The 50,729-nt window shown below is 66.6% G+C and carries 50 protein-coding genes (1 of these 50 running past the window's edge); 24 read left to right on the top strand and 26 right to left on the bottom strand.

Going from position 1 to position 50,729, the window contains the following annotated elements:
• Window positions 1–99: 99 nt before the first annotated feature.
• The 4 genes from AC6CH3_RS17630 to purB all read right to left on the bottom strand — a co-directional run bounded on the left by AC6CH3_RS17630 (window position 100) and on the right by purB (window position 3,510).
• Window positions 100–534, bottom strand: coding sequence for an acyl-CoA thioesterase (locus AC6CH3_RS17630; protein WP_498133641.1), 435 nt, complete (start codon window positions 532–534; stop codon window positions 100–102).
• A 61-nt stretch (window positions 535–595) separates the two neighbouring features.
• Window positions 596–1,099 (bottom strand): GNAT family N-acetyltransferase, encoded by a 504-nt coding sequence (locus AC6CH3_RS17625; protein ID WP_498133640.1) that lies wholly within the window; start codon window positions 1,097–1,099, stop codon window positions 596–598.
• A 190-nt stretch (window positions 1,100–1,289) separates the two neighbouring features.
• On the bottom strand, window positions 1,290–1,955 hold the full coding sequence (locus AC6CH3_RS17620) for a histidine phosphatase family protein (protein ID WP_498133639.1): 666 nt from the start codon (window positions 1,953–1,955) through the stop codon (window positions 1,290–1,292).
• A 112-nt stretch (window positions 1,956–2,067) separates the two neighbouring features.
• The gene (gene purB / locus AC6CH3_RS17615; protein ID WP_498133638.1) at window positions 2,068–3,510 is read right to left on the bottom strand and encodes an adenylosuccinate lyase; all 1,443 of its coding nucleotides are present in this window, start codon (window positions 3,508–3,510) and stop codon (window positions 2,068–2,070) included.
• Window positions 3,511–3,696: 186 nt separating this feature from the next.
• On the opposite strand from purB, the gene AC6CH3_RS17610 reads away from it, so the two are divergent.
• On the top strand, window positions 3,697–4,002 hold the full coding sequence (locus AC6CH3_RS17610; protein WP_498133637.1) for a hypothetical protein: 306 nt from the start codon (window positions 3,697–3,699) through the stop codon (window positions 4,000–4,002).
• Window positions 4,002–5,477 (top strand): hypothetical protein, encoded by a 1,476-nt coding sequence (locus AC6CH3_RS17605; protein WP_498133636.1) that lies wholly within the window; start codon window positions 4,002–4,004, stop codon window positions 5,475–5,477. The genes AC6CH3_RS17610 and AC6CH3_RS17605 overlap by 1 nt, the downstream gene beginning before the upstream one ends.
• An 86-nt stretch (window positions 5,478–5,563) precedes the next feature.
• Here the strand turns inward: AC6CH3_RS17605 and AC6CH3_RS17600 are convergent, their stop codons facing one another.
• On the bottom strand, window positions 5,564–5,992 hold the full coding sequence (locus AC6CH3_RS17600) for a phage holin family protein (protein WP_494033762.1): 429 nt from the start codon (window positions 5,990–5,992) through the stop codon (window positions 5,564–5,566).
• 70 nt (window positions 5,993–6,062) lie between these two features.
• On the opposite strand from AC6CH3_RS17600, the gene AC6CH3_RS17595 reads away from it, so the two are divergent.
• From AC6CH3_RS17595 to AC6CH3_RS17575, 5 genes are all read left to right on the top strand, one after another.
• Window positions 6,063–7,181, top strand: a complete 1,119-nt coding sequence (locus AC6CH3_RS17595) for a histidinol-phosphate transaminase (RefSeq protein ID WP_498133635.1) — start codon at window positions 6,063–6,065, stop codon at window positions 7,179–7,181.
• Between the two features lie 147 nt (window positions 7,182–7,328).
• Window positions 7,329–8,561, top strand: a complete 1,233-nt coding sequence (pdhA, locus tag AC6CH3_RS17590; protein WP_498133634.1) for a pyruvate dehydrogenase (acetyl-transferring) E1 component subunit alpha — start codon at window positions 7,329–7,331, stop codon at window positions 8,559–8,561.
• Window positions 8,561–9,541 (top strand): alpha-ketoacid dehydrogenase subunit beta, encoded by a 981-nt coding sequence (locus AC6CH3_RS17585; protein WP_498133633.1) that lies wholly within the window; start codon window positions 8,561–8,563, stop codon window positions 9,539–9,541. Before pdhA ends, AC6CH3_RS17585 begins: the two co-directional genes overlap by 1 nt.
• 76 nt (window positions 9,542–9,617) lie before the next feature.
• Window positions 9,618–11,135 carry a dihydrolipoamide acetyltransferase family protein gene (locus tag AC6CH3_RS17580; protein WP_498133632.1) on the top strand — a complete coding sequence of 506 codons (1,518 nt, stop codon included), beginning with the start codon at window positions 9,618–9,620 and terminating at the stop codon, window positions 11,133–11,135.
• Between the two features lie 88 nt (window positions 11,136–11,223).
• On the top strand, window positions 11,224–11,826 hold the full coding sequence (locus AC6CH3_RS17575) for a phosphatase PAP2 family protein (protein ID WP_498133631.1): 603 nt from the start codon (window positions 11,224–11,226) through the stop codon (window positions 11,824–11,826).
• A gap of 57 nt (window positions 11,827–11,883) precedes the next feature.
• Here AC6CH3_RS17575 and AC6CH3_RS17570 read toward each other — a convergent pair whose 3' ends face one another.
• The 3 genes from AC6CH3_RS17570 to AC6CH3_RS17560 form a co-directional block, all read right to left on the bottom strand.
• The gene (locus AC6CH3_RS17570) at window positions 11,884–12,222 is read right to left on the bottom strand and encodes a hypothetical protein (RefSeq protein ID WP_498133630.1); all 339 of its coding nucleotides are present in this window, start codon (window positions 12,220–12,222) and stop codon (window positions 11,884–11,886) included.
• A 392-nt stretch (window positions 12,223–12,614) separates the two neighbouring features.
• A complete protein-coding gene (locus tag AC6CH3_RS17565) occupies window positions 12,615–13,046 on the bottom strand; it encodes a universal stress protein (RefSeq protein WP_498133629.1) in 432 nt (143 codons plus the stop codon).
• A gap of 112 nt (window positions 13,047–13,158) precedes the next feature.
• A complete protein-coding gene (locus AC6CH3_RS17560) occupies window positions 13,159–14,472 on the bottom strand; it encodes an aminotransferase-like domain-containing protein (RefSeq protein WP_498133628.1) in 1,314 nt (437 codons plus the stop codon).
• A gap of 112 nt (window positions 14,473–14,584) precedes the next feature.
• Between AC6CH3_RS17560 and AC6CH3_RS17555 the strand changes: the two genes are divergently transcribed.
• On the top strand, window positions 14,585–15,454 hold the full coding sequence (locus AC6CH3_RS17555; RefSeq protein WP_498133627.1) for an isocitrate lyase/PEP mutase family protein: 870 nt from the start codon (window positions 14,585–14,587) through the stop codon (window positions 15,452–15,454).
• A 57-nt stretch (window positions 15,455–15,511) separates the two neighbouring features.
• On the opposite strand, the gene AC6CH3_RS17550 is transcribed toward AC6CH3_RS17555, so the two are convergent.
• On the bottom strand, window positions 15,512–16,441 hold the full coding sequence (locus AC6CH3_RS17550; RefSeq protein ID WP_498133626.1) for a GerMN domain-containing protein: 930 nt from the start codon (window positions 16,439–16,441) through the stop codon (window positions 15,512–15,514).
• Window positions 16,442–16,653: 212 nt separating this feature from the next.
• On the bottom strand, window positions 16,654–17,220 hold the full coding sequence (locus AC6CH3_RS17545; protein ID WP_498133625.1) for an NAD(P)H-dependent oxidoreductase: 567 nt from the start codon (window positions 17,218–17,220) through the stop codon (window positions 16,654–16,656).
• Window positions 17,221–17,342: 122 nt separating this feature from the next.
• On the opposite strand from AC6CH3_RS17545, the gene AC6CH3_RS17540 reads away from it, so the two are divergent.
• Window positions 17,343–17,969 (top strand): TetR/AcrR family transcriptional regulator, encoded by a 627-nt coding sequence (locus AC6CH3_RS17540; protein WP_498133624.1) that lies wholly within the window; start codon window positions 17,343–17,345, stop codon window positions 17,967–17,969.
• A 9-nt stretch (window positions 17,970–17,978) separates the two neighbouring features.
• Window positions 17,979–19,079 (top strand): Gfo/Idh/MocA family protein, encoded by a 1,101-nt coding sequence (locus AC6CH3_RS17535; RefSeq protein ID WP_498133623.1) that lies wholly within the window; start codon window positions 17,979–17,981, stop codon window positions 19,077–19,079.
• Between the two features lie 74 nt (window positions 19,080–19,153).
• Here AC6CH3_RS17535 and ald read toward each other — a convergent pair whose 3' ends face one another.
• Entirely contained in the window at window positions 19,154–20,272 is a 1,119-nt protein-coding gene (gene ald / locus AC6CH3_RS17530; RefSeq protein ID WP_498133622.1) for an alanine dehydrogenase, read from the bottom strand.
• Window positions 20,273–20,505: 233 nt separating this feature from the next.
• Between ald and AC6CH3_RS17525 the strand changes: the two genes are divergently transcribed.
• Window positions 20,506–21,723, top strand: a complete 1,218-nt coding sequence (locus AC6CH3_RS17525; RefSeq protein WP_498133621.1) for a PucR family transcriptional regulator — start codon at window positions 20,506–20,508, stop codon at window positions 21,721–21,723.
• 24 nt (window positions 21,724–21,747) lie between these two features.
• On the opposite strand, the gene AC6CH3_RS17520 is transcribed toward AC6CH3_RS17525, so the two are convergent.
• Both AC6CH3_RS17520 and AC6CH3_RS17515 read right to left on the bottom strand, forming a co-directional pair.
• A complete protein-coding gene (locus AC6CH3_RS17520; RefSeq protein ID WP_498133620.1) occupies window positions 21,748–22,074 on the bottom strand; it encodes a hypothetical protein in 327 nt (108 codons plus the stop codon).
• Window positions 22,075–22,169: 95 nt separating this feature from the next.
• On the bottom strand, window positions 22,170–22,595 hold the full coding sequence (locus AC6CH3_RS17515) for a helix-turn-helix domain-containing protein (RefSeq protein ID WP_498133619.1): 426 nt from the start codon (window positions 22,593–22,595) through the stop codon (window positions 22,170–22,172).
• A gap of 95 nt (window positions 22,596–22,690) precedes the next feature.
• On the opposite strand from AC6CH3_RS17515, the gene AC6CH3_RS17510 reads away from it, so the two are divergent.
• Window positions 22,691–23,503 carry an alpha/beta fold hydrolase gene (locus tag AC6CH3_RS17510; protein WP_498133618.1) on the top strand — a complete coding sequence of 271 codons (813 nt, stop codon included), beginning with the start codon at window positions 22,691–22,693 and terminating at the stop codon, window positions 23,501–23,503.
• An 80-nt stretch (window positions 23,504–23,583) separates the two neighbouring features.
• Here AC6CH3_RS17510 and ptsP read toward each other — a convergent pair whose 3' ends face one another.
• Window positions 23,584–25,269, bottom strand: coding sequence for a phosphoenolpyruvate--protein phosphotransferase (gene ptsP, locus AC6CH3_RS17505; protein WP_498133617.1), 1,686 nt, complete (start codon window positions 25,267–25,269; stop codon window positions 23,584–23,586).
• Window positions 25,270–25,429: 160 nt separating this feature from the next.
• Between ptsP and AC6CH3_RS17500 the strand changes: the two genes are divergently transcribed.
• The 3 genes from AC6CH3_RS17500 to AC6CH3_RS17490 are packed head-to-tail and all read left to right on the top strand — an operon-like array spanning window position 25,430 to window position 29,409.
• Window positions 25,430–26,158 carry a TetR/AcrR family transcriptional regulator gene (locus AC6CH3_RS17500; protein WP_400580706.1) on the top strand — a complete coding sequence of 243 codons (729 nt, stop codon included), beginning with the start codon at window positions 25,430–25,432 and terminating at the stop codon, window positions 26,156–26,158.
• A gap of 57 nt (window positions 26,159–26,215) precedes the next feature.
• On the top strand, window positions 26,216–28,246 hold the full coding sequence (locus AC6CH3_RS17495; RefSeq protein WP_498133616.1) for a PTS mannitol transporter subunit IICBA: 2,031 nt from the start codon (window positions 26,216–26,218) through the stop codon (window positions 28,244–28,246).
• Window positions 28,246–29,409, top strand: coding sequence for a mannitol-1-phosphate 5-dehydrogenase (locus AC6CH3_RS17490; protein WP_498133615.1), 1,164 nt, complete (start codon window positions 28,246–28,248; stop codon window positions 29,407–29,409). Before AC6CH3_RS17495 ends, AC6CH3_RS17490 begins: the two co-directional genes overlap by 1 nt.
• A gap of 27 nt (window positions 29,410–29,436) precedes the next feature.
• Here AC6CH3_RS17490 and AC6CH3_RS17485 read toward each other — a convergent pair whose 3' ends face one another.
• The 5 genes from AC6CH3_RS17485 to AC6CH3_RS17465 form a co-directional block, all read right to left on the bottom strand.
• A complete protein-coding gene (locus AC6CH3_RS17485; protein ID WP_498133614.1) occupies window positions 29,437–30,429 on the bottom strand; it encodes a pirin family protein in 993 nt (330 codons plus the stop codon).
• Window positions 30,430–30,608: 179 nt separating this feature from the next.
• Window positions 30,609–32,048: a sugar porter family MFS transporter gene (locus tag AC6CH3_RS17480; RefSeq protein ID WP_498133613.1), complete on the bottom strand. Its 1,440-nt coding sequence runs from the start codon at window positions 32,046–32,048 to the stop codon at window positions 30,609–30,611.
• 191 nt (window positions 32,049–32,239) lie between these two features.
• Window positions 32,240–33,895 (bottom strand): MDR family MFS transporter, encoded by a 1,656-nt coding sequence (locus AC6CH3_RS17475; RefSeq protein ID WP_498133612.1) that lies wholly within the window; start codon window positions 33,893–33,895, stop codon window positions 32,240–32,242.
• A 107-nt stretch (window positions 33,896–34,002) separates the two neighbouring features.
• On the bottom strand, window positions 34,003–34,512 hold the full coding sequence (gene rraA, locus AC6CH3_RS17470; RefSeq protein ID WP_498133611.1) for a ribonuclease E activity regulator RraA: 510 nt from the start codon (window positions 34,510–34,512) through the stop codon (window positions 34,003–34,005).
• Window positions 34,513–34,551: 39 nt separating this feature from the next.
• Window positions 34,552–35,658: a thermonuclease family protein gene (locus AC6CH3_RS17465; RefSeq protein WP_498133610.1), complete on the bottom strand. Its 1,107-nt coding sequence runs from the start codon at window positions 35,656–35,658 to the stop codon at window positions 34,552–34,554.
• Between the two features lie 163 nt (window positions 35,659–35,821).
• On the opposite strand from AC6CH3_RS17465, the gene AC6CH3_RS17460 reads away from it, so the two are divergent.
• The 6 genes from AC6CH3_RS17460 (at window position 35,822) to AC6CH3_RS17435 (ending at window position 41,448) form a co-directional block, all read left to right on the top strand.
• Window positions 35,822–37,123 (top strand): MFS transporter, encoded by a 1,302-nt coding sequence (locus tag AC6CH3_RS17460; protein ID WP_498133609.1) that lies wholly within the window; start codon window positions 35,822–35,824, stop codon window positions 37,121–37,123.
• Window positions 37,124–37,283: 160 nt separating this feature from the next.
• Window positions 37,284–37,883 carry a TetR/AcrR family transcriptional regulator gene (locus AC6CH3_RS17455; protein ID WP_498133648.1) on the top strand — a complete coding sequence of 200 codons (600 nt, stop codon included), beginning with the start codon at window positions 37,284–37,286 and terminating at the stop codon, window positions 37,881–37,883.
• Window positions 37,884–38,162: 279 nt separating this feature from the next.
• A complete protein-coding gene (locus AC6CH3_RS17450) occupies window positions 38,163–39,368 on the top strand; it encodes an NAD(P)-dependent malic enzyme (RefSeq protein WP_498133608.1) in 1,206 nt (401 codons plus the stop codon).
• Window positions 39,369–39,534: 166 nt separating this feature from the next.
• Window positions 39,535–40,038 carry a DUF456 domain-containing protein gene (locus AC6CH3_RS17445; protein ID WP_498133607.1) on the top strand — a complete coding sequence of 168 codons (504 nt, stop codon included), beginning with the start codon at window positions 39,535–39,537 and terminating at the stop codon, window positions 40,036–40,038.
• Between the two features lie 26 nt (window positions 40,039–40,064).
• Window positions 40,065–41,027, top strand: coding sequence for a hypothetical protein (locus tag AC6CH3_RS17440; protein WP_498133606.1), 963 nt, complete (start codon window positions 40,065–40,067; stop codon window positions 41,025–41,027).
• Between the two features lie 61 nt (window positions 41,028–41,088).
• The gene (locus AC6CH3_RS17435; protein WP_498133605.1) at window positions 41,089–41,448 is read left to right on the top strand and encodes a nuclear transport factor 2 family protein; all 360 of its coding nucleotides are present in this window, start codon (window positions 41,089–41,091) and stop codon (window positions 41,446–41,448) included.
• A gap of 12 nt (window positions 41,449–41,460) precedes the next feature.
• Here AC6CH3_RS17435 and AC6CH3_RS17430 read toward each other — a convergent pair whose 3' ends face one another.
• Window positions 41,461–42,108 carry a LysE family translocator gene (locus AC6CH3_RS17430; RefSeq protein WP_498133604.1) on the bottom strand — a complete coding sequence of 216 codons (648 nt, stop codon included), beginning with the start codon at window positions 42,106–42,108 and terminating at the stop codon, window positions 41,461–41,463.
• Window positions 42,109–42,213: 105 nt separating this feature from the next.
• Between AC6CH3_RS17430 and AC6CH3_RS17425 the strand changes: the two genes are divergently transcribed.
• Window positions 42,214–42,669, top strand: coding sequence for an Lrp/AsnC family transcriptional regulator (locus AC6CH3_RS17425; RefSeq protein WP_400580720.1), 456 nt, complete (start codon window positions 42,214–42,216; stop codon window positions 42,667–42,669).
• Window positions 42,670–42,739: 70 nt separating this feature from the next.
• On the opposite strand, the gene AC6CH3_RS17420 is transcribed toward AC6CH3_RS17425, so the two are convergent.
• The gene (locus tag AC6CH3_RS17420; RefSeq protein WP_498133603.1) at window positions 42,740–45,481 is read right to left on the bottom strand and encodes an FG-GAP-like repeat-containing protein; all 2,742 of its coding nucleotides are present in this window, start codon (window positions 45,479–45,481) and stop codon (window positions 42,740–42,742) included.
• A 186-nt stretch (window positions 45,482–45,667) separates the two neighbouring features.
• Window positions 45,668–46,126: an Lrp/AsnC family transcriptional regulator gene (locus tag AC6CH3_RS17415; RefSeq protein WP_498133647.1), complete on the bottom strand. Its 459-nt coding sequence runs from the start codon at window positions 46,124–46,126 to the stop codon at window positions 45,668–45,670.
• A 358-nt stretch (window positions 46,127–46,484) separates the two neighbouring features.
• Between AC6CH3_RS17415 and gluQRS the strand changes: the two genes are divergently transcribed.
• Both gluQRS and AC6CH3_RS17405 read left to right on the top strand, forming a co-directional pair.
• Window positions 46,485–47,366, top strand: coding sequence for a tRNA glutamyl-Q(34) synthetase GluQRS (gluQRS, locus tag AC6CH3_RS17410; protein ID WP_498133602.1), 882 nt, complete (start codon window positions 46,485–46,487; stop codon window positions 47,364–47,366).
• A 26-nt stretch (window positions 47,367–47,392) separates the two neighbouring features.
• Window positions 47,393–47,944: an HD domain-containing protein gene (locus AC6CH3_RS17405; protein ID WP_498133601.1), complete on the top strand. Its 552-nt coding sequence runs from the start codon at window positions 47,393–47,395 to the stop codon at window positions 47,942–47,944.
• Between the two features lie 19 nt (window positions 47,945–47,963).
• On the opposite strand, the gene AC6CH3_RS17400 is transcribed toward AC6CH3_RS17405, so the two are convergent.
• The 4 genes from AC6CH3_RS17400 to AC6CH3_RS17385 form a co-directional block, all read right to left on the bottom strand.
• Window positions 47,964–48,596: a transmembrane-type terpene cyclase gene (locus AC6CH3_RS17400; protein ID WP_498133600.1), complete on the bottom strand. Its 633-nt coding sequence runs from the start codon at window positions 48,594–48,596 to the stop codon at window positions 47,964–47,966.
• Window positions 48,597–48,690: 94 nt separating this feature from the next.
• Window positions 48,691–50,007 (bottom strand): ATP-binding protein, encoded by a 1,317-nt coding sequence (locus AC6CH3_RS17395; RefSeq protein ID WP_498133599.1) that lies wholly within the window; start codon window positions 50,005–50,007, stop codon window positions 48,691–48,693.
• 119 nt (window positions 50,008–50,126) lie between these two features.
• On the bottom strand, window positions 50,127–50,621 hold the full coding sequence (locus tag AC6CH3_RS17390) for a universal stress protein (RefSeq protein ID WP_498133598.1): 495 nt from the start codon (window positions 50,619–50,621) through the stop codon (window positions 50,127–50,129).
• 34 nt (window positions 50,622–50,655) lie between these two features.
• Window positions 50,656–50,729: the 3' portion of an MBL fold metallo-hydrolase gene (locus AC6CH3_RS17385; protein WP_498133597.1), read on the bottom strand. 1,303 nt of this gene lie beyond the right edge of the window; 74 of the gene's 1,377 nt are visible here — the last part of the coding sequence; its start codon lies off the right edge, out of view; the stop codon is at window positions 50,656–50,658.

Here is a 50,729-nt window from a genome sequence, read left to right as displayed (position 1 = left end):
TCAGGGCAGCCGAATCACATCAAGCCAGCGCTGCCGGACCCGGCCCGGCGATAATGGACCGGCCCCGGACAGGCAGGTAACCGTTTCACTTCATATCGTCTAGTCCCGCGCGAGCGTCTCGGTGAGGTGGTGCGTGGGAATGCGGTCGCGGTCGTAGGTGATCTCGGTGTAGCCGTGCGGCTCGGGCTTGCCGTTGAGGCTAAGGTTCACGAACACGATCTCCTCGATGGTGAGGATGCTCTGGCGCGTGATCATGTTGCGGACCTCGGCCCGCATGGTCAGAGACGTGCGGCCGAACCGGGTGGCTGTCAGGCCCATTTCGATCAGGTCGCCCTGCACAGCGGAGCTGACGAAGTTGATCTCCGAGATGTACTTCGTGACAGCCCGGCCATTGCCCAACTGGAGGATGGCGTAGATGGCCGCTTCCTCGTCAATCCACTTCAGCAGGCTCCCGCCGAACAGCGTGCCGTTGGCGTTGAGGTCCTCGGGGCGGACCCACTTGCGGGTGCGGAAAGTTATGTCTGCGGTTGCCATACTGCGAGATTAGTCGACGGCGGACGGCCGGTTCCGAGTGTGACGTACGCCCCGGATCGGGTCAGGCCATGGCCGTGTGCGCCGCGCTGCGGGCGTTGATGGACTTGGCGTAGCAATAGGAGTGCTCGACGCCGATGTAGGGACCGAAGTTGGGAACCTGTTCGAAGCCGGAGTTCTCGTAGAAGTTCCTGCCGTCGGGCTGGGCGGAGCCTGCCTCGGCCGTGACGCGGGTGATGCCCTGGGCGTAGGCCTCTGCCTCGAGGGCCGCAAGGATGGAGCTGGCTACGCCAGAGCCACGGGTGTACGGCAGGACATAGAGGCGCTTGATTTCGGCGGTGGAGGCATCCAGCAGCCGCAGGCCCCCGCAACCTACGGGCTGGCCCGACCCTTTGTCGTAGGCCACGAGGAAGACAGCGGTGTCCACTTCAGACGGCTTCGGCCCGGGCTCATGATCGGTGCTGCCAAAGCGTGCATCGAGCTCTGCCTGCTGGGCAGCCCGCAGGTCGGCACCCACCGGGTTGGACCAGCTGACTTTGCGGATGTTGAGCCTGGGGTTGGTCTGCATCTCTGCCTCGATTCGCCGAAGGGTTATGCACATCAACGGTAAGGAGGCGTGGTTACCACTGTGTTTCCCGTGCGTAAGCGTCCAGAGAACACTTTCCCGACAATGTCCCGACAATACTGTCCAGACAGTACTGCAGGGGGCACAAAACCTCAGGTCCGGTACCCGAGAGTCAGCCGGCCTGGCAGTACGGCTACCCGGCGGAGCGCCCCATCGGGTCTTCGGCGGTCGGATCCGCCAGGGCAAGGCCGCCCACCGGGCTGGCATCCCAGTGGATGAGGGTCCAGCCGGCCTCGGGATCCCCTTCCAGGGCCACGATGCCGGTGTTGGCAAGCACGTGCCTTGCCGCAAATTGCATGTCGATGTTGTCCGCCCGCAGGCCCGCCCAGACGCGGATGGCGGCACCGTGGCTAACGACGGCGACGGCGCCGGCGTCGTCAGCTGCGGCGGCCACCTTGGCGATGGCAGCGTCGTAACGCTCAAAGAAAGAGTGCCCGTCGGGCCCTGCAGGCATCCGGCGGTCGAAATCACCGCCGCTCCAGGCGAAGACCGTCGTCATGTACCGCCGGTGCGCCTCGTGGTCGGTCAGCTTCTCCAGGGCGCCGGCCTCGATTTCATGGATCCCGTCCAACACCTTCACGTCCAGGCCGAGCTCACGCCCCAGCGGCGCAGCGGTGACCTGGGTCCGGAGGAGCGTTGAGGCGTACAGAGCACGGATCGGCTCATTCACGAGCGCCCTCGGCAACGCTTCCGCCTGGCGTTCTCCAAGCTGCGTCAGCCCCGGTCCCGGGTGCGCGGTGTCCAGCTGCCCCAACACGTTCCCGGGAGTTTCGCCGTGGCGGATGAGCAGCAGCCTCATGATTCACATGTCCTTGTCATCGTCGGGAAGCCAGGGGTCCGGGCGCTTTCCCGAAAAGCGGCCGGGAAAGAAAGCGGCGCCGGACAGCGAAGCCCGGCACCGCCGTCGTCCTTTACTTCAAATGATCGACCAGTCGGTCCGCGATGCCCGTGTACTTGCCGGGCGTCAGCGCGAGCAACCGCGCCTCCGCTTCCGGCGAGAGGCCCAGGCCCTGGACGAACTCCTGCATGCGTGCGGCGTCGACGCGCTGCCCGCGGGTGAGGTCCTTGAGCCGCTCGTACGGGTTCTCCATACCCTCAACTCCGGCAATCGCCTCGGCGCGCATGACCATTTGGATTGCCTCACCCAGGACTTCCCAGTTGGTATCCAGGTCTTCTGCGAGAACGCTTTCCGCTACGTCGAGCCGCTCCAGGCCCTTGGCCACGTTGGAGATGGCCAGCAGTGAGTGGCCGAACGCCACCCCGATGTTGCGCTGGCTCGAGGAATCCGTGAGGTCCCGCTGCCAACGGGAGGTGACCAGCGTGGAGCCCAGCACGTCCAGGAGCCCGGAGGAAATCTCCAGGTTGGCCTCGGCGTTTTCAAAACGGATCGGGTTGACCTTGTGCGGCATCGTGGAGGAGCCCGTGGCGCCCGCCACCGGGACCTGCGCGAAGTAGCCTATGGAGATGTAGCTCCAGATGTCCGTGCAGACGTTGTGCAGGATCCGGTTGAAGCGCGCGACGTCGGCGTACAGCTCGGCCTGCCAGTCGTGGCTTTCGATCTGCGTGGTCAGCGGGTTCCAGGTGAGGCCCAGTCCCTCGACGAAGGACTTGGAGACCTGCTGCCAGTCGGCTCCCGGGACCGAGGCCACATGCGCGGCGTAGGTGCCGGTTGCGCCGTTGATCTTGCCGAGGTACTCGGTCTTGGCGATGCGGTCCAGCTGGCGCGTGAGGCGGTGCGCGATGACGGCGAGTTCCTTGCCCAGCGTGGTGGGCGTGGCCGGCTGACCGTGGGTGCGGGACAGCATGGGGACGGCGCGGTTGTCCTCGGCCATCTTGCTGATCTGGGCCACGAGGGCGCGTGCGGCCGGCAGCCACACGTCCTCCACAGCACCCTTCACCCCGAGCGCGTAGGAGAGGTTGTTGATGTCCTCGGACGTGCAGCCGAAGTGCACCATGGCCGTCAGGTGCTCGATGCCGATGGCGGGCAGGCGGCGGCCGATGTAGTACTCCACTGCCTTGACGTCGTGGACGGTCACGGCTTCGATTTCGGCCAGCTCGGAGACGGACGCGGCGTCGAATTCGGAGACGATCGCCCGGAGCTGTTCCTGCTGGTCTGAGGTCAGCGGGCCGGCGCCCGGGAGGACGTTGTTGCTGGTCAGGTGGATGAGCCACTCCACTTCGACGGCGACCCGGTCACGGTTGAGGGCGGCCTCGGACAGGTAGTCAACGAGCGGCGCGACGGCGGACTGGTAGCGGCCGTCCAGCGGGCCGAGCGCGATCTGTTCCGGTGACGCGGCAAGGGCCAGGCGTCCGGAGGGCGTACGGGTGTCAGCTGTGGCGGCAGTTTCAGGCATGAGGTGATTCTTTCATGAACTCCGCTGCCCACTGAAGCACGCGGTTCCTTGTGACTCGTCCTCCCCAGCCTGCGTTTTGGATAGCCGTCCACATAGCCGACGGCGGGTGTTCCGGCGGGGGACAGGGCGCCCTAGTTTTGTCCGCAAGAGGCAGAAAGCGCCGGCCGGAACGAGAGGGGAAATTGAATGAGCGCCAGCATTACCGCCGCGGACGCGGCGTCGTGCTCGTCGCGACAGTTTGAGGTGCAGCTCCTGGCGGGGAGGGTGGACGATTGTGCGGGGCAGCTCGATGCTGTTCTGGCCCGGCTTTCGCAGTTGCAGCTGGCGGACTGGCAGTCCCCTGCGGGCACGGCGTACAGGGCGAGTATCGGGCTGCAGGCAGCTGCCCTGCGGAGGGCGAAGGAGCGTATGGAACTGGCCGCCCAGGTCATCCGCCGGCATGCCCGGAACGTGTCGTTGTCGTCGATGCGGACCGGAACAGGGGACTACTGATGGCTGAGGTGACCCCGTGGGGGAGCGGCGGCCCGCTCCGGCCACTGAAGCAGGAGCCGGACGGCCATTTCTCGGTCCGCGGCGGGGTAGCGGGCATCGCCTTTCAGCTGGAGGAGCTGGACGCTGGAGTGCGGGGCCTGGACGGCCTCGCGGGGGACCTTGCGGCAGTGGAGATCGCTGCGCACAGGATCTGGGCGGAGCTGGGGCAATACCAAAACGATCCACCATCCAGCGGGGTCGAAGCGCTCAACGCCACGGGGGAAGGGCGGCGTGCTGTGGCGAAAGTGCGGGAGGAACTGCAGGACATCGGAAGCCAGGTGCAGGCCTGTCTGCAGGAGTACGAGGGGGCCGAACAGCGAACCCTGTCCAACCTCCGCCTGGGCACCGACTCCCCGAAGCTGTGGCTGCCGCAGATGCTGGATTTGCTCCTCGGAGGGTTCCCTAACCCCTACAGTCCTGACCTCAGCCGGCTGCTGAACAGGGACAGTACAGAGGCGCTCGCAGGCAATTATCCGGTCATTTTTGCACTTCTGGGGGCGAGGCCCGAGCGGGTGACCGAGGCCATCCACATGGCGTCGGCGACCGGGATGCAGGGTTCGGGCATCCCTATCGTTGTCCGCGCGCTGGCTGAGGGTCTGGCGCCCCACCTCAAACCGCGCGACGTAAAAGCCAGCGGAGGTCGCAGCACGGATGTCGTCCTCGATGCCTCCCCTGCCGGGCTCCTGTCCAGGGCGCGGTCCGTTGATGAGGACGGCCGGGGCACAATTGAAATCCTCAGGACGGGCAGCGGGGATCACGAGGCCTTCGTCGTCATCGTTCCCGGCACGCAGCCAGGAGACGCGGGCGGGCCCAACCCGTTCGACGAGGCCGGAATCGTCGAAGCATTCGGGTACGGCTCCGAGCATACGAGTGCCGCCATCCGGTCAGCGCTGCAGGAGGCCGGGGCGGAGGCCGGCGCCCAGGTGGTCGCCGTTGGTTACAGCCAGGGCGGGATCCATGCCATGAACCTGAGCCAGGACAAGGCATTCCTCGCGGAGTACGACCTCAAGTACGTGCTGACCGCGGGCTCCCCCGTAGGCGGAATCCATCCTGAGCCGGGCATCAGCAGCCTGCATCTGGAACACCGGCAGGACTGGGTTCCAGGGAGCGAGGGGGCAATCAACCCGGACACCCGGGACCGCGTCACCGTCACGCTCGAAAATCGGGTGCTGACGCCCTCTGGCGAGGCTCCGGGGCTCGGTCCGGGCCACAGGCTCACGAACTATGAAGCCGGTGCCCGGGCGGTCTCCGCAAGCAGCGATCCGTCCCTCGTGGCATCAACGGGCGTGCTCGCCGGGGTCGTGGGTACCGGCGGCGCGGCCACGGCCACACGCTTCCAGCTGGTCCGCACCCCTAAGCCGCAGGAATCAGAGCGCCAAGGCGTGCCCGTCCGCCCTGTGGAACAGCCCGACATCAGCCCGCCCGGTGGCCGGTAGCCGGGTCTCGGAGTGGACGGGTGGCAGCGGCCGGCGGCTGCAAAGGGCTGCCGGCCCCCACGCGGCGGCCAGGCAGCAGCCTGCAATTACCGGTGGCGTGCCCCCGGGATCCTGTCGGCCACCAGGGAAACGATGGTGATGATGATTGCCGCCAGCACCGCAGTCCAGAAGAAGGAGTCAATCGTGAAGTCCACAGGTGTGTAGCTGCTGATCCACGATGTCAGGTACAGCATGGCCGCGTTGATGACGATCGTGAACAGCCCCAGGGTGAGGATGGTAATGGGCAGCGAAAGGAAGCTGACGATTGGACGCACGAAAGCATTGACCAGCCCGAAAATCAGTCCGACAAAGAGGTACGCCAGGACTATGCCGGCAGCATCGGTCCCCTGGCTGACGCCGGCGTTAGCCACCGCGTCGGTCGTGGCCGAAGTGGTGATGTCCAGCCCGGGGAGAATCCAGCTGGCAATCCACAGTGCCAGTCCGTTGATGAGCACCCGAACGATGAAAGAACGCATGCGCCCATGCTGTCATACCTCGCGGGATGCGGGCGCACCTGCGGCGGATGCGCGAAGTAGGCTAGTTGGCATGACTTCATCAGAGACTATGGCTGGCGGTGTCAGGCCGAGGCCGGTAGTTGACCGGCTGCCCCGCTATGCCGCAGGCAAGCCACCCGTCGCCGTTGACGGACTGGCCAGCTACAAGCTGTCGTCCAACGAGAACCCGCTGCCGCCGATTCGGGCCGTAGCCGAGGCCATCGCTGCGCAGAGCGACTTCAACCGCTACCCGGACCCCCTGAGCACCAAGCTCCGGACCGCGCTCGCGGACTTTCTGGAGGTGCCGGCGGAGGACATCGTCACGGGCGCAGGAAGCCTTGGGGCGCTCAACCAGCTGCTGAGCGCCTTCGCCGGCCAGAACGACGACGGCAAAGCTGACGAAGTGATCTATGCCTGGCGTTCGTTCGAGGCGTATCCCATCTGCGTAGGCCTGGCCGGCGCCGAGGGCGTGCGTATTCCCCTCACAGCGGACGGCCGTCACGATCTGGAGGCCATGGCGGCCGCCGTGACCACGCGCACCAAGGTGATCCTGCTGTGCACGCCGAACAACCCCACCGGTCCGATCCTGAGGGCCGAGGAAACGGAACGGTTCATCAAGGCGGTGCCTGCGGACGTGGTGGTGGTGATCGATGAGGCCTACCAGGAATTCATACGGGCGGACGACGCCGTGGACGGCATTCGGATGTACCGGAAATACCCCAACGTCGTGGTGCTCCGGACCTTCTCCAAGGCACACGGCCTCGCCGGGTTGCGCGTGGGCTACAGCATCTCCCAGCCGGCACTGACGCAGTACCTGCGCGTGGCCGCCACACCCTTCGCGGTGTCCCAGATCGCAGAACAGGCCGCCGTAGTGTCCCTCCAGAATTTCGGTCAGGTTGTAGAAAGGGTACAAAGCCTGGTGGATGAGCGGGACCGCGTGACAGCCGGTCTCCGTGATCTGGGCTGGTTCGTTCCGGAGGCTCAGGGGAATTTCGTCTGGCTGGATCTGGGCGGGAACAGCGCCGAGTTCGCCCAGTTGGCGGGGGAGCGGGCGCTTTCGGTACGTGCTTTCGGAAATGAGGGCGTCCGGGTCAGCATCGGCGAGGTGGAGGCCAATACCCGCTTCCTCGAGCTCTGTGCGGTTTATACAAAACCCCCGAGACGTTCCTAGCGGTTAACAACTGCCCCGCGGTAGTTACGCCGGATAAAGTAAGGAACAGTAAGCCAAAATATATGCCCCACGTGGAATGCATTCCGTATGGGGCATATATCCCAGCGACATTGCAACGCATCCGGATGCGGCAAGCAAGGAGACGGTATGGGCGCCACACATCTGCCCTCCACTGAGTTCGACGGAACAGACGTGGATGACCAGCTAGAGGCCGAGGCCGAGGCTGCCCTGGGCGAGCCGCCGGTCGAGATGGTCCAGCTGCTTGGCCCGGACGGCAAACTCGGCACCAACGCCATGTTTTCGGAGTATGCCGAACGGCTGGATGCGGAAAAGCTGCGCGGCTTTTATGCCGACATGGCCGCGATCAGGCGCTTCGACCAGGAGGCCACCGCGCTCCAGCGCCAGGGCCAGCTGGCGCTATGGGTTCCGCTGACCGGCCAGGAGGCTGCGCAGATAGGCTCCGGGCGGGCCAGCCAGCCCCAGGACTACATCTTCCCCACGTACCGCGAGCACGGTGTAGCCCTCACGCGGAACGTCGACCTCGCCGAGCTCCTGCGGCAGTTCAGGGGCATCTCCAATGGCGGCTGGAATCCCAAGGACACCAATTTCCACCTGTACACACTGGTCCTGGCTGCGCAGACACCCCACGCCGTCGGCTATGCCATGGGCATTCAGCGCGACCAGCGCCTCGCGGAGGCCAACGGCATGGCGCAGTCCGGAACCGCCGAGCCGAAGGCTGCCGTCATGGTCTACTTCGGCGACGGCGCCAGCTCCGAAGGCGACGTTCACGAATCCATGGTGTTTGCATCGTCCTACAAGGCGCCCGTGGTCTTCTTCTGCCAGAACAACCACTGGGCCATCTCCGTGCCCACCGCAGTGCAAACCCGCGTCCCGCTGTCCAACCGGGCCAAGGGCTACGGCTTCCCGGGCATCAGGGTGGACGGCAACGACGTCATTGCCGTGCACGCCGTCACCGAGTGGGCGCTGGAGCACGCACGGCAGGGCAACGGGCCGGTGCTGATCGAGGCCTTTACCTACCGCGTCGGCGCGCACACCACGGCTGACGACCCCACGAAATACCGCGAATCCTCCGAGGAAGCACTGTGGCGGGCCAAGGATCCGCTGGAGCGGCTGGAGAAGTACCTCCGCTCCGAGGACATGGCCGATGATGCATTCTTCAAGAAGGTGGCGGCTGACGGCGACGAGCTGGCAGCCTACATCCGCAAGTCCACGTACGATTCGGAAACCCCGGACATCCGCACGGCCTTTGCCAACACGTATGTCGAGGCGCACCCGCTTGTGGCGGAGGAACTGGCCTGGTTCGAGGAGTACACCGCTGGTTTCGCCGGCGAGGACACTGCAGAAGGAGCTGGCCACTGATGACCACCATGACCATTGCCAAGGCCATCAACGAGGGCCTGCGCGCAACGCTGAGCAACAACCCCAAGACCCTGCTGATGGGCGAGGACATCGGGCCCCTCGGCGGCGTCTACCGCGTGACGGATGGCCTGATCGGCGAGTTCGGCGCGGACCGCGTCGTTGATACGCCGCTCGCCGAATCCGGAATCATCGGCACGGCCATCGGCCTGGCGCTGCGGGGCTACCTGCCGGTCTGTGAGATCCAGTTCGACGGTTTCGTCTTTCCGGGCTTCAACCAGATCACCACGCAGCTCGCCAAGATGCACTCGCGCAGCAACGGTAACCTGACGGTCCCCGTCGTCATCCGTATCCCGTACGGCGGCGGCATCGGATCGATTGAGCACCACTCGGAGTCGCCGGAAGCACTGTTTGCACACACCGCCGGCGTTCGCATCATCACCCCGTCCAACCCCCACGATGCCTACTGGATGATCCAGCAGGCCGTGGACTGCCAGGACCCGGTCATCGTCTTCGAACCCAAGCGCCGCTACTGGCTCAAGGGTGAGGTGGACACGGCGACGGCGGGACTGGCCGAGGACCCCTTCAAGGCCCACGTGGTCCGGGAGGGCACCGACGCCACCGTGGTGGTCTACGGTCCGCTGGTTCCCGTGGCACTCGCCGCGGCAAATGCCGCCGCGGAGGACGGGCGCAGTATCGAAGTCATCGATCTCCGCTCCATTTCGCCCATCGACTTCGACACGATCGAATCGTCGGTAAAGAAAACCGGCAGGCTTATCGTGTCCCACGAGGCTCCGACGTTCGGCGGCATCGGCGGTGAAATCGCCGCCCGGATCGGTGAGCGCGCCTTCCACTTCCTCGAAGCCCCCGTTATTCGCGTGGGCGGCTTCCACATGCCGTACCCCGTGGCCAAGGTGGAAGAGGACTACCTTCCGGACATTGACCGCATCCTTGAGGCGCTGGACCGGGCTTTTAGCTACTGACGCTTCGCACTGACGTTTATGCCTGCGGTCGCCTCCGGGCGCCGGCCAGCCTGAGCTTTCGAAACCCGAGGACCCCATGACGATTAACAAGTTCAACCTTCCCGACGTGGGCGAAGGCCTGACCGAGGCCGAGATCGTTTCCTGGAAGGTCAGGCCGGGCGACACGGTGGCTATCAACGATGTCCTCTGCGAGATCGAGACCGCCAAGTCCCTCGTCGAACTGCCTTCCCCGTTCGCCGGCACCGTCACGGAACTGCTGGTTCCCGAGGGAGTGACGGTCGACGTCGGCACGGCCATCATCAGCGTCTCCGACGCCGTCTCCGGAGATCCCACTCCTGCCGACGTCCCGCTGCCCCCTTTGCAGGAGAGCGAGCCCGAGCCGCTCATGTACGGGAAACTGCACGAGCACCCGCACACCGGTCCAACCGCTTCCGACGGCGGCGCGGCGGCCGGCGGGCTGGCCGGCGGTCCGCTGGTGGGTTCCGGCCCAAAGGCCGACGCCGTCAAGCGCCGTCCGCGGAAGGCTTCCGCCCAGTCTGTGGCCGGGCCGGTTGAGACCGGCGGTCCCGCCCCGCTGGCCGAGCCGGTTGAGACCGGCGGTCCCGCCCCGCTGGCGGAGCCCGGGATTTCGACGGGCTCATATAGCGGTTCCGCCGCTGAGAAGCCCACACTGGGCGGCGCCATCACCGGACTGGTGAACAAGGTGCTGGCCAAGCCGCCGGTGCGCAAGATTGCCCGGGACCTGGGAATCGATCTGGCCGACGTGATTCCCACCGGCGCCCGCGGCGAGGTGACCAGGGAGGATCTGGTCAGCTACCAGGCCCAGCGTGACGCGGAGCTGGACAAGGCGGACACGTTCTGGGGAAGGTCGGGCCGGCCACAGGAGCAGCGGATCGAACGGATCCCGGTGAAGGGCGTCCGCAAGGCCACTGCCAAGGCGATGGTGGACTCTGCCTTTTCCGCGCCGCACGTCAGCATCTTCGTGGACGTGGACGCCAGCCGGACCATGGAGTTCGTCAAGCGGCTGAAGGCCTCGCGTGATTTCGAGGGCATCAAAGTCTCCCCGCTTCTGATCCTGGCCAAGGCGGTCATCTGGGCTGCGGCGCGGAACCCCAGCGTCAACGCCACCTGGGTGGACAACCCCGGCGGTGATTCGGCTGAGATCCAGGTCAAGCACTTCATGAACCTGGGCATTGCTGCGGCCACGCCGCGCGGCCTGATGGTTCCGAACATCAAGAATGCCCAGGACCTCTCCCTCAAGGAGCTGGCGCTGGCCCTGAATGATCTCGCCACCACCGCGCGTGCGGGCAAGACCCAGCCTGCCCAGATGCAGGGTGGCACCCTGACCATCACGAATATCGGTGCCCTCGGCATCGACACCGGAACCCCCATCATCAATCCGGGCGAGGTGGCCATCGTGGCATTCGGCACGATCAAGCAGAAACCCTGGGTACTGGACGGCGAGGTCATTCCGCGCTGGATAACGACTCTCGGCGGGTCCTTCGACCACCGTGTTGTGGACGGAGATCTGTCCGCGCGCTTCATGGCTGACGTCGCCGCCATCCTTGAAGAGCCTGCCCTCCTGCTGGATTGATCGGGTTCCTGACCAGCCGGGAGCCCGGCCTGCGGCGTCAGTTCACCGGATGACGGAGGGTCCCCGCGCGGGGCGAGAGCAAGCGGTCATGGTCATCCGCAACCACGTGGCGCTGTTCCTTTCGGCGGTCTTCCAGCCGCCGGTCACCGTGGCTGCGCTGCTGATGCTTAGCCCGGTGATTGAACCGGGTTTCCCGGGGACCATCTGGTTCAGTGCGCTGGCCGTGCTGTTTGTCTGCGTGTTGCCGTTCGCCGCCGTGTTGCTGCTGGTGCGGCTGGGCAAGGTCACGGATCATCACGTCAGTGAACGCCGCCAGCGGGCACCGGTGATGGGCATGGCCATGCTGTCGCTGCTGGCTGGCCTGGGCGTTCTGAGTGTCGTCAACGCGCCAGTCAGCGTGATTGTCATGGTCCTGACGATCTTCGGGAGCGTGGTCCTGCTTGCCGTGATTAGCCTCTTCTGGAAAATCAGCGGGCACGCAGGAGCGATCGCGCTCTCGACGGGCATCGCCGTCCTCATGCTGGGCCCGCCGTGGCTTCCGCTGATGCTGCTGATCCCTGCCGTCAGCTGGTCCCGTGTGGTGCTGCGCGCACATACCGTGGCCGAGGTTGTGATGGGCGTGCTGGTTGGCGGCGGTGTGGCGTCCGGATTGTGGTGGCTGCTGAGGGAGCTGATGATCCTCGCTCGTTGAACCCGTAGGTCACCGGGGATCTGATGTCCGTGCCACGAGCATGCGTTGGAGAGCTGTTTAGTACGCCGGGTACGTGGTCATCAGTTCAGCCAAAGCGGGATCGGCAGAGAGGCCGGCGAGGCTGAATGCGGCGGCGATCATGACGCCGGCGAGGCCGGCCACGCAGCCGGACACGGTGGCCAGGAACTTCCAGTCGTTCCGCAGGACGGTCTGGATGGTTTCAGGAAGCTGCAGGTCCGGCGAGATGAGGTTCGGCGCGCTGTCCACGGAGCCGTCGTCCAGCAGGGCGATGACCCGTCCCGCGCTGCGGTCCAGCCGCATCGAACAGATGTGGTTGCCGTGGCGGGCAAGAAGGATGTCGTGGCCGACGAGCTGGCGTCGCTGAAGCGTAAGCATTTTTAGATCCTGGCGCTGGTAGGTGCTGGGCTGTCCGCACCATCGGGGGCACCATCAATTTTACCGTTGGGGCCACACGCCAATGCCCGGAAAGCCGGGTGAGACTGCCCACCAGGAGGCGTGACGCAGGTCAAGCCGGGCGTGGTCCCTTGGTCCCCTTCAGTACCTGGGTGCCCGCCTCACCGACTGCGGCACAGTCCCGGCCGGATGGCTCCGCACCCTGCAGTGCCGGAGCCAGCCGCCGGAACCCGCGTCGCAGAACGGCCGCACAGCCAATCAGAACGGCTGCCAAGCCTCCTGAGGGGTTAGCAGCCTGATCTGGCCCAGAGGAAGTCAGGGGAATAACCGTGCCCCGCCGGCACGGCCTCCCGCTACGATGTGCCTGTCCTGGCCTAGTCCGCCCCATAGGTGTTGGCGATGTAGACGTCGCAGGAGGCAGTGTGGGCAACGCTGTTGGCGATGCTGCCCAGCACGCGCCCCAGGCCGTGCATGCGGCGGTTGCCCACAACGATCATCCTCGCGTCGGAGCGTTCCGCCTCTTTGACGAGGGCTTCGGCCGGCTTGCCGCGGGCCGCCGAGTAGGTCACAGTGAGCCCTGCGACGGCGAGGCCTGCGGCAACGTCCTTGGCAACTTTCTCGGCCGCGCCGGCATCGGAGACGATCCATTTGTCGGTGCCGCTGCCGTAAACCTCGGTCCGGTCGGTATCAAAAGCCGACACGACGTGCAGGGTCGCCCCCAGCGCCACTGCAAGGTCCCGGGCCGCCTCTGCGGCCTTGCGTGCTGTGCCGCTGCCGTCCACGCCGACAACAATGATTCCACTCATGATCCACTCTCTTTCGTTCGCGCCATCCGGGCGGGCTGCATGTTCGCATCCTGCGTCTGCCCGGCTGGTGTCCATCATTAGGCTACAGCGCCGGCCCGACACGCAGCGCGGGTCAACCGGCCGGGTGCCCTGTGGCTTGTGGCCCGATGGCTTCCTTTAGCACCGGCGCGAGCCGGCGCACACCTTCGGCGATGCGGTCCGGAGGCACAGCGCTGAAGGCCAGGCGCAGCTTGTTGGAAGGTTCGGCCGAGTGGCTGAAGGCAGCTCCCGGGATGAAGACGACGCCGGCATCGATCGCCTTGCGGAGCAGGGGGTACGTATCCACACCCTCCGGAAGGGTCACCCACACGAAGAAGCCGCCCTCCGGCCGTGTCCACGTCAGCCCGTCCGGCATGTACTTCTCCAGCGCGGCAAGCATGGCGTGGCAGCGTTCCGCGTACAGTCCCCGGTACGTTTCGATCTGGCCCTTCCAGTCGTAGTCCCTGAGGTAAGCCGACACCAGCATCTGGTTCAGCGTGGGCGGGCACAGCGTCACGGCCTCGGCTGCCAGATAGTAACGGCGCTGCAAATGCGCGGGGACGAGCGCCCAGCCGATGCGCAGCCCCGGCGCGAAGATCTTGGAAAACGACCCCATATAAATGACATCGTCCGGATTGGCGGCGCGCAGCGGTTCCAGTGGCTTCCCCTCAAAGCGGAGAAGGCCGTAGGGGTTGTCCTCGAGCACCAGGATGTTGGCGCGGCGGCAGATGTCGACGATCCGCTGGCGCCGCTCCTGCGCCAGGGTGATTCCCGAGGGATTGTTGAAGTTGGGGATCGTGTAGAGGAACTTGATGTTTTTCCCGGCGCTCTGGAGTTCAGCGATCCTGGCCTCGAGAAGCTCAGGCACCAGGCCGTCGTCGTCCATTGCGGCTGCCTCAACCTGGACCTGGTACGCCTCAAAGGTGTTCAGCGCGCCCACATAGGTGGGTTCCTCGACGAGCACGACGTCCCCGGGGTTGCAGAAAACCTTGGTGGCCACGTCCTGGGCCGACTGGGAGCCGGCGGTGATCACCACGTTTTCGGGCAGCGCGTCCAGGATGCCCTCGGCGGCCATGACCTCGCAGACCTGCCTGCGAAGCTCTTCCGTGCCCTGACCGCTGCCATACTGCAGGGCGGTCAGGCCCTGTTCGGCGATGATCGACGCAGCGGTCTGGCCCAGCCTCTGCAGGGGCAGCGACTGGAGGTACGGGCTGCCGCCCGCCAGGGAGACGAGCCCCGGGCGCAGCGAGATGTCGAAGACGTCGCGGACAGCCGACTGCTTGATGTTCGCGGCGCGCTCCGAAAAAAGTCCTTCGTGTCGATGCGAGGACGTTGCCGCCCGTTCAATCGCGTCAATGGCTTCGGCGGGGAGGACGGCCGCGGCGGCGTCGAGTGTCTCGTGGGTCACAGTCCCTAGGATACAGCCAACTGTTGCCAAGAAGGCAACAGTTGTTCACGAAATAGGACTAGTCGAAGCCCGGGTCCTTTACGCGGGCACGCCGAGGGCATGGAATGGAGCCATGACCACGTTCCAGTCCCTTCCTGCCCAGTCGGACAAGGCCGCAGCCTTCCGGGAACTCCACGCGGAAGGGCCGGTGCCGCTGGTGCTGGTGAATGTGTGGGACGCGGCCTCGGCCAAGCTCGTGGAGCAGGCCGGTGCGCAGGCCCTGGCCACGTCCAGCTCAGCCATCTCCTGGAGCCTGGGCTTTCCGGACGGCAACCATCTTCCCCGTGCCCTCGCCATGGCGGCGCTCAACAGGATTGCGGCCGCGACGGACCTGCCAGTGACGGCCGACATCGAAACGGGGTACGCCGGCAGGGACGGCGCCTTCGACGATGCCCAGCTGGAGCAGACCATCTCGGCGGTCCTGGCAGCCGGGGCAGTGGGAGTGAATATCGAGGACTCCGGGGGTGAACCGCTGACCGACGTCGCGGAGCAGGCCCGCAGGATCGGGACCGTCAGGAGGCTGGCGGAGGAGTACGGGGTGCGGCTTTTCATCAACGCCAGGACGGACACCTACCTGTCCGGACGGTTTCCGGAATCGGCATTCGAGGAAACGCTGCGGCGGGTCCCGGCATACCTGGCGGCCGGGGCGGACGGGATCTTCGTCCCCGGCGTGACGGATCTGCATGTCCTGCACGAACTCTCCCGCCGGATCCCGGCACCGCTGAACGCACTGGCCGGCGTGGGGGCCCCCTCAGCCGGGGAACTGCACGACGCCGGCGTGCGGCGGATCAGCATCGGCGGCAATACCGCGAAGGCGGCTTATGCAACGGTGTCCAGGGTCGCTTCAGAAGTCCTGGGCGACGGCAACTGGTCCAAGCTGGCCGGAGCCCGCAGCCATGCCGAGATGGACGCCCTCTTCACCCGGGCCAACGCACGTGAGTGACGCGCGCCTGGTGACGCACGTAAGTGACTCGCAGGTGGTGAATCAGCCGGTGTGTGCCTAGCGCAGGCTCAGGACGTCCGCCAGCCGGACGCCATCGACGTAAATCTCCGCCCGGACGGCGCCGACGGCCGTCACGGCCGTGTGGGTCAGCTGGGCCTCTATCCGTGGGATGTCGCAGGTGCCCCCGGGCTGAACCTTGCCGCTTAAGCTGACCACCACGGTCTCCCCGTCCAGGAAGCCGGAAACGTACTTCAGCGCGGAGGGCCCCAGGGCGTTGTACAGTCCAGCCGGTGTCCCGCTTCCAGACAGCAGCTGGCTCATGGCTGCCTGAAGCGGCTCGCGGATCGCGGGGTCCGTGTGGCGCACGGCGACGAGGCTGTCGTTGCAGCCGAAGCGCACACCGGAACTGCCGCCGTCGTCCACGGCCACGTAGTACACCGCCGTGCCCGCGAGGACTCCCGCCGCCCCGCCTGAGCCGCCGCCCGTTCCGAAGCCCGCTGCAGGTCCGGCTGCCGCACCTTCAGTTCCCGTGCCCGGCGCAGGCGGGCCTGGTGCCCCGACTGCAGGCTCCTCGTGCATGGCTGGTCCGCCTGCGGATCCTGCAACCGGTCCCTCAGCGGACCCCGACTCCGCAGGCAGTTCCGGTGGCATGGCGGCGGGCGGGACGGGGGTCGCAACGTCCTGCGGGACGGAATTCGTGCCCACGCCTGACCCGAGCGCTGGCTCCGCGCCGGATCCCTGGGCCGGTTCCCCGCCCGGAACCGCCGCCGGGGCCCCAGGCGCGGCATCCGCCGGTGCCGGTGCCGGGGCAGGGGCAGGTCGGGGGTCAGGGGCGGCCAGGCCCGGCGCGCCGGCAGGAGCCTGTTCGGCAACGGTCCCGCCCGGGGAGGCCGGGACCGGCACGCAGGAGCCCAGCCCCAGCGGAAGCAGCAGGCACAGGGCAGCAGCCGCCGTCGTCAGCGTCCTGCCGCACTGACTGGTCTTCATGACTGCACCGCACTTCCCGCTCGCGCGTCCCGTATATCAACGGTAGTGCGGTGGAAGTCGGCGTGGAACTGAGTGCCGGTGACAGTTCGGCCGCAGCTCAGTTACGGAATGGTTGCGCCGCACGGCGCCGGGCGGGTGCGCGCCCGGGACGCCGACGCCCCCGGCAACTGTCAAGTTGCCAGGGGCGCCTCGGGGGATAGGGGCGGCTTGGGCTAGGCTGCGGCCTCTGCCTTCTCAGCGGCGGCGAGGGCGCCGAAGATGCCCTGGATCTGCTCGACAACCTCGGCGTCGTCCTTCGGGTGGGTCTCGGCGAAGCGGACCATGGAGCCCGGAACGGCGAGCTTGACGTCCTCGAGGACGCGGGCGCCGGCGATGCCGGCAGCCTTGCGGGCCTCGTCCTGGGCCCAGACGCCGCCGAACTGGCCGAAGGCGGTGCCAACGACGGCGGTGGGCTTGCCGACAAGGGCACCGGCGCCGTACGGGCGGGACAGCCAGTCAATGGCGTTCTTGAGCGACGCCGGCATGGTTCCGTTGTGTTCGGGGGTGACCAGCAGCAGGGCGTCGGCGTCATTCGCTGCGGCGCGAAGGGCGGCTGCGGCCTCCGGGACCTGGCCCTCGACGTCAATGTCCTCGTTGTAGAAGGGGAGGTTGCCAAGGCTTTCGTAGATGACGATTTCGAGATCCTCCGGGGCGTTGAGCTGGATGGCCTCGGCGAGCTTGCGGTTGTGGGAATCGGCGCGAAGGCTGCCGACCAGGGCAAGTACGGTGTTCTTGGACATGCGAACTCCTAGTGTCAGGCCGCGGAGCGTCCGCGGCGGCTGGTTGTCGAGGCGTCTTTTGCCTTCACCGATACTAAACGGACTACGGTCCGGATATTATTCCCCGGTCTAGAATGATTTGTGTGAGCCTCATCCCAATCCGCTCCGCAATGCCCGGCGGTTCCGGTCCGGAACGCCGCGACGCCGCCCGCAACCGGGAACTGCTGCTGTGTGCAGCCCGGCAGCTCATCGAGGAGTGCGGCGCGGATGGCCTCACCATGGACAAACTGGCGGAACGGGCAGGCGTGGGCAAGGGAACAATCTTCCGCCGCTTCGGCAGCCGGGCCGGGCTCATGATGACGCTGCTCAGTGATGCCGAGGCCGAGTTCCAGGGCCGGTTCATGTTCGGCCCTCCGCCCCTGGGCCCGGGGGCGCCTCCCCTGGAACGGCTCATCGCCTTCGGCGCCGGCCGCATTGGCTACATCCTGGAATACGGCGACCTCGCCCGGGCTGCCGACCATTCTGTGTACAACCGCTTTGAGGTTCCCGCCGTGGTGCTGTGGCACAGGCATATCGAGCTTCTGCTGCGCGCCGCCGGCTTCGACGCGGACCCGTGGCTCATGGCCATGTCGCTGAGTGCCACCCTGGATGCGGAACGGCTGCTCCACGCCGTCCGCGTGCACGGCGTTTCCCCGGAGCGGCTTGAGGAGTCATGGCGCGAGCTGGTCACCCGCGTGGTCGGATCTGCGGAGGGCGGGATCCCGGAGTAGCGTTGCACCATGAGCACCGCATCCCCCTCCTCGCCCCTCTCCCCGTCGGGACGGCAGCCGTCCGGTGAACGCGGACCTATCCGCACCGCCGTCGTGGGTTTTGGCCTCTCCGGAAGCGTTTTTCACGCCCCGCTGATTGCTGCCGACTCCCGATACTCACTGGATGTCATCGCGACGTCGGATGCCGGCCGCCAGGCGGCCGCCGTCGACCGTTATCCGGGTGTGAAAACAGTTCCCGACGCCGATGCCGTCCTCGCGCTGGCCGGGGACCTTGACCTTGTGGTCCTGGGGACGCCCCCGGCAACCCATTACCCGCTGGCGAAGGCCGCGCTCGAGGCAGGGCTCGACGTCGTCGTGGACAAGCCGTTCACAGTGACCAGCGCCGAGGGCGTGGAGCTGACCTCGCTGGCGGAAAACCTGCATCGGGTCCTGACCGTCTTCCAGAACCGCCGCTGGGACGGCGACTTCCTGACCGTCCAAGGTCTGCTTGACGCCGGGGCCCTGGGGCAGGTGATGCGGTTCGAATCACGCTTCGAGCGCTGGTCCCCGGAAGTGTCCAAGGCCTGGAAAGCGGAGGCCACGGCAGCGACCGGCGGAGGCGTCCTGTTCGACCTGGGCACGCACCTGTTGGACCAGGCGCTGGAACTGTTCGGGCCCGGCCAGATTATTCATGCGGAACTCAACGCCCGGCGGCCCGGTGAAAACACGGACGACGACTGCTTCCTCGTCCTGAAACACGGATCCGGCGTGCTCAGCCACCTCTGGATGAACATGCTGTGCGCCCAGCAGGGGCCGCGCTACCGCGTGCTGGGTTCTGAGGGCGCCTTCACCAAGCACGGCGTGGATCCGCAGGAACCGTACATCGTGGCTGGCGGAGGCCCGCTGGACGAGGAATACGGTCTGGAAGACCCCGAGTGGGCCGGGCAGCTGGGCCGCGACGGCCACCTCGATCGGGTGTCCACCGAACGCGGCGCCTACCCGGAGTTCTACCGCATCCTCGCTGACAAGGTCACCGACGGCGGCGCCGCCTCCGATCTTCCGCTTCCGGTGGATCCGGCAGGCCCGGTCGAAGTCCTCAAACTGATCGAACAGGCCAGGGCCATCGCTTAAAAACCCATCGACTGCTCCGTAGCTGCCGTTATGAGGGGTCAAAAGGGCGCTTACGGAGCAGTCGACGGTGGGTGTTAGGCGGAAACCAGTTCGTGCCAGTCCGCCACGAGGGGCAGGTCGTGCGCCTCGGAGACGGAGTGGTGTGCCACGTGGCCTGCTGCGATGTTCAGGCCGGCGGCGAGGGCGGGGTCCTTCTCGAACGCGGCCCTGACGCCCAGGTTGGCCAGGGCCACTCCGTAACGCAGGGTGACGTTGGTCAGCGCGTAGGTGGAGGTGTTCGGAACGGCGCCGGGCATGTTGGCCACGCAGTAGAAGATCGTGTTGTGGACCTTGTACGTGGGTTCCTGGTGCGTGGTGGGGTGGGTGTCCTCGAAGCAGCCGCCCTGGTCCACGGCGATGTCCACGAGCACCGAGCCGGGCTTCATGCGGGCCACCAGCTCGTTGGTCACGAGCTTGGGGGCCTTGGCGCCGGGAATCAGCACGGAGCCGATCACCAGATCCGCGTCCACCACTGACTTTTCGATCTCGTACTTGTTGGACGCGACGGTCTTCAGCCGGCCCTGGTACTGGGCGTCGAGTTCGCGGAGGCGGTTGATGTTGATATCCAGGATGGTGACGTCCGCACCGAGTCCCAGGGCCATGGCCGCAGCATTGGTGCCAGCCACGCCGGCACCCAGGACGACGACGTTGGCCGGACGGACTCCGGGAACGCCGCCCAGGAGCACGCCCTTGCCGCCGGCGGGGGCCATCAGGGAGGTGGCTCCGACCTGGACGGAGAGGCGGCCGGCGACCTCGGACATCGGGGCCAGCAGGGGAAGGGTGCGGCCTTCCTGGACGGTTTCGTACGCGATCGCGGTGACGCCGGAGTTGATGAGCTCGCGGGTCAGTTCGGGCTCGGCGGCGAGGTGCAGGTAGGTAAAGAGGATCAGGCCCTTGCGGAAGCGGTGATATTCCGCGGCGATGGGTTCCTTGACCTTCATGACCATGTCCGCCCGGGCCCAGACGTCGTCGGCGTCGGCGACGATTTCGGCGCCTGCTATGGCGTATTCCTCGTCCGTGATTCCGGAGCCCAGGCCAGCGCCGCGCTCTACCAGGACCGTGTGGCCGTGGGTGCGGAACTCGTGAACGCCGGCGGCGGTGATGGCGACGCGGAATTCGTTGTTCTTGATCTCTTTGGGGATACCGATGATCATTTTTTGGGCTCCATATTCGATGGCTGTGTGGGCCAAGAGTTGCGGGGAGTTGTGCTTCCAGAATAGATCCGGCTGTGAGGCAGGCGACAGGAAGGTGCCGTGGGGCTGCAGGAGAAACCGCATGATTCCGGGGTTTTTACTCGCAACGGTTAGACATTTGTCGAGGCCGGAAGCGTCAAGTGTCGCCTGCTGTCCGTTCGCCCCGAATGCCATCCGGGACGTAGTCTTGCTGCATGCAGCAGGATGTGGAGCAGCTCGTGGAGCGGGTGGCGCAGAAGCTGGGCCGGGGTCTGTCCCTTGAGGACCTGGACGGACTCCTGCTCGCGTACAGTTCCAACCAGTCGCATGCCGACCGGGTCAGGGTGAACTTCCTGCTCAGCAAGCGCGTGCCCGTAGATGTGAAGGCATGGCAGCTCTCGCACGGGATCGCAACAGCGGTGCGTCCCGTTGTCGTTCCCGCCAACGAGGAACTGGGCATGCTGGGGCGCGTCTGCGTGCCGCTGATGGTCCGCGGCTTCCGCGTCGGCTACCTCTGGGTCCAGCAGGACCTCGAGGAGGAAAGCGCGACGACGATTCTCGCCCAGCTGCCCGACGTCCGGGAGGAGCTCGACCTGCTTTCCGGCCTGCTGCTGGACTCCAATACGGCCGAGTCTGAATTCCGCCGCGGCCGCGAACGTGAGTTCCTGGCGGCCTGCGCGGGAGAGGCCAACGCGGTGGCCGCCGTGGCAGGCTGGAAGGAAGTGCAGGACCGCGGACCGTGGCAATTGGTGACAGTCCTCGATGCCGACGGTTGGGCCGCCGGGCCGGATCCCATAGCGTCTACGCTGATCCACCGGTCTGCGGCGCTGCAGGCGACCATCGGCGTCGATGCCGTACTCTTCAGCGCGGGCACCGAAACCCACGCCGTCGTGCTGTTCCGGGAATCGACGGGCAGGGCCAGCCACGCGCAGGTGCTGGTGCACTATCAGCTGGAACTCGCCAAAAGGGCGGGACGCCCGGTTGACCGCATCATCCTCGGCATAAGTGAAGGTTTCACCCGCACAAAGCAGCTGGCCGAGGCGTACCGGCAGTCGCGGGTGGCCGCCCAGGCCGCGGCGGTGGACGCGCAGCTGGGCGAACTTGTGGATTGCCGGGCCACGGGCGTCTACCAGCTCCTGGCATCGGCCGGCGGGGGCGCCGGCGTCTGGGGCGATGCCGGGTCCGTGAACTTCCAGGCCCTGGAAGACCACGACCGCAACGGCGAACTGCTGCCCGTCCTGGAACTGCTCTACGACAACGACGGTTCGGTCCAGGACGTTGCCGCGAAACTGCATCTTCACCGCAGCAGCATCTATAACCGGCTGGGCCGCATAAGGCAGCTGCTGGGCGTGGATCCGCTGAAGGGCATGGTCCGGCTGGAGCTGCATGCCACGCTCAAGGCGCGGCGGTGGGCGGCGAGGCCGCGGATCTAGCCGGGGCGGATCCAGCCGGGAACGTCAGGCGGCATTGCCTTCGCCCCGAGGGCGCTGCTCGCCGCTGGGCTGCTCCCCGCCGCGGGATTCAAGCGGGCGCTGTTCACCCACGCGCTGTTCACTGACACGCTGTTCGCCTGGCCGTTCGCCAACGAGTTGCTCACCGATGGGCTGTTCCCGGTTCCGGTACCGGGCAATCCTGCTTTCCGTCCACATGGAAACGGCCACGTAGGCCACGCAACTGGATGTGAAGATGGCCGTATTGTTCAGATCCATGACCATTCCGAGGACGGCGGCAACACCCATGGCGGCAATGCCTGCCAGAATGTGCAACCCCCGGAATCTCAACACGAATAAAGAGTAACCCCGGTCAGCGGATCGTTTCCCTCCCAGGGCCGGATCGTTGCTTTATCCTTATCACGCCGTCACCCACGGGAGGCGGCGCGTCATTTTTGCCCGCTGGCCGCCTCCGGTGCATCGTCCGCGGCAGCGCCTTCGGCCGCCTGCTTTTTCTTCTGCCCGTCCAGCCAGGCCATGATGGCGGCCAGCCGGATCCGGCGGTGGGTGCCGCGGTATTCCACGGGTATCTCGCCCCGGTCCGTCATGTTCCGCAAGTAGGTGTGAGAGATCCCGGCCAGCTCTGCCGCCTGCGACGTGGTGAGCATTTCCTCCACGCTGCTCACCGTCACGGCCTCGCCCCGGCTGAACCTGGCGAGGAGGTCGACGACGGCATCCCGCGCCTGGGGCGGCAGCCGGTGGACCGTGCCGTCAACGAACACGGTGATGTCCGTGCCGCCGTCGAGCGCCTGCCGGAGTTTCTGCGCGTCTTCGGCGGGAAGGGCGCCCGCCACCCTGGGAGCTATCAATGCCATGGCAGAAGCCTAACTGTTGCCATGCGCCTTCCCCCTGAGGGACCGGCGCTCGCCGGGCCCCGCAGGATCACTCCCAAGGCGGGTATGCTCGGCGGATGAAACTTGGCGGCGGAGTGGATGTGACGGCGCACGGCCTGACGGGCCGCCTCTACGTCTCTGAGGCTGACCGGGGCCGGCCGGCCGGGACGTCCAAGGGGGACCGGCCCGTGTTCGTGCTGCTCCACGGCATTGGGGTTTCACACCGTTACTTTGCCCGGCTGCACCGTGAGCTGGCGAGCGGCAGGCAGGCGCGCGACGCCGTCGTCTATTCCTTTGATCTGCCCGGCTTCGGCGATGCGAAGCGCCCGGACCGCCAAGTATCTGTGTGCGAATACGCCGCCTTCGTCGCGGCCGTCCTCTCCGGCGCCGGCGTCCGCTCCTGCGTGGTGGTGGGCCACTCCATGGGGGCGCAGTTCGCCGTTGAACTCGCGCTGCAGGAACCGGAACTGGTAAGCCGCGTGGTGCTCATGGGCCCGGTGGTGGATCCCGCCCGGAGGAGTGCAGCCTGGCATGCGCTGTCCCTGACGCGGGACGCGCTGTTCAGCGAAAGTCCAGCCACCAACCTGGCGGTATTCAGCGACTATTTCAGGGCCGGGCTCCGCTGGTACCTGACGGAGTTGCCCGTGATGCTCGGCTATCCGCTGGAGACGCGGGTCTGCGGAGTGGCCCAGCCCGTGCTGGTGCTCCGGGGCAGCAGGGACCCGATCGCGCGCCGTCCGTGGTGTGAGTTCCTCGCATCCCAGGCGCAGCACGGCACGTTGGTGGACGTGCTGGGGCGCGGACACGTGGTCCAGGACACCGCTCCGGAGGCCGTGGCTCAAGCCATTGTCCGCTGGGCCAGCACGGCGGCCGGCGGCGTCACAGCCTAAGAACTGGGCGCTGGCCGGCCGGCACCCGGAAAATCCGGGCACCGGCCCGCCGGCGATCAGGCTCGGCAATAGAGGCCGGGTTACAGGCCGAGCTCCTCGAGGACGGGAAGCTTCTCCCGGACCCATGCGCGCGCCTCGGTGGCGCTCGGTGCGGACAGGGCCAGTTTGGCCAGTTCCTGGGCCTCGGCCAGCGTGACGGTCTTGAGGACGGCGGCCACGGCGGCCAGGGACCGGGCCGTCATGGACAGTGTGGTCACGCCGAGGCCGGTCAGGACGACGGCGAGGGCCGGGTCAGCGGCTGCCTCGCCGCACACGCCCACCGGCTTGTTGTGGCCTTCCGCTGCTGCGCCTTCCACCGTGAGCCCCACGAGGCGCAGCACGGCCGGCTGCCAGGGCGTGTTCAGGCCGGCAAGCGGGCCGAGCTGGCGGTCGGCGGCCATCGCGTACTGCGTCAGGTCGTTGGTGCCCAGGCTGGCGAAGCCGACCTCGCGAAGGATGGTGTCCGCGGTGAGGGCGGCGGACGGGACCTCCACCATCACTCCCGGCGTCTTGATGCCAGCTTCGGCGCACATGGACGCGAACCGGGCTGCCTCTTCGGCCGTGGAAATCATGGGGGCCATGACCCAGACCTCGGCCTCGGACTGCTTTTCGGCCAGGGCGATGGCTTCGAGCTGGCGGTCCAGCACGCCCGGCGTGGTGAAGTCTGTGCGGTAGCCCCGGACGCCGAGGGCGGGGTTGGGCTCCGTGGAGTCGGTCAGGAAGGGAAGCGGCTTGTCGGCGCCGGCGTCCAGGGTCCGCAGGACCACCTTCTTGCCGGGGAACGCGTCGAAGACGCCCTTGTAGGCGGCCGCCTGTTCTTCGACGGTCGGTTCGGTGTCGCGTTCCAGGAAGCAGAATTCCGTGCGGAACAGGCCCACGCCCTGCGCCCCGAGCTTGGCTGCGGCCACGGCGTCCTTGGCGCCACCAACGTTGGCGAGGAGCGGGACCAGGTGCCCGTCCGCCGTCGCGCCCGTGCCGCTGAACTCGGCGAGGAGGGATGCCGTGGCCGCCCAGGCCTCCGCGGCGGAGCGCAGCGACGCGTCCGGATCCGCGGTGATGGAGCCTGCGGCGCCGTCCACATAGACCTCGGTGCCGTCCGGCAGTTCGTCCACGCCCACGGCGGCCACCACGGCCGGCAGGCCGAGGGAGCGGGCGATGATCGCGGTGTGGGACTGCGGGCCGCCGCCTGCCGTCACCAGCGCGAGGACCTTGTTCGGATCCAGGGTTGCGGTGTCCGCCGGCGCGAGGTCCTCGGCAACGAGGATGAAGGGGGTTTCCGAAGTGGGAATGCCGGGGGCCGGCACGCCCCGGAGTTCAGCCACGATGCGGGCGCGGACGTCCAGGATGTCCGTGGCGCGCTCCGCCATGTAGCCGCCCAGGTTGTGCAGCATTTCGGACACCGAGGAGCCCGACTCCCAGATGGCTCGCTGGGCCGATGTGCCGCGGGCAATGAGCTTCGCGGCACCCTTGATCAGCATGGTGTCCTTAGCCATCAGCGCGGTCGCTTCCAGGACGGCTTTGCCGTCGCCGGTGGCGTGGTCGGCCCGTGCTTTGAGTTCATCGTGGACGGCGGTGGCTGCTTTCTTGAGTGCCGCCGTCGCCTCCTCGGGGGTGGTGCCTGCCGGCAGCTGCTCGCCGGCCGGAGGTTCGCTGATGGGCTTGGGCATCTGGCGGATAGTTCCGATGATGCGGCCTGGGCTGACGCCAACTCCTGGGAAGTTCTGCACTGAAGGTCCTCGTTCTCTGCCGGTAGCCAGGCCCGCCTGTCTGTGCCCGGACTCTCCGGGCCGTTCGGAACAGCTGCGTCCGACGGTGTTCTGCGGTGCCTGAAAAAAGTGTATGTGATGCAGTTCATATAGCGTTGCTATAGGTGATAGGGTAGCGGTTATGAGTTTCGATGGCCAGTTGCCGCCCAAGATGAGGCTGCTGCGTGCGGCAGCCGAATTGCTGGCCAATTCCGCGGGGGCGCCCGTCTCCACACGTCAGATCACCCAGCTGGCGGGGGTGACTGCGCCAACCCTGTACCACCACTTCGGTGACAAGGAGGGCCTGTTTGACGCCGTCGTTTCCGCAGGATTTGAAGAATATGTGGCGGGTGAACGGGATTTCGCCCCGTCCGGGCAGCCGCTGGAAGACATCCGCCGAATGTGGGATAACCACGTGCAGTTCGGGCTGAACCAGCCGGAACTTTATCTGGTCATGTTCGGTAACATCCGCCCGGAAAGCCGCCCAGCCATCGTTGCCGATGCCGAGGCGCTGATGGAGGAGATGCTCAACAAAGCCGCTGCGGCCGGGCAGCTGAACGTCCAGCCGCGGGAAGCCGCCAGGAGCATCCTGGCGGCCAACGTGGGCGTCACGCTCATGCTGATCTCGGAACCGGCCACGGACCGGAACCTCGAACTGTCCGCCATGACCCGGGACGCCATGATCTTCGCGGTGTCCACGGACCAGGCAAGGAAAGCCGGGCCGGACGAATCCGGGAAGTCGTCAGTGGTGGTGGCTGCCATCGCCCTGAACGCGGCTTTGCAGGCATCGCACTCCGACCAGCTCTCCAGCTCGGAACTCAAGCTCTTTCTCGAATGGCTCCATCGGATCTCCACGGGTCCCAACAGTTAGTCGTTGAAAATATCGGACCATCCTGCGATGCAGCGGGAATCACGGTTAGGAAATCACATGGCAACAGAGACAGTTGCGAAACCCCGCACCAGCATGCGCGTAGGCGTCCAGAAGTTTGGGACGTTCCTGTCCGGCATGATCATGCCCAACATCGGCGCCTTCATCGCCTGGGGCCTCATTACCGCGCTCTTCATCGAGAAGGGCTGGATCCCGGTCCCGCAGCTTGGCGGCTTCGGCACCAATGCGGAGGGAGTAGCGAACACGGGCCTCGTGGGTCCCATGATCACCTACCTGCTGCCTCTCCTGATTGCCTATACCGGCGGCCGGATGGTTTATGACGTCCGGGGCGGCGTTGTTGGCGCCATTGGCACCATGGGCGTGATCATCGGTGCCGGCATTCCGATGTTCATCGGTGCCATGATCATGGGCCCCCTCGGCGGCTGGACCATGAAGAAGATCGACTCGATCTGGGAAGGCAAGATCCGGCCCGGCTTTGAGATGCTGGTGAACAACTTTTCAGCCGGCATTTGGGGAGCCCTGCTGGCCATGCTCGGCTTCTACGGCATCTCCCCGCTGGTCACCGCCTTCAGCACGGGCGCGGGCAACGTGGTCCAGTTCCTGGTCAACAACGGGCTGCTGCCCCTGACCAGCATCTTCATCGAACCTGCCAAGGTGCTGTTCCTCAACAACGCCATCAACCATGGCGTGCTGACCCCGCTGGGCATCCAGCAGTCGCTCGAGCAGGGCAAGTCCATCCTCTTCCTGCTTGAGGCCAACCCCGGACCGGGCATCGGTATCCTGCTCGCCTACATGTTCTTCGGCAAGGGCCTGGCCAAGGCATCGGCTCCCGGTGCCGCCATCATTCACTTCTTCGGCGGCATCCACGAGATCTACTTCCCCTACGTGCTGATGAAGCCCATCCTCATCCTCGCCGCGATCGGAGGCGGCATGACCGGGATCGCGACACTGGCCATCACCAACTCCGGCCTCGTGGCGCCGGCGGCGCCCGGGTCCATCATCGCTGTGATCGCCCAGACCTCCCGCGACAGCTATGTCGGAGTGATCCTCTCGGTCCTGCTCGCCGCCACCGTCTCCTTCCTGATCGCTTCGGTAATCCTGAGGGCCAGCAAGACTCCCGTCGGTGACACCGAGGAAGACAGCCTCAGTGCCGCCACCTCAAAGATGGAAGCCATGAAGGGCAAGAAGAGCTCCGTGTCCTCTGCTCTGACCGGCGCCGGTGCAGGCGGCGTTGCCGTGATGGCCGGCCCCATCAGGAACATCGTCTTCGCCTGCGACGCCGGCATGGGTTCCAGCGCCATGGGTGCCTCGGTGCTGCGCAACAAGATCAAGGATGCCGGCTTCCCGGACGTCAAGGTAACCAACGCCTCCATCGCCAACCTCAGCGACACCTACGACGTCGTGGTCACCCACCAGGACCTCACCGAACGCGCCAAACCCGTCACCTCCAGCGCCGTCCACGTCTCCGTGGACAACTTCATGAACAGCCCGCGTTATGAGGAGATCGTGGAACTGGTCCAGCGCAGCAACACGGCAGGAACTGCCGACGGCGGCGCAGCCGCTCCCGCCGCTGCGGCTCCTGCCGCTGCGGCTCCTGGTGAAACAGCCGCGGAGCCCGCCAAAGCCGCCGCCGCGCCGTCGGACATCCTGGTAGCCGAGAGCGTGGTCCTCAACGGATCCGCCACCACCCGTGACGCCGCCATCGACGAAGCGGGCCAGCTGCTGCTGGCACGGGGAGCCGTGGACAACGACTACATCCTCGCGATGCACGAGCGCGAGGAATCCGTGTCCACGTACATGGGCAGCTTCCTGGCCATCCCGCACGGCACCAACGCCGCCAAGGACCACATCATGAAGTCCGCCGTGTCCGTGATCCGGTACCCGGAAGGCATCGACTGGAACGGCAAGCAGGTCAAGTTTGTGGTGGGCGTGGCCGGCGTCAACAACGAGCACCTCCACATCCTGTCCTCGATCGCGAAGGTCTTCACGAACAAGGCGCAGGTGGCGCAGCTTGAGGCGGCAACATCTGTGGACGAGGTCCTGGAACTCTTCGGAAAGGTCAACGCATAGTGAAGGCAGTACATTTCGGAGCCGGAAACATCGGCCGGGGGTTTGTGGGGCTGCTGCTCCACCAGGCCGGGTATGAGGTGGTGTTCGCTGATGTTGCGGATGACCTGATCGCCCAGCTTGCCACTGCGGACAGCTACCAGGTGCACGAGGTGGGGGAGAACCCGGCCGTGAGCACCGTGGACAACTTCCGGGCGATCAACTCCAGCACGCATGAAGCGCAGCTGATCGAGGAGATCGCGACGGCGGACATCGTCACCACCGCCGTGGGGCCGCACATCCTGAAGTTCGTGGCCCCGGCAATCGCCAAGGGCATTACAGCCCGGGCCCCCGGCAAGGCACCGCTCCAGGTGATGGCCTGCGAGAACGCCATCAACGCCACGGACATCCTGCGCGAAGCGATCCTCGCGTCCTGGGACGACGCCGCCGGGCAGCTGGCGGACGCGGCGGTGTTCGCCAACACCGCCGTGGACAGGATCGTGCCCAACCAGGAACCAGGCCAGGGGCTGGATGTCACGGTGGAGACGTTCTACGAGTGGGTCATCGACCGCACGCCCTTCGGAGGCGCAGCCCCCGTCATCCCCGGCGCCACATTCGTGGACCAGCTCGGGCCCTACATCGAGCGCAAACTGTTCACGGTCAACACCGGCCACGCCTCCGCCGCGTATTTCGGCTTCGAGGCCGGGCTGGAGAAGATCTCCGAGGCCATGGCGGACCAGGACGTCGCGGCGGATGTGCGGGCCGTGCTCGACGAGACCAAGCAGCTGCTGGTGGCCAAGCACGGGTTCAGCCACGATGAGCAGGAAGCCTACGTGCAGAAGATCCTGGGCCGCTTCACCAACCCCCACCTGCCGGACACCGTGCACCGTGTGGGCCGGGCGCCGCTGCGCAAGCTCGGCCGGCACGAACGGTTCATTGGCCCTGCCGCTGAACTCGCCGAGCGGGGCATTGTGCCGGAAGCGCTGCTCGGAGCGATCGCCGCGGCCCTGCGGTTCAATGACCCGGCCGACGCCGAAGCGGTGGAGCTGGGGCAGATCCTGGCCTCCTCCGAGCCGGCCGACGCGACCGAACGGATCACGGGGCTCACGTCCGATCACCCGCTCTTCGCGGCCGTCTGCGGCTTGGTTGAGGAGCGCAAAGCGGAAGGCGTCACCGCCGCCGTCTAGGCGATACCCATCGCGCGGGGAACCCGGTTAGCTCCGGGGCCGCAGCCGCGTGGTGGGAAGCGCGGGGGCGGGGAGGGCAGCGGGTTCACCGGCGGGGAACGTGCCGAAGCGCAGCGTGCCACCCGTGCCCGGCGCGGCTGGCTTCTCCGCGCCGATCTCGGCCTGCCACTGCTCCCGGTAGCCGACGATTTCCTCGTGGCTGCGTCCCACGAAGTTCCACCACATGAGGATCTTTTCGCCCAGCGGCTCGCCTCCGATGAGGAGCAGGCGCACGGGATCGGTGCCGGCGGTGAGGGTCAGGGAGGACCGGCCCACCGGCAGGAACGCCAGATGGTCCGTGGCGAGCGGATGTCCGTCCAGGTGCAGGGAGCCCGCGTCCAGCAGCACGCCGTGCTCAAACATGGTCTCCGTTGCAAGCTCCAGCGTCGCCCCGGGTTCGAGCAGGATCTCGGCCCCGAGGAGCGGGCTGTGCGTCGCGACTGGCGACGTGCTGCCGGCCAGGGAGCCAAGGAAGACGCGCAAAGTCCAGCCCGCTCCTGCGAGGGGTTCCGGGCGGTAGTTCTCGAACGTGGGCTCCATGTGGCGGGCGCTGTCGGGGAGGGCCACCCAGAGCTGGGCGCCGTGCAGCACGTCTGTGTCCGGGGTGGAGTATTCGGAGTGGCTGATGCCCCGGCCTGCTGTCATCAGGTTGATCTCGCCGGGCCGAACCATGGCGTGGAACCCGGCGGAGTCCCGGTGCTCCACCTCGCCGGTGAAGAGCCAGCTGACCGTCTGCAGGCCGGTATGGGGGTGGCGGGGGACCTGCATTCCCCCGGTCGCACCGACATGGCCGGGACCGTAGTGGTCCAGGAAGCACCAGGCACCGATCAGGCTGCGCTGGCGCTGGGGCAGGGTGCGGCGCACGTCCATCGCCCGTGGACCGCCCAGCGGCACTGCGCGGGGCACGAGTATTTCGATATCCACGGCGGTGCCCGCCGCCTCGCAAAGCACTTCCCGGGGAACGGCTTCGGTGTTGCTCATGGGGTCAAGCCTAGCCCCGCTCCGCCCGAACCCGAACGGCAGTTGGAAACACCTGCACGGTGCCCGCGCAGGCGGCCGTATTGGCAGGCCGCCTGTCCGCATCAGCCGCAGATGACAGAAGGCGCCAACATTCCTTGGGAACGTTGGCGCCTCCACATGTCCGGGGGGCTAAGAGCCGATCAGACCTTAACGGACCCCTTTGGAACAAACAGGGTTTCAGCCTGTTCCAGCGACATGCCGTTCGTCTCCGGCACCTTGTACATGACGAAGAAGAATGATGCTGCGGCGAAGAGCGCGTACATGGCGTACGTCAGCGGCAGCGAACCGGCGGCCATCACGGGGAAGCTCAGCGTGATGGCGAAGTTGGCGATCCACTGGGCGGCGGCGGCCAGGCCCAGGGCGCGGGCACGGATCCGGGACGGGAAGATCTCACCGAGCAGCACCCAGACGAGCGGGCCCCAGGACGCGCCGAAGCTGATGACGAATACGTTCGCGGCAACGAGGGCAACGGGGCCCCACGCGCCGGGCAGCGAAATCTCTGACCCGGTGCCCCGCGCGGAGGCGAAGGCCACGGCCATGGAGCCCAGGGAGACGGCCATGCCGATGGACCCGGCCAGCAGGATGGGCCGGCGCCCGATCCGGTCGACGAGGGCGATGGCCACGAGCGTGACCAGGATGTTGGTGATGGAGGTGGCCACGGAGATGGTGAGCGAGTCCTTCTCCTGGAAGCCGACGGCCTTCCACAGCGTGGTGGAGTAGTAGAAAATCACGTTGATGCCCACGAATTGCTGCAGCACGGACAGCGTGATGCCGATCCAGACGACGGCCTGGAGGCCGAAGGTCTTGCCGCGCAGGGAACCCTTCTTGCCGGCGAGCTGGTCCTCCTCGATGGCCTCGCGGATTTCGCGGAGGTGGCGGTCGGTGTCCTCGCTGGGTGCAATGGAGTCAAAGACCTTGCGTGCGTCGGCCTCCTTGCCCTGAATGACGAGGAACCGGGGGGATTCGGGCAGGGTGTAGGAGATCCAGCCGTAGACCACGGCGGGCAGGGCGGCGCCCAGGAACATCCATCGCCAGGCCTCGATGCCGAGCCAGAACGGCTGGTCGGCTCCGCCGGCGGAGGTGGCGAAGAGCGCGTCGGACAGCAGGGCGGCGAAGATACCGGTGGTGATGGCGAGCTGCTGCAGCGAGGCGAGGCGGCCGCGGACGTGCCTGGGGGAGATCTCGGAGATGTAGGCCGGGGCGATCACCGAGGCCAGGCCAATGCCGAGGCCGCCGACGAGGCGCCAGAAGATGAGGTCCCAGACGCTGAAGGCGAAGCCGGTGCCGACCGCGCTGACCAGGAACAGCAGGGCGCCCAGCTTCATGGCGGGGATGCGGCCGTAACGGTCGGCCACCTTGCCGGCCATGTACGCGCCGGCGGCGCATCCGAGCAGGGCGACCGCCACGGCAAAGCCGGTCACGGCTTCACTCAGCGCGAATTCGTCCTTCATGGCGTCGACGGCGCCGTTGACCACTGAGGAGTCAAAGCCGAAGAGGAAGCCTCCAACGGCGCCGGCAAGCGCCAGCCAAATGACCCGTTTCGGGATCTTGGCGGTAGGTTGCTCGGTGGCGGTGGACATGGTTCTCCCTTGGCTTTTGGGGGGTGGTTTCTGCGGTGCGGACGTCGTCGGCTGCGGTACCGGCCAGAGGGCCGGCGCACACGCGCCTAACAGTGTGGCACGTCACGGCGCGCTGTTCCACTTCGGGACAGAAGACGACGACGGCGGGCGTCCCGCCGTCGTCGTTCTTCGCGTCTTGCTTTCCCGGGTGGTCAGCGGGCAGCCACCGGCTCCTTGGCGGCAGCGGCCTTCGGGTCCGTGAGCTTCTTGTTCGGGAGGGCGAAGCTGATCAGGAATGCAATGCCGGTGAGGACCGCGGCGATGAGCATCACCGCGTCGATGGAGTGCGCGAAGCCCTCGGTGATGGGCCGGGTCAGCACGGGGTTGGCCGAGTGGAGCCAGCTGGTGTCGTTGAGGGAGTCGTTGGTGGCGCCGTTCTCGAAGAACTCGTACAGCTTGGCGTTCGCGGGATCGGCGGCCACGGCGGGGTCGTTGAGAACCTTGAGGAACTCGGCGTTCTGCATGGCGTCCTTCATGCCCGTGCCGATTTTGTCCGCAGCGAGGCTGAACAGCATGGAGATGAACACGGCAGTTCCCACGGCGCCGCCCATGGAGCGGAAGAATGCGGCGGAGGAGGTGCCCACGCCCATGTCCTTCGGCGGGACGGAGACCTGCATGGCGAGCGTGAGCGGCTGCATGCAGAAGCCCAGGCCCAGGCCGAAGAACACCGCGATCAGGCCCGGGACCCAAAGCTCGGTGTCAGCGCCCAGAGAGAGTCCCATGACGACGGCGGCCGCGGTGAGGACGGCGGTGCCCGTGATCGGGAAGATCCGGTAGGTTCCCGATGCCGAGATGGTCCGTCCGGCGGTGATGGAGCCGGAGAGGATGCCCACCGTGAAGGTGATCATCATCAGCCCGGCCTCGGTGGGGGTGAGGCCCTTGACCAGCTGGAGGTACATGGGGAGCATGGCGATGGCGCCGAACATGCCGATGCCGATGATGAAGTTCAGCAGCGAGGACAGGCCGAACGTGAGGTTGCGGAAGAGCCGGAGCGGAATCAGCGCGTAGTCCCCGGCGCGCTTCTCGGCCGCCAGGAACGCCACGATGCCGATGACGCCCAGGCCGATGCACAGCAGGGAAGGTGCCGAGGTCCAGCCCCAGCTGCGGCCCTGTTCGGCCACCAGGAGCAGCGGAACAATGGCCAGGGTGATGGCCGCGGCGCCCCAGTAGTCGATTTTCTGCTTCACGTGCTTGGCGGGCAGGTGCAGGTACAGGAAGACCACAACGAGTGCCGCCAGGCCGATCGGCAGGTTGATGAAGAATACCCAGCGCCAGCCGTCGAAGCCCAGGATGTTGGCGGAACCTGCGAAGGCACCGCCCACCACGGGGCCAAGGACTGAGGAGATGCCGAAGACGGACATGAAGTAGCCCTGGAACTTGGACCGGTCCTTGAGCGAAACGATGTCGCCGATGATGGTCAGCGCGAGGGCCAGCAGGCCGCCGGCGCCCATGCCCTGGATGCCGCGGGCGATGGCCAGCTCTGTCATGGACTGCACGGAGCCGGCGTAGAGGGAGCCTGCGAGGAAGATCACGATCGCGGCCAGGTAGAGCGGGCGGCGGCCGAAGATATCGCTTAATTTCCCGTACAGAGGGGTGGTGACAGTGGAGGTGATGAGGTAGGCGGTGGTGGCCCAGGCCTGCAGCGACAGGCCGTCGAGGTCGTTGGCGATGGTGTAGATGGACGTTGAGACGATGGTCTGGTCCAGCGACGAGAGAAACATGCCGAGCATGAGCCCCACCATGACGGTGGTGGTTTGCCGCTTGGTCAGGACCTCTCCGGGTGCGGGTCCGGCGGTAGTTTTGGACATGGGTGCTCCAAGGGAAGAAAAGGGGTTCGCAATTGATAGTTGCTTTCAGTAACTATATTACTTTCCGCTTTGTTCCCGCAGGGCACAATTATTTATCGCTCGACTATCTAACGCTCAACGAGGATGCCATCCGGATCGCACCAGATCGTGGCGCCGGGCCGGATGGTCACGCCGTCGATGAGCAGGTCAACGTCGGTCTCCCCGGCGCCCGCCTTGGCACTCTTGCGCGGGTTGCTTCCCAGGGCCTTGACGCCGAGCGGCAGATCCGCGATCGCCTCGCGGTCGCGGATGGCCCCGTGAATGACGACGCCGGCCCACCCGTTTGCCACGGCGCTCGCCGCGATCATGTCCCCCATCAGGGCGGTCCGCAGGGAGCCGTTGCCATCCACTACGAGCACGGCGCCGTTGCCGGGCGAGCCAAGGGTGGACTTGACGAGTGCGTTGTCCTCAAGGCACCGGATGGTCCGGACTGGGCCGCTGAAATGGGAGTGGCCGCCCAGGGACTGGAACTGCAGGGCAATGGAGGCCAGCTCCTCGCCCCGTTCGTCGTAGAGGTCAGCCGTGCTGACGGCTGCCGCCTGGCGGGCCGTCGCATCGTTGGCAGGGGAAGCGCTCATTGGTTCTCCTTGGGGCTATGTCTGGCAACCATTGCTTAATTATCCGCAAGGCCTCCACGTCTTGCCGCCTGGCGCGTAGCACCGCGGGCCCGTGTAGCCAGGGTACGGGTCGGTCACCGGCGCCGGTGCTGGAACGACCGGCGGAACGTATACGGGCGGTGCGGGTGGAACATAGACCGGAGGGAGGTTTCTGATTCTTTCACTCTCTGCGGCCGCTGCTGCCGCAGCAGCCCTGGCCTTTGCCGCTGCCGCCGCGTCAGCCGCCACCTTCGCCGCTGCCTCAGCCTCCGCCCGTGCCTTCGCTGCCGCTGCAGCATCCGCGACGGTCTTCTTTTTGCCCTGAATGGCTGACTGCCGTGCCTTTGCCGCGGAGGCTGACGTGTCCAGCCGTGAGACGAGAGCGGCCAGCGCGGCCGGGCGGTAAGCGGCCCAATGGATCTTGCTCTTGGCCGCCGATGCTGTCTTGAGCGCCGCGATGCTTGCGAGGGCGGTCACAAGGGCAGCATTGGATGTATCGAGTGCCGAATTGGAGTCGGAGAGCGGAAGCGCGACGATCGTCTCCACCGCCGAGACGACATTCTCAACCTGTTGCGCCGGCAGGCAGGCGATCTCAAACGAGTTCAGTCCAGCGGCCTGCATTCGCGCCTCTTCGAAGGCCTTCTCGACCGCTGGATAGAACTTGCGGTTGGGCTCAACGAGAATGGGAATGCCCATGCCGCGGCGTGCGACCTCCGCATTGATCAAGGTGCCGGACGAGCTGAACACGCCGGCCAAGGTACGTCCGTATTTGTCCGTCGGCTCTACGTCGAGCTCCAGGCGGACCACCGACCCGACGGGAAGGAGCTGCTCGAGCGCCGTCGTCGCTTCAGGACCAAGACATTCAACGGGACCGTTGGGATCCTTGGTTTCCGGGGTGTCCACATTCAGCAGCCGGACGGTTTTTTCTCCAGTGCTGGTCAATGCTACGAACGTATCTCCGTCGATGACGCGGATGACAGTCGCGTCAGTGGAGGATGCGTCTGGACCGGACGCTGAGGAAGCCTGGTCAGACTTGTTAGTGGTGCAGGCCGTGAGCGCCAAGACGGCGGCGACCGCCACAGCGGCGCATTTGAGGAGGACGCGATGGCCAGGAGTTTCTTGCGACAAGGTGCTTTCCCCCATGGAATAAGTGATGCGTGACTCTGCAGAGGTACCCCAGTGGCAAGAGGCGCGCAGGCAAGGCATTCTATCGCCGCAATGAACACTGTTCCAGCCGTCCTGGAGATAGTCTGATTTCACACGATCAATACCGATCCAGGGGGAGCCTGCCATGAGTCTGTCCGACATTCCAGGTGCAGTTCCCGACCCCGCGTTAGTGGGCTCGCGGCAGGCCACTGCGCTCGCCGAGCCGACCGTCCGGGTCAGGCCGGTGTGGACCACCGGTGTGGTCCTGGTCAACCTCGGCATCAACGCGGCGTTCTTCGGTCCCATCCAGGTTCTGCTGGGCCAGCAGGCCGAGCACTTCGACCCCGGCCAGAAGGAAGCGATCCTGGCACTGGTGACGGGCGCCGGCGCGGCGGTGTCGCTCGTGGCCAACCCCCTCTTCGGCGCATTCAGCGACCGGACCACGTCCCGCTTCGGTCGGCGCGTCCCATGGGTGCTTGCGGGCGCAATCCTCGGGGCCGCTGCGCTGATTGGCTTAGCCGGGGCGCCCAATGTGGCCGTCATGACGCTGCTGTGGTGCTTGGTTCAGGCCGGCTGCAACGGTGCCTACGCGGCCATCACCGCCGCCGTTCCCGACCGGGTGCCCGTGCCGCAGCGCGCCACCGTGGGAGGCCTGGCCGCGATGGGCCAGACGGTGGGCGTCCTGCTCGGTGCGGTGATTGCCGCCGTCGTCAGCGGGAATTTCGCGCTGGGCTACGTGGTGTGCGCCGCAGCCCTGGTGGCGGGCGTCGTCATGTACCTGTTCAAGAGCGACGACGCGCCGCTCCCCGCGGCAGCGAGGCCCGCGCTGAACTGGCGCGCCTTCCTGCTCAGCTTCATCCGGCCGCTGCGCCACTCCGACTTCGCATGGGCGTGGATCACGCGGCTGCTCGTGAACATCGGCAACCACATGGTCACGCTGTACCTGCTGTTCTTCCTCGCGGACGCTGTGCGCCTGAAGGAAACCACAGGACTCGAGCCGGCGTTCGGCGTGCTGGTGCTGACCGCGCTGTACGCCGTGTTCGTCATCATCACGAGCGTGATCGGCGGCCGGCTCAGCGACCGCATGGGCAAGCGCAAGCCCCTGGTCATCGCCTCCTCCGCCATCATCGCGTCCGCGTCGCTGATCCTCGCCTTTGCTCCCACCTGGATCGGGGGCATTGTGGGTGCCAGCGTCCTGGGCATCGGGTTCGGCGCCTACCTCGCGGTGGACTTCGCCCTGATCACCCAGGTCCTTCCCAGCGCCGGCGACCGCGGAAAGGACCTGGGCGTCATCAACATTGCCAACTCCCTGCCGCAGGTCATCGCGCCGGTCCTCGCCTGGCCCTTCGTTGCGTTCTGGGGCGGATACGTTTCGCTCTATGTCGCCGCCGCGGTGATCGGCCTGCTGGGCTCCGTGTTCGTGGTGAAGATCAAGGGCGTGGACTGAGTACCGCTGCCTGGCCTGCTTTCCGCCAGGCGGAGGCCGGCCTGCTTCCCGGCCAGGGGCGGGCGGCCGGAAACGGTGCCGTATAGTTGGGGGCGAATTGCGGGCAGGATCGGGATGGGGACTCTCCTGGCTGCCAGGAATCTCAACCTCCGGACTGATGATGCTTGAATTTAATCCAGATCTTCCGCCCATGGCCGCTCCTCCTTCCCTGCCCCGGCAGCAGGCCCGGTATGCCCGCATCCTGGACGTCGCAGCGGGCTTCGCGCGCAAGGGAATCAAGTCCGTGACGCTGCCCGAGGTTGCCGCCAAGGCCGATGTCCCCCTCAGCACCCTGTACCGCTACTTCCCGTCGGCGACGCACCTCATGCTTGCGCTCTACCGGCATCAGCTGAGCGAGCTCAAGGTGGGCAGCTGGCCCGGCGCCGGGACGATGCGCGTCCACGCCCTGTCCGGCGTGGTGATGGAGATTTTCCACATGCGCGTGATGCAGCCGGCCGTGGAGCATTGCCTCAGCAAGGGCGTGTACGTCAAAGACCGGGACACCACCACGCTGCTTCGTGAAATCGACACCCTGTCCGAGCGGGCCGTGACCTCTGCCAGCGGCGACACCGGCATCTCGCGGGTGCTGCTGCTGACCGTTACCGGTCTAGTCCAGTCGGTCCGCTGCCGCCGACTGTCGCTCTTCGAGGCAGAGGAAGACCTGAAGAACGCCTGCGCACTGCTGGTTCCGCGCCCACGCTCCATGCGCCACACTGCGTAACCGGTCTAGACCACTGGCCTCGAAATGGGGTCATATCGGGTGAATTTGGGCACAAGATCCGTTTTAAGTCCGCCCGCGGGCCTCATCTGGCAAAGAGCGGCGTCCCCCACTGTTTACCATTGCAGGACCGGAGTGGCTAGCAACCCGCACCCCGCGGGCTTCCGGACAGGCCCCGCCACCTTGTGGACCCGTCATGAAGCGCGCACCTGACCATCTTGAGCCTCCCACGCTTGAGCCATACTGTGCCGTGCGCCCACGGCTAGCCAAGGAGACAACGAAGTGTCCACTGAAACGATTGCCCCCATCGACAACACCGCGGCCGAGGCGCTGACGGAGCAGGAAATCTTTGCCTCCCACGAGGGTGGCAAGCTTTCCATCACCAGCACGGTCCCGCTCGACAACAAGCGCGACCTTTCCATCGCCTACACGCCCGGCGTCGCCCAGGTGAGCCGCGCCATCCACGCCAATCCGGAACTGGCCAAGACCCACACCTGGGCCCAGCGCCTGGTTGCCGTGGTCAGTGACGGCACCGCCGTTCTGGGCCTCGGCAACATCGGCGCCAGCGCATCCCTTCCGGTCATGGAGGGCAAGTCCGCCCTCTTCAAGGCATTCGGTGAGCTGGACTCCATTCCCTTGGTCCTGAACACCACCGACGTGGACGAGATCGTGGAAACGCTGGTCCGGCTCCGTCCCAGCTTCGGCGCCGTCAACCTTGAAGACGTCTCCGCCCCGCGCTGCTTCGAGCTCGAAGAAAAACTCATTGAAGCACTCGACTGCCCCGTGATGCACGATGACCAGCACGGCACCGCCGTCGTGGTCCTCGCCGCGCTGACGGGAGCCGCCAAGGTCACCGGCCGCGAGCTCGAAGGCCTGCGCGTCGTGGTTTCCGGCGCCGGAGCCGCAGGCATCGCCGTCGCGGAAATCCTCCTCACGGCCGGCGTCAAGGATGTGGTGCTGCTGGACTCCCGCGGCGCCATCAGCGCCGAGCGCGCCGACATCGCCGCCGATCCCACCAGCAAGAAGGCCGAGATGGCGCAGCGCAGCAACCCGCGCGGCATCACCGGCGGTCCCGGCGAGGCTCTCCTCGGCGCAGACGTCTTCGTCGGTGTTTCGTCCTCCAAGCTGGACGAGGAGCACCTGAAGCTGATGAACCAGAGCTCCATCGTGTTCGCGCTGTCCAACCCGGACCCGGAAGTCCTGCCCGACGTTGCCGCCCGCTACGCCGCCGTCGTCGCCACCGGACGCAGCGATTTCCCCAACCAGATCAACAACGTCCTGGCCTTCCCCGGAATCTTCCGCGGAGCGCTCGATGCCGGCGCCCGCCGCATCACCCCGGCCATGAAGCTTGCCGCAGCCCGCGCCATTGCTGAACTGGCTGAGGAGAACCTGTCCGCCGACTACATCGTGCCCAGCCCCCTGGACCCGCGCGTGGCACCGGCCGTGACGGCCGCCGTCGCCGCTGCGGCAGCGGAAGACGCCGTCTGAACCGACGGATCTGACTGAGGATCACGACGGCGGTGCCGCCCCCTTGCCGGGCGGCACCGCCGTCGTCGTTCTTTAAGGGAGAGGGGACCTCACGGCAGCGGTGAGGCCGCCCGCTGCCGGACCCCAGACTGCCGTGCCCCAGACTGCCGGATCCTAGACTGGGGGCATGAACGCCCAGACTGTCGTGACCATCCTGTGCGGCCTGGCCATCGTGGTGGGCGTGGCCGGCACCGTTATCCCCGTGCTGCCCGGCGGCTTCCTGATTGGACTGGGCCTGCTGGCCTGGGCCATCTGGGGAGGCGAAGGGGCCATCGGATGGGTCGTATTCGGCATCGGCATGATTTTCGTGCTGGCGGGGATGGCAGCGAGTGCCGTGCTGGCCGGGCGAAAGCTCAAACAGCACAAAATTCCCAACCGGAGTGTCGCCGCGGGCATCGTACTGGGGATCGCCGGCATGTTCCTCATCCCCGTGGTGGGCCTCTTCGTGGGTTTCGCCGCCGGGCTGCTGCTCAGCGAGGTCCACCGGACGCGGAACTTCGGCACGGCCCTGACAACCAGCTGGGCCGCCCTCAAAGCCACCGGACTGGGCATCCTCGTGGAGTTCGGCCTCGCCTGCCTTGCCGCCAGCACCTGGGTGATCGGCGTGTGGGTTGGCGCGGCTTCGGGCTAGATTCGTGCGGCTACTAGCATGGAAGAATGAGCGCCGGGCAGATTCCAGGACCGATCTACCGTGACACCCGTGACCTCACTCCTTTTGGCGCCGGACTGATCCGGACGCCTGTACGGGAAATCGCCGAGGGCGTCGGCGGCCTGATCCATGGGGTGCTGGGCGGCCGTGATGCCGCCCTGATCGGCGTGGATGGCAGCGTCCCCAGGCTGAAGCTCCTACCCGGCAAAACCGCCAAGGCGGTCTACGACGCCATCTTCAACAACACCGACCCGAACCGGCTGATCGCCGTGGGCCGGGAGCACCCCGGCTGGGCGGGCCTGTGCTACGTCATGGCCGGCCTGCTCGCGCACAAGCAGGGCGGGTACCTGCGCGCGGTGGAGCTGCTGCAGCGCGGCCTCAGCATCAGGAACGACGACGAAGCGAACCAGTTTGCGGCCAGCTACCTCACCCGCGTGGTCACCCGGGTGGAGGTCGCCGAGCGCATCGAGGTTCCGGTGCTGTTCAGTGAGGAGTCGGTGTTCCTCGCACTGTCGCAGTCCCTGCGCGAGACGGGCCAGACTGAAGCCGCCCTTGAAGCGCTGACCATGCTTCCGCCGTCGCTGCCAACCGCCCTGGCGAGGTGCGCGCTGGCCTACACCCTCGGGCGCGACCAGGAGGTGGTTGTCTGGACCGAAGGCTTGCTCAACGCCGACGACCTCTCCGCGGCCCTGCTGCTGCTCCGGGGGCGGTCCCTCCGCCGCCTCGGCGCCCATGAGCACGCGCAACGGGCGCTGAAGGAAGTCCTGCGGCGGCGGAAAACCAATCTGGCGCTGCGCAACGACGCCATCACGGACCGCGCCCTGCTCGTGCTGGACAACGGCCGGAAATCCCTGAACCCACGGGACTGGCGGCGGCGGCGCGCCGAGCTCGAAACCTTCGAGGTCATCCGCAAGGACGTGGAGGCGCGCAGGCTTTGGGAACAGGAGTGGAAGGAGCTGGACGGCGACTGACGGCGCCGTTTCACCCTGCGCCCCTCTTGTGGGTACGCGGGCCCGGGGGTACAACGGACAAATGACTGACGCAATCAGGCAATGGATGGAAAAGTACATCGCAGCGTGGGAAACGAATGCGCCGGACGATATCCGGGCGCTTTTCACCGAGGACGCCGTCTACGCAACCCGCCCGTACGACCCGGATGCCTGGCGCGGCCGTGAGCAGATCGTGGACCGGTGGATCGCCTCCGCCGACGAACCCGAGGACTGGAGGTTCGAGTGGTCAGTGCTCGGATCCGACGGCGACCTCGCCTTCGTCCAGGGACGCACCACCTACCTGGACGACCGGCCCAGCTACGAAAACCTCTGGGTCATCCGGCTCGCACCGGACGGGCGGGCGACCGCCTTCACCGAGTGGTTCATGGAGCGCAAGACGTGAGGCTGCTTGCCGTTAGGCGGGCCCCGCGAGGAGGGGCGCCAACTGCTCGAAGAGGAGCGCGGCACCGAGGCACACCATGATGATGCCGCTCGCCAGTGTCACCCGGCGGGCGGCGCCCGGCCGGGACTGGAGCAGCCTCCGGGACAGCAGGGCCACGGCGGTATAGACGACAGCGGCCAGCAGCACGAACGTCAGGCCAAGCAGCCCCGACTGCACCGGCACGGGCAGCGGTGCCTCGGCACTGACGAACTGGGGCACGAGGGCAATGAAGAACAGCAGGCCTTTGGGGTTGATGCCGCTGGTCCCCATCCCCTGGAAGAACGACCGGAACTGGTTACGGCCGGAATTATCCGCTGCACCCGCGACGGTGAAGCTCGCACTCCGCCAGGACCGGATGGTTGCGCTTCCCAGCCACAGCAGGTAGCCGGCCCCGGCGACCGTGATCCAGCCGAGGAGCCCCGGAAGGGCCGCCAGCAGGGCTGCCAACCCGGCCACCATGAGCACCGTGTGCAGCACATAACCGCTGCACAGGCCCGCCACCGCAGGTACGAAGCTGCGGCGTCCGAGCCCTGCCGCAATGGTGTAGGCCCAGTCCACACCGGGGGTGCAGGCCAAGGCGGCGGCGACCACCACGAAGGCCAGGAAAAGCTCAGGATTCATGGCGGGGCTCCTCGTTGACGGGCAATGCGAAAAGCCTAGGAAATTTACCGCCATAAGTGTTCCCTGATTTCGCGCAGACTCCCGCCACGAGGGTAAGATCTTTGCGTGATCGACCACATCGACAGAAATATTTTGCGCCACCTCAAAGAGGACGGCCGGATGACCGCCACGGCGCTCGCTGCAAAGGTGGGACTGACCGTGGCGCCGTGCCACCGCCGGCTCCGGGACCTGGAGGCCTCGGGGGTGATCCGCGGATACAAGGCGGACATTGACCCGTCCGCCGTCGGGCTGGGATTCGAAGCCATCGTCTTCGTGACACTGCGGCAGGTGGACCAGCCCACCATGGAGATCTTCGAGAACCGGGTTGCCGACAACCCCAACATCGTGGAGGCGCAGCGGCTGTTCGGCTCGCCGGACTACCTGCTCAAGGTGATAGCGGAAGACCTGCCTTCCTACCAGCGGTTCTACGACAGTGAACTGACGGTGCTGCCCGGCGTCGAGCGGCTCACGTCAACGCTGGTGATGAAGAACCTCAAGTCCAACGCCGGTCCGCCGGTATAGGTTAAACGCGGCAGGCCGCGGAAGGGGATCTTCCGCGGCCTGCCGTTGTGGTGCTTATTGGGCGACCGGTTTAGCGGGGGTTCAGGATGGACGCCTGGAAGCCGCCCTGCCTGTTGCCTGCGTATAGCCACAGCTGGCCGTCCGGCGCCGTCGCGATGAGGCCAGGGCTGACGGTCCCTGCGAACCGGCCCACGTTTGCTATGGACTTGTACATGTTCCAGGCGCTGCCCAGCTGCTTCCTCGGAAGGAAACCGCCTCCGCCGTTACCCGGATACAGCCATAGCGTACCGGCCGGGGTGCGGGCCATGATGTCGTTCCTGCCGTCTCCGGTGAAGTCGTCGGCGCTGACAATTTGGTCGAAGGCGTTCCATCCGTATCCCATAGCCTTGGGGGGCTGCAGGCCGCCCACACCGTTGCCGGGGTAGAGCCAGAGCCGCCCGTCGGGTGACTGGGCAAAGAGGTCGCTTTTTCCATCGCCGGTGAAATCCCCCGGAGACAGGAAGCGGCTGAAACCGGCCAAGATCGTGCTCAGGAGCTTTCTCGGCAGCATCTTGCCCTTCCCGTCGGTGGGGTAGACCCAGAGCACGCCGGCCGCATCCCGCGCTATCAGGTCCAGTCCGCCGGTTCCGTCGAAGTTACCGGCGCTGAAGATCTGGTCATAGGTCTGCCATCCGGAGTTGAGCTGCCGGGCGGTCTGGAAACCGCCGGAGCCGTTGCCGGGGTGAAGCCACAGCGTTCCCTGCGATGTGAGCGCCAAAATGTCCGCGCGGCCGTCGCCCGTGGCGTCGCCGGCCTCCCAGACCTGGCGGTACTCGTCCCAGTCCGTGCCGGGAACCGTGACCCGGGTGGCGAAGCGGCCGGTCTCGTTTCCGGGGTAGAGTGCGGCGGGGCCTGTTGCGGTGGTGACCAGCAGGTCCCTTTGCCCGTCCCCGGTGAAGTCGTGTCCGCCGATGAGGTCCTTGAACGAACCCCAGCCGCCCCCCAGGCTGGTGGCTGCGAGGAATCCGCCGGCCCCGTTTGCCGGGTAGAAGAAGAGCGATCCGGTCTGGCTGCGCGCGAACAGCCCGCCGCCGGTGCCACTGAACCCGCTGCCCGGAGCGACGGCGTTGAAGGTGCCCCATCCGGCGCCCACCTTGCTGGGGAGCAGGAGGCCGTCCTTGCCGTTGCCGGGGTACACCCAGAGTGTTCCATCGAATTTGATGCCCGCCAGATCCGCCTTGCCGTCGCCGGTCACGTCGCCGGGAGTGACGAGGCGCTGGAAAATCTGCCAGCCGCCCCCGATGCGGATGCGGGGAAGGAAGCCGCCCTTGCCGTTGCCCGGGTAGAGCCAGAATTCGCCCGCCGACGTGCGGCCGAAGATGTCCGGGAATCCGTCCCCCGTGAAGTCGACGTCGCCCACCACTGTGTTGAAGATGTTCCAGCCGCCAGCGAACCGGACGGGTGCCCCGAGCTTGTTTCCGGCCTGGCCGGCGAGCAGCATGAGGGAACCGTCGGACTCGCGGGAGAGCACGTCCGCCCGCCCGTCGCCGTTGAAGTCGCCGGCGGAGAACTGGATCTTTGCCCGCAGGGCGGGGTCGGCGTTGATGGTCACGGCGGCGTAGTCGGCAGTGACGGTATTGATCGTCACCGTGGTTCCGGCGTGCGTGGTGAACGTGCGTCCGGCCTGCCAGGCATGGTTCGCGCTGTAGTAGCCGCTGAAGGGAATGGTGGAGGGCATGAGCGTCAGGGATGAGACTGGAGTCGCCCCGCCGGGCTGCACGATCTTCACGCCCCGGTTGCCGGCGTAGTCACTGCTCAAGTAGCTGTCGTAGCCCACCGGCTGCCGCAGCTCGAGGTAATAAGTCTCACGGCTGACGGGGTCGGTGAACTTGAGTGCCCGGTTCGCGAGTGTGCCGCCCCACGGCCGCAGCGTGTAGCTCTTGATGCCTGTCGCAATCCCGAGGTCGCGGACCTCATCGCCCCGGCCGAGTCCGCGGGAGTCCCAGAAGGGGGAACTGACCACGGGCATGCTGTACCGGGACGCACCCATCAGGTCGGTGGTGTCGCCGTATTCACGGATGTAGCAGCTGGAGTCCTTGAACTGGCCGGTGCTGGTGGTCGCCACGTCGCTGGCGCCGCTGCCGCATTGCAGGGCGTCCGCGTGCATGGCGCCCAGCACGTGGCCGAACTCGTGGGTGAGAACGCTCTTGGTGAAGGTGGTGTTGATCTGCGGCATCAGGACGCGGCCGCTGTTGCCGTTGCTGCTGAAGCCGGCCCCCAGCGCACCGTAGGAGAGGGTGGCGGTGGGAACGAAGACCACGAGCGCGGTGTTGGTGCCGTAGGTCCATTTCAGCTCGGATGTGATCTTGTTGATCATGTCGTAGTAGGACATCGAGGACGTGGCCGCCGACTGGTGCCCCGCGACCCGGCTCGTGACGGTCATCGAGATGCGCCCGTTGGACATCGCCTTCCAGTAGTTGCTGGTGGCTACGATCGCCTGGTCCGCCGCCGTCATGGAGACGGCGTTCTTGTTGTCGGCGAGTTTGGCTGTCACGAGCTTCACCGTCATCGGCGCGGAAGCAAGGACCCCGGCTTCTGTCTGGAGGGCCGTTCCGGTCGGCGGAGTGTCCATGGGGACGCCCGGCGCTGATTCGTACATGTGCTCCCCGTGCGGGGTGCCGGGCACGAGTTGCGTCTCCGGAGCATCGTGGGCGTGATCAGCAGTCTGATGGGTTGGAGCTGCGAACGTGGGGCCCGCCGGCAGGGAGACCAATCCGGCGGCGAAGACCAGCAGCCCGGTCGCTGCGGCGATTGAACGGGAAAATGAGCGCATGGAGTTCCTTAGTGAGACCGAACCCTAAGCTGAGACCTTGGGATGGAGGCGCACCGGCTGCCGGGGACGGATTCCGGCGGCAGGTGCTGAATCAGGCTACAGTCGGCGCCGCAGGACCGCCGTCAGAATATCCGCAGTTTTAGCCAATGATTTGCGCAGGTCCGGCGTGGCGCGTGAGGCACGCCGTCAGCCGCCGAGCAGCCCGGTGGTCCGATAGGGAATGACCTCCCGAAGGAACATGCTCGTGGATGTCCGGACGATGCCCGGGCACAGCCGAATCTCCTCCGACACCCGGTAGAGATCGTCCGGGCTGGTGGCCACCACGCGGATCAGCAGATCGGTGTCACCGGCCGGTGCATGGCACTCCAGCACTTCCGGGATGTTCCGGAGGGCGGCGATGGCCTCGTTGAGGTGGCTCTGGTCCAGCTCGGCGCTGACTGCCGCCGCCACGCCACGGCCCAGTGCGGCAGGAAGCACACGGCTGCTGTTCGGGCGGAGCGCCCCTGACTCGGTCATCCGTTCCAGCCGCGAGTGGACGGTGCCGCGCGCCAGGCCGAGCCGCTGGGCGAGCACCATGATGGGGACCCGGGGGTCGTCGTCGAGCGCCGCGAGGATCCTCCGGTCGGTGGCATCCAGCTGCTGCAATCTGATCACTCCCTGTCGGTTTGACGTACAGCCAGTGATCAGTCTGACCACATTCAGCGCCGCCCTTTGCGCCTACTGTAGGACTTCTGCTCAAATAGTGGCAACAAGGGCGCGGCTACCGCCAAACTCCGCAGGCTCACAGGCCTACCGGCACACCACCCGGTTCCTGGACGACGCTTCCCGCAAGGAAGCCGCCGCTGATTGACACTTGTTCACGCATCGTCATTCCGCAAGCAGTGCCGCACTTCCGCAGCCAGGAACCGGTACGGCAAGAGCCCCTGAGCCACCGAGCCCCGCGTACGCCGGGACAGCGCGGTAGCTGAGGGGCTCTTGTGCTGCTCGGCATAGGCTGGACGACATGACTAGTGCCGGCCGCTTCGCCCCCAGCCCGTCGGGTGAACTTCATGTGGGCAATTTGCGGACGGCGATGCTCGCGTGGCTGTTTGCGCGGTCCACCGGCCGGCGTTTCCTGCTGCGCGTCGAAGACCTGGACCGTGCCCGCGCCGGGGCGGAGGAACAGCAGCTCCGCGACCTGGCCGCCGTCGGCGTTTCCTGGGACGGTGACGTCGTGCGGCAAACCGACAGGGAGCCGCTGTACAAGGCTGCGATCGGCCGGCTGGCCGCCGCAGGGCTGACTTACGAGTGTTTCTGCACGCGCAGGGAAATCCAGGAAGCGCCGTCCGCGCCGCATGCACCCCAGGGCGCATATCCGGGAACCTGCCGGAGGCTCTCGACGGCGGAAGTGGAGTTCAGGCGCTCGGTCCGGCCCGCTGCCGTCCGCCTGCGCTCCTCCGCTACGGAGTGGACGGTGGAGGATGCCATGCACGGCACCTTCACCGGAGTGGTGGATGACTTCGTACTCCGCCGCAACGACGGTGTGACGGCGTACAACCTGGCCGTGGTGGTGGATGATGCCGAACAGGGCATAGACCAGGTGGTGAGGGGTGATGACCTGCTCCCATCCACGCCCCGGCAGGCATACCTCGCCTCCCTCCTTAATATGCCTGTTCCGGAATATGCCCATGTTCCACTCGTGGTGAACGCCGACGGCGCACGGCTGGCCAAGCGGGACGGGGCCGTCACGCTGCGCGATCTCGCCGCCGTCGGCATGCCGGCAGATGCTGTCCGGCGGATGATCCTGGACTCGCTGGATTTGCCGGCAGATTCCCTGGAGGCAGCACTCCGTGCGTTCGATCCTGCGGCCCTCCCGCGCGTGCCGTGGGTCTGGCCGGGCGTGTAGTTGGAGGCGGTCGGTACGCTGAGGGTATGCCAGAACAAGGATTGCCGGAAGCACGATTCACCGTAGAGACCGCCAAGGTCCTTGCAGAAGTGGCGCACAACCGTCAGAAGGACAAGCTCAAACGCCCGTACCGCGAGCACGTGCTGGCCGTGGGGGATGCGCTGGAGGACTTCGACGACGACATCCGGATCGCCGGGTACCTCCACGACATCGCGGAGGACACTCCCATGACCAGGCAGGCGCTGCTCGACATGGGCGTCTCCGAACGGGCCGTGCGGATCATCGAGCGCGTCACGAAGCGGCTGCACGACGACCCCGACGACTATCAGGCCGGCATCCGTTTCATCGCCGAGGACCATGACGCCACTCTCGTGAAGATCGCCGACAACGCGCACAACTCCCTCCCGGAGCGCGTGCAGGCCTTGGCAGAGAAGTGGCCGGACAAGCCGCCGGTCACCCGGTATGCCGATGCCCGGCCGGTGCTGTACGCAGCCGTTCCCGAGGAAGAAGTCCGGAAGATCCTGCAGCGGATCAACCCGTGGCTGCTGGGAGAGCTGGACGGGACGCCGGCAAACTAAGGAATTTGTCAGCGCCGCGTCATCCCCGGGCCGCCGGCGTCCGGAAGCGCAGGCCCGCCCTCCACAGCAGGCCGATATAGGCAAGGTCGAAGATGCTGCAGAGGGCACCCACTCCAAGGATCAGCGGTGAGTTCCCGTACCAGCCGAAAACGATGGTGGGCGCGAGCGTGCCTATCCACTTCGCCACCGCAATCAGCAGGGACTGTCCCCGCGTGCCGGCCCGGGTCACGAACATGGCGATGAACAGCCCGGACATCAGCAGGTTCTGCAGGAAGGCAGCATATTTGGCGGCGTCGTCCCAGCCGAACTCCACGACGAAGAGCCCCTGCACCGCGAAGGCAGCTATGCCCAGCAGGACGCCCCAGCCGACAAAGAGTTTCTGCGTGACCCACGCCGGGAGTTCGGACCTGCCGAACCGGAAAAAGGTGTACAGGACCAGGACATCAGCCAGGGCCCACGCGATGTTGAAGACGCCCTGCGCGGAAAGCCCCGTAACGGCGGACCGTGAGGCGTAGATGACCTCCCAGGCAAAGTTCAGCGCCAGGGCCGCTGCCGGAATGGCGTAACTCCGGTCCCTGAATCCGATCCGTATGGCCTCGATGTACACCACGGTCCAGGCCAGCCCGCTCACAACAGTCAGGAACAGGATCACGGGTTCCTCCTTCCTGCCGCCGTTTCGACGGTTCCGTGCCCACTCGACGTCAGCCGGCGTCTAGCCAGCAGGGAACCGTCGAAATGGCGGGCAGCTACACACGGCCCAGGGCGTCGATGTCCTCGAGGAACTGTTCGTGGACTTCCTTGCTCACCGTGGTCCGGGTGTCGGCGATGGCGTCGAGGTAGTCCTCCGTGGCGGGACCCTTCCGCACGGCCTCGCGGACGGAAACGGTGCCCCCTGAGGCCAGCCCGCCGTCGTCGTACACTGCTTTTTCCAGGGCCCGCTGGGAGGCGCTGCGCGCCGCGAACTCGATGTCCGCGGGGGAGAAGCCCTCGGTGCGGTCCACGAGCAGTTCGACGTCGACGTCGTCCACCACCGCGGCGGGGATGAAGCGCTGCCACATGGCTTCGCGGGCCTGGCGGTCGGGCAGCCCAATGGGAATGACGTAGTCGAAGCGGCCGTGGCGCAGGAAGGCCGAGTCCAGGGCCCGGATGAAGTTGGTGGCGCAGACCAGCAGGCGGCCGGGCTGTTCGCGGAAGGCCGGGATGATCTTGAGGAGTTCGTTGGTGACGCCCTGCAGCGGGGACGGCGGCTCGCCCGAGCGCTGGGAGGCGATCTCCTCCACCTCGTCGATGAACACCACAGCGTGCTCAAGCTCGGCGATTTCCAGGAACGTCTCGCGCAGCGCACCGGCGAGGCCCTTGGGATCGGAGGCCAGCCGGGAGGGGAACACCTCCACGAACGGCCACTCCAGGCGGGAAGCAATAGCCTTGGCGAAGGTGGTCTTGCCCGTTCCCGGCGGACCGAACAGCACGACGGCGCGCGGCGGCACCACGCCGAATTCGTCGGCGAGGTCGGCCTCGGCCAGCGGGAGGACCAGCCGGCGCTCCAGCAGCTCCTTCTCGCGGCGCATTCCGGCCACGTTCTCCCACAGGTCGCGGGCGAGGACACGGCCGCCGAGGAGGCCGAGCGGCTCAAGCTCCTGTCGCTGGACGGGAATGGTCCGCTCGAAGTAGCGCAGGTTCTTCTTCAGCAGGAAGCCCTGGCTCAGGAAGGCCTCCACGCGGGTTTCGGATTCCGGCATGAGCGCGGAGAGCTTGTTCAGCCCGTGCGGGGCCATCCGGTTTTCGACGGCGGCAAGCAGGGACGTGCCGATCCCGCGGCCGCGGTATTCGGGGAGGGTGGCCAGGAAGACGATCCAGCCCTGGTCATGGGCGGCCCGGCCGACGGCGGCACCGACCACCAGGTCGCCCTGCACCGCCACCACTGCATGGTCCTTTTCGCACGACGCCAGCACTTCGGAGAGCGCGTAAACGGGCTCAACATTCGTGGCTTTGAGGGACTCCCACAGATGCAGGATGCCGTCCAGGTCCGCCGTGTGAAAGTCCCTGATCCGCCAGTTGGTCATGAGATTGCTCCTGTGTGGGTTCGTCGTTGAGCCTGGGCTCAGGTGCTCTGCTGAGCATAGGTGATCGCGCCCGCGCATGGGACTGCGGAGCGTTGTTTACGCCCGGGAAAGGACCGGATCTACGGCTGGGACGGGTCCTGGCCCGTGGCGTCCTTCCGGAGATGGTGCGTGCGGTGGCTGCCGTCCGTGTGGACCACCAGGACCGGGCAGTCAGCGTGTGAAACGCAGGCCGAGCTCACGGATCCCAGGTGCATGCCGAGGAACCCGCCATGGCCGCGGCGCCCCACCACCAGCATCGCCGCACCGGCTCCGGCGTCCACGAGTTTGGCAGCTGCCGGCCCGCGGACCAGCTCCTGGCTCAGTCCCTCCGGCGCATCGTGCCCAGCCGGCCCGAAGGCTTTGGCTATGGTCTCGGCCAGGATCTTCGCGGCGGACTCCTCAAACGCCGCAAAGTCCGGGGGAATGTAGCCGGCGTACATCTGGGGGAAGTCCCAGCAGGCGACAACGTGGATCCGGGAGTCCAGGGCCGGCGCCAGCCGGGCCGCGAGCCGGAGCGCCTGCACCGACGATTCCGAACCGTCGACGCCGACGACCACTTTTCCTTCTGTGTCCATCGTGTTCTCCTTGAAACGAGGATTCTCCTGCGCCCTAGCCGGACGGCCCCTGCACCGGCACCTGCACCTGCACGCCGGCGCGGGCGGCCTCGCGGAATCGGGCATCGA

It is taken from the genome of Arthrobacter sp. GQ119, assembly GCF_059759125.1.
Note: the sequence above shows the minus strand (reverse complement) of the source record. Positions and strands in the feature narration are given on the sequence as shown.

What these genes read in the sequence shown, in the direction of transcription:
- AC6CH3_RS17440 (WP_498133606.1), top strand. Translation starts at nt 40,065, where the DNA reads ATGAGCGCCGGGCAGATTCCAGGACCGATCTACCGTGACACCCGTGAC.
- AC6CH3_RS17550 (WP_498133626.1), bottom strand. Translation starts at nt 16,441, where the DNA reads ATGAAGACCAGTCAGTGCGGCAGGACGCTGACGACGGCGGCTGCTGCC.
- AC6CH3_RS17390 (WP_498133598.1), bottom strand. Translation starts at nt 50,621, where the DNA reads ATGGACACAGAAGGAAAAGTGGTCGTCGGCGTCGACGGTTCGGAATCG.
- AC6CH3_RS17405 (WP_498133601.1), top strand. Translation starts at nt 47,393, where the DNA reads ATGCCAGAACAAGGATTGCCGGAAGCACGATTCACCGTAGAGACCGCC.
- AC6CH3_RS17430 (WP_498133604.1), bottom strand. Translation starts at nt 42,108, where the DNA reads ATGAATCCTGAGCTTTTCCTGGCCTTCGTGGTGGTCGCCGCCGCCTTG.
- AC6CH3_RS17580 (WP_498133632.1), top strand. Translation starts at nt 9,618, where the DNA reads ATGACGATTAACAAGTTCAACCTTCCCGACGTGGGCGAAGGCCTGACC.
- AC6CH3_RS17545 (WP_498133625.1), bottom strand. Translation starts at nt 17,220, where the DNA reads ATGTCCAAGAACACCGTACTTGCCCTGGTCGGCAGCCTTCGCGCCGAT.
- gluQRS (WP_498133602.1), top strand. Translation starts at nt 46,485, where the DNA reads ATGACTAGTGCCGGCCGCTTCGCCCCCAGCCCGTCGGGTGAACTTCAT.
- AC6CH3_RS17515 (WP_498133619.1), bottom strand. Translation starts at nt 22,595, where the DNA reads ATGGCATTGATAGCTCCCAGGGTGGCGGGCGCCCTTCCCGCCGAAGAC.
- AC6CH3_RS17630 (WP_498133641.1), bottom strand. Translation starts at nt 534, where the DNA reads ATGGCAACCGCAGACATAACTTTCCGCACCCGCAAGTGGGTCCGCCCC.
- rraA (WP_498133611.1), bottom strand. Translation starts at nt 34,512, where the DNA reads ATGAGCGCTTCCCCTGCCAACGATGCGACGGCCCGCCAGGCGGCAGCC.
- AC6CH3_RS17525 (WP_498133621.1), top strand. Translation starts at nt 20,506, where the DNA reads ATGCAGCAGGATGTGGAGCAGCTCGTGGAGCGGGTGGCGCAGAAGCTG.
- AC6CH3_RS17535 (WP_498133623.1), top strand. Translation starts at nt 17,979, where the DNA reads ATGAGCACCGCATCCCCCTCCTCGCCCCTCTCCCCGTCGGGACGGCAG.
- AC6CH3_RS17500 (WP_400580706.1), top strand. Translation starts at nt 25,430, where the DNA reads ATGAGTTTCGATGGCCAGTTGCCGCCCAAGATGAGGCTGCTGCGTGCG.
- AC6CH3_RS17605 (WP_498133636.1), top strand. Translation starts at nt 4,002, where the DNA reads ATGGCTGAGGTGACCCCGTGGGGGAGCGGCGGCCCGCTCCGGCCACTG.
- AC6CH3_RS17435 (WP_498133605.1), top strand. Translation starts at nt 41,089, where the DNA reads ATGACTGACGCAATCAGGCAATGGATGGAAAAGTACATCGCAGCGTGG.
- AC6CH3_RS17495 (WP_498133616.1), top strand. Translation starts at nt 26,216, where the DNA reads ATGGCAACAGAGACAGTTGCGAAACCCCGCACCAGCATGCGCGTAGGC.
- AC6CH3_RS17485 (WP_498133614.1), bottom strand. Translation starts at nt 30,429, where the DNA reads ATGAGCAACACCGAAGCCGTTCCCCGGGAAGTGCTTTGCGAGGCGGCG.
- AC6CH3_RS17625 (WP_498133640.1), bottom strand. Translation starts at nt 1,099, where the DNA reads ATGCAGACCAACCCCAGGCTCAACATCCGCAAAGTCAGCTGGTCCAAC.
- AC6CH3_RS17620 (WP_498133639.1), bottom strand. Translation starts at nt 1,955, where the DNA reads ATGAGGCTGCTGCTCATCCGCCACGGCGAAACTCCCGGGAACGTGTTG.
- AC6CH3_RS17455 (WP_498133648.1), top strand. Translation starts at nt 37,284, where the DNA reads ATGCTTGAATTTAATCCAGATCTTCCGCCCATGGCCGCTCCTCCTTCC.
- AC6CH3_RS17610 (WP_498133637.1), top strand. Translation starts at nt 3,697, where the DNA reads ATGAGCGCCAGCATTACCGCCGCGGACGCGGCGTCGTGCTCGTCGCGA.
- AC6CH3_RS17575 (WP_498133631.1), top strand. Translation starts at nt 11,224, where the DNA reads ATGGTCATCCGCAACCACGTGGCGCTGTTCCTTTCGGCGGTCTTCCAG.
- AC6CH3_RS17570 (WP_498133630.1), bottom strand. Translation starts at nt 12,222, where the DNA reads ATGCTTACGCTTCAGCGACGCCAGCTCGTCGGCCACGACATCCTTCTT.
- AC6CH3_RS17565 (WP_498133629.1), bottom strand. Translation starts at nt 13,046, where the DNA reads ATGAGTGGAATCATTGTTGTCGGCGTGGACGGCAGCGGCACAGCACGC.
- ald (WP_498133622.1), bottom strand. Translation starts at nt 20,272, where the DNA reads ATGATCATCGGTATCCCCAAAGAGATCAAGAACAACGAATTCCGCGTC.
- AC6CH3_RS17475 (WP_498133612.1), bottom strand. Translation starts at nt 33,895, where the DNA reads ATGTCCAAAACTACCGCCGGACCCGCACCCGGAGAGGTCCTGACCAAG.
- AC6CH3_RS17445 (WP_498133607.1), top strand. Translation starts at nt 39,535, where the DNA reads ATGAACGCCCAGACTGTCGTGACCATCCTGTGCGGCCTGGCCATCGTG.
- AC6CH3_RS17510 (WP_498133618.1), top strand. Translation starts at nt 22,691, where the DNA reads ATGAAACTTGGCGGCGGAGTGGATGTGACGGCGCACGGCCTGACGGGC.
- AC6CH3_RS17585 (WP_498133633.1), top strand. Translation starts at nt 8,561, where the DNA reads ATGACCACCATGACCATTGCCAAGGCCATCAACGAGGGCCTGCGCGCA.
- AC6CH3_RS17460 (WP_498133609.1), top strand. Translation starts at nt 35,822, where the DNA reads ATGAGTCTGTCCGACATTCCAGGTGCAGTTCCCGACCCCGCGTTAGTG.
- pdhA (WP_498133634.1), top strand. Translation starts at nt 7,329, where the DNA reads ATGGGCGCCACACATCTGCCCTCCACTGAGTTCGACGGAACAGACGTG.
- AC6CH3_RS17395 (WP_498133599.1), bottom strand. Translation starts at nt 50,007, where the DNA reads ATGACCAACTGGCGGATCAGGGACTTTCACACGGCGGACCTGGACGGC.
- AC6CH3_RS17600 (WP_494033762.1), bottom strand. Translation starts at nt 5,992, where the DNA reads ATGCGTTCTTTCATCGTTCGGGTGCTCATCAACGGACTGGCACTGTGG.
- AC6CH3_RS17555 (WP_498133627.1), top strand. Translation starts at nt 14,585, where the DNA reads ATGACCACGTTCCAGTCCCTTCCTGCCCAGTCGGACAAGGCCGCAGCC.
- AC6CH3_RS17595 (WP_498133635.1), top strand. Translation starts at nt 6,063, where the DNA reads ATGACTTCATCAGAGACTATGGCTGGCGGTGTCAGGCCGAGGCCGGTA.
- AC6CH3_RS17480 (WP_498133613.1), bottom strand. Translation starts at nt 32,048, where the DNA reads ATGTCCACCGCCACCGAGCAACCTACCGCCAAGATCCCGAAACGGGTC.
- purB (WP_498133638.1), bottom strand. Translation starts at nt 3,510, where the DNA reads ATGCCTGAAACTGCCGCCACAGCTGACACCCGTACGCCCTCCGGACGC.
- AC6CH3_RS17420 (WP_498133603.1), bottom strand. Translation starts at nt 45,481, where the DNA reads ATGCGCTCATTTTCCCGTTCAATCGCCGCAGCGACCGGGCTGCTGGTC.